Annotated in this window: 42 protein-coding genes and 2 tRNA genes; 5 read left to right on the plus strand and 39 right to left on the minus strand. The window is 71.2% G+C overall.

Going from position 1 to position 52285, the window contains the following annotated elements:
• Window positions 1–79: 79 nt before the first annotated feature.
• From ACFXGI_RS28785 to ACFXGI_RS28820, 8 genes are all read right to left on the minus strand, one after another.
• Window positions 80–152: transfer RNA gene (locus ACFXGI_RS28785), tRNA-Ala, on the minus strand.
• Between the two features lie 170 nt (window positions 153–322).
• On the minus strand, window positions 323–556 hold the full coding sequence (locus ACFXGI_RS28790; protein ID WP_008738908.1) for a hypothetical protein: 234 nt from the start codon (window positions 554–556) through the stop codon (window positions 323–325).
• Between the two features lie 144 nt (window positions 557–700).
• Window positions 701–773: transfer RNA gene (locus tag ACFXGI_RS28795), tRNA-Ala, on the minus strand.
• Between the two features lie 112 nt (window positions 774–885).
• Window positions 886–1542, minus strand: a complete 657-nt coding sequence (locus ACFXGI_RS28800) for a histidine phosphatase family protein (RefSeq protein WP_384712729.1) — start codon at window positions 1540–1542, stop codon at window positions 886–888.
• Window positions 1539–1985, minus strand: coding sequence for a ribosome silencing factor (rsfS, locus tag ACFXGI_RS28805; protein WP_030159316.1), 447 nt, complete (start codon window positions 1983–1985; stop codon window positions 1539–1541). The genes ACFXGI_RS28800 and rsfS overlap by 4 nt, the downstream gene beginning before the upstream one ends.
• Window positions 1986–2116: 131 nt before the next feature.
• Window positions 2117–3805, minus strand: coding sequence for an LCP family protein (locus tag ACFXGI_RS28810; protein WP_384712627.1), 1689 nt, complete (start codon window positions 3803–3805; stop codon window positions 2117–2119).
• A 23-nt stretch (window positions 3806–3828) separates the two neighbouring features.
• A complete protein-coding gene (nadD, locus tag ACFXGI_RS28815) occupies window positions 3829–4446 on the minus strand; it encodes a nicotinate-nucleotide adenylyltransferase (RefSeq protein WP_078988076.1) in 618 nt (205 codons plus the stop codon).
• A 68-nt stretch (window positions 4447–4514) separates the two neighbouring features.
• Window positions 4515–4682: a hypothetical protein gene (locus ACFXGI_RS28820; RefSeq protein WP_037836848.1), complete on the minus strand. Its 168-nt coding sequence runs from the start codon at window positions 4680–4682 to the stop codon at window positions 4515–4517.
• 141 nt (window positions 4683–4823) lie between these two features.
• On the opposite strand from ACFXGI_RS28820, the gene ACFXGI_RS28825 reads away from it, so the two are divergent.
• The gene (locus ACFXGI_RS28825) at window positions 4824–5903 is read left to right on the plus strand and encodes a M48 family metallopeptidase (RefSeq protein WP_384712630.1); all 1080 of its coding nucleotides are present in this window, start codon (window positions 4824–4826) and stop codon (window positions 5901–5903) included.
• Here ACFXGI_RS28825 and ACFXGI_RS28830 read toward each other — a convergent pair.
• From ACFXGI_RS28830 to ACFXGI_RS28860, 7 genes are all read right to left on the minus strand, one after another.
• The gene (locus tag ACFXGI_RS28830) at window positions 5887–7065 is read right to left on the minus strand and encodes a hypothetical protein (RefSeq protein ID WP_384712633.1); all 1179 of its coding nucleotides are present in this window, start codon (window positions 7063–7065) and stop codon (window positions 5887–5889) included. The genes ACFXGI_RS28825 and ACFXGI_RS28830 overlap by 17 nt on opposite strands.
• Window positions 7066–7133: 68 nt before the next feature.
• Window positions 7134–7682, minus strand: a complete 549-nt coding sequence (locus tag ACFXGI_RS28835; RefSeq protein ID WP_384712636.1) for a hypothetical protein — start codon at window positions 7680–7682, stop codon at window positions 7134–7136.
• A gap of 77 nt (window positions 7683–7759) precedes the next feature.
• Window positions 7760–9037 (minus strand): glutamate-5-semialdehyde dehydrogenase, encoded by a 1278-nt coding sequence (locus ACFXGI_RS28840; RefSeq protein ID WP_384712639.1) that lies wholly within the window; start codon window positions 9035–9037, stop codon window positions 7760–7762.
• A gap of 832 nt (window positions 9038–9869) precedes the next feature.
• Window positions 9870–10289: a hypothetical protein gene (locus ACFXGI_RS28845; RefSeq protein WP_372481466.1), complete on the minus strand. Its 420-nt coding sequence runs from the start codon at window positions 10287–10289 to the stop codon at window positions 9870–9872.
• A 61-nt stretch (window positions 10290–10350) separates the two neighbouring features.
• Window positions 10351–11478, minus strand: a complete 1128-nt coding sequence (gene proB, locus ACFXGI_RS28850; protein WP_053689029.1) for a glutamate 5-kinase — start codon at window positions 11476–11478, stop codon at window positions 10351–10353.
• 89 nt (window positions 11479–11567) lie between these two features.
• Complete coding sequence (locus ACFXGI_RS28855) at window positions 11568–11990, minus strand: GtrA family protein (RefSeq protein ID WP_384712643.1); 423 nt, start codon at window positions 11988–11990, stop codon at window positions 11568–11570.
• 3 nt (window positions 11991–11993) lie between these two features.
• Entirely contained in the window at window positions 11994–13025 is a 1032-nt protein-coding gene (locus ACFXGI_RS28860; RefSeq protein WP_384712646.1) for a glycosyltransferase family 2 protein, read from the minus strand.
• A gap of 158 nt (window positions 13026–13183) precedes the next feature.
• Here ACFXGI_RS28860 and ACFXGI_RS28865 point away from each other — a divergent pair, with 158 nt between their 5' ends.
• Window positions 13184–16063, plus strand: a complete 2880-nt coding sequence (locus ACFXGI_RS28865; protein WP_384712650.1) for a CDP-glycerol glycerophosphotransferase family protein — start codon at window positions 13184–13186, stop codon at window positions 16061–16063.
• Window positions 16060–17208: a glycosyltransferase gene (locus ACFXGI_RS28870; RefSeq protein ID WP_384712653.1), complete on the plus strand. Its 1149-nt coding sequence runs from the start codon at window positions 16060–16062 to the stop codon at window positions 17206–17208. Before ACFXGI_RS28865 ends, ACFXGI_RS28870 begins: the two co-directional genes overlap by 4 nt.
• Window positions 17209–17287: 79 nt before the next feature.
• Here ACFXGI_RS28870 and galE read toward each other — a convergent pair whose 3' ends face one another.
• The 18 genes from galE to ACFXGI_RS28960 all read right to left on the minus strand — a co-directional run bounded on the left by galE (window position 17288) and on the right by ACFXGI_RS28960 (window position 40854).
• Window positions 17288–18289: a UDP-glucose 4-epimerase GalE gene (galE, locus tag ACFXGI_RS28875; protein ID WP_384712656.1), complete on the minus strand. Its 1002-nt coding sequence runs from the start codon at window positions 18287–18289 to the stop codon at window positions 17288–17290.
• Between the two features lie 79 nt (window positions 18290–18368).
• Window positions 18369–19988: a glycosyltransferase family 2 protein gene (locus ACFXGI_RS28880; RefSeq protein WP_384712659.1), complete on the minus strand. Its 1620-nt coding sequence runs from the start codon at window positions 19986–19988 to the stop codon at window positions 18369–18371.
• A gap of 77 nt (window positions 19989–20065) precedes the next feature.
• Entirely contained in the window at window positions 20066–21511 is a 1446-nt protein-coding gene (obgE, locus tag ACFXGI_RS28885) for a GTPase ObgE (protein WP_384712662.1), read from the minus strand.
• Between the two features lie 187 nt (window positions 21512–21698).
• Complete coding sequence (gene rpmA / locus ACFXGI_RS28890; protein WP_030027134.1) at window positions 21699–21953, minus strand: 50S ribosomal protein L27; 255 nt, start codon at window positions 21951–21953, stop codon at window positions 21699–21701.
• 13 nt (window positions 21954–21966) lie between these two features.
• On the minus strand, window positions 21967–22287 hold the full coding sequence (gene rplU, locus ACFXGI_RS28895) for a 50S ribosomal protein L21 (RefSeq protein ID WP_008738952.1): 321 nt from the start codon (window positions 22285–22287) through the stop codon (window positions 21967–21969).
• A 277-nt stretch (window positions 22288–22564) separates the two neighbouring features.
• Complete coding sequence (locus ACFXGI_RS28900; RefSeq protein WP_384712667.1) at window positions 22565–26479, minus strand: ribonuclease E/G; 3915 nt, start codon at window positions 26477–26479, stop codon at window positions 22565–22567.
• Between the two features lie 235 nt (window positions 26480–26714).
• Entirely contained in the window at window positions 26715–27494 is a 780-nt protein-coding gene (locus ACFXGI_RS28905) for a TIGR03936 family radical SAM-associated protein (RefSeq protein WP_384712732.1), read from the minus strand.
• Between the two features lie 128 nt (window positions 27495–27622).
• Entirely contained in the window at window positions 27623–27985 is a 363-nt protein-coding gene (locus ACFXGI_RS28910) for a hypothetical protein (protein ID WP_384712671.1), read from the minus strand.
• A gap of 332 nt (window positions 27986–28317) precedes the next feature.
• Window positions 28318–30243 (minus strand): TIGR03960 family B12-binding radical SAM protein, encoded by a 1926-nt coding sequence (locus ACFXGI_RS28915; protein ID WP_384712673.1) that lies wholly within the window; start codon window positions 30241–30243, stop codon window positions 28318–28320.
• A gap of 80 nt (window positions 30244–30323) precedes the next feature.
• Window positions 30324–31847 carry a CHAD domain-containing protein gene (locus ACFXGI_RS28920; protein WP_384712676.1) on the minus strand — a complete coding sequence of 508 codons (1524 nt, stop codon included), beginning with the start codon at window positions 31845–31847 and terminating at the stop codon, window positions 30324–30326.
• Between the two features lie 81 nt (window positions 31848–31928).
• Complete coding sequence (gene rodA, locus ACFXGI_RS28925; RefSeq protein WP_229339745.1) at window positions 31929–33128, minus strand: rod shape-determining protein RodA; 1200 nt, start codon at window positions 33126–33128, stop codon at window positions 31929–31931.
• Between the two features lie 7 nt (window positions 33129–33135).
• On the minus strand, window positions 33136–35310 hold the full coding sequence (mrdA, locus tag ACFXGI_RS28930; protein ID WP_384712680.1) for a penicillin-binding protein 2: 2175 nt from the start codon (window positions 35308–35310) through the stop codon (window positions 33136–33138).
• Window positions 35311–35323: 13 nt separating this feature from the next.
• Window positions 35324–36028, minus strand: a complete 705-nt coding sequence (gene mreD, locus ACFXGI_RS28935; RefSeq protein ID WP_384712683.1) for a rod shape-determining protein MreD — start codon at window positions 36026–36028, stop codon at window positions 35324–35326.
• Window positions 36029–36040: 12 nt separating this feature from the next.
• Window positions 36041–36985 (minus strand): rod shape-determining protein MreC, encoded by a 945-nt coding sequence (gene mreC, locus ACFXGI_RS28940; protein ID WP_384712686.1) that lies wholly within the window; start codon window positions 36983–36985, stop codon window positions 36041–36043.
• A gap of 127 nt (window positions 36986–37112) precedes the next feature.
• Complete coding sequence (locus tag ACFXGI_RS28945; RefSeq protein WP_008738981.1) at window positions 37113–38132, minus strand: rod shape-determining protein; 1020 nt, start codon at window positions 38130–38132, stop codon at window positions 37113–37115.
• Window positions 38133–38428: 296 nt separating this feature from the next.
• Window positions 38429–38839, minus strand: a complete 411-nt coding sequence (ndk, locus tag ACFXGI_RS28950; protein ID WP_384712689.1) for a nucleoside-diphosphate kinase — start codon at window positions 38837–38839, stop codon at window positions 38429–38431.
• A gap of 125 nt (window positions 38840–38964) precedes the next feature.
• Window positions 38965–39321: a DUF4233 domain-containing protein gene (locus tag ACFXGI_RS28955; RefSeq protein WP_384712692.1), complete on the minus strand. Its 357-nt coding sequence runs from the start codon at window positions 39319–39321 to the stop codon at window positions 38965–38967.
• A 3-nt stretch (window positions 39322–39324) separates the two neighbouring features.
• The gene (locus ACFXGI_RS28960; RefSeq protein ID WP_384712695.1) at window positions 39325–40854 is read right to left on the minus strand and encodes a bifunctional folylpolyglutamate synthase/dihydrofolate synthase; all 1530 of its coding nucleotides are present in this window, start codon (window positions 40852–40854) and stop codon (window positions 39325–39327) included.
• A gap of 117 nt (window positions 40855–40971) precedes the next feature.
• On the opposite strand from ACFXGI_RS28960, the gene ACFXGI_RS28965 reads away from it, so the two are divergent.
• The gene (locus ACFXGI_RS28965) at window positions 40972–42021 is read left to right on the plus strand and encodes a rod shape-determining protein (RefSeq protein ID WP_384712698.1); all 1050 of its coding nucleotides are present in this window, start codon (window positions 40972–40974) and stop codon (window positions 42019–42021) included.
• A 20-nt stretch (window positions 42022–42041) separates the two neighbouring features.
• Here the strand turns inward: ACFXGI_RS28965 and ACFXGI_RS28970 are convergent, their stop codons facing one another.
• The 6 genes from ACFXGI_RS28970 to ACFXGI_RS28995 all read right to left on the minus strand — a co-directional run bounded on the left by ACFXGI_RS28970 (window position 42042) and on the right by ACFXGI_RS28995 (window position 51095).
• Window positions 42042–43190 (minus strand): sensor histidine kinase, encoded by a 1149-nt coding sequence (locus tag ACFXGI_RS28970; RefSeq protein WP_384712701.1) that lies wholly within the window; start codon window positions 43188–43190, stop codon window positions 42042–42044.
• Window positions 43191–43286: 96 nt separating this feature from the next.
• Window positions 43287–44606 carry a glycoside hydrolase family 113 gene (locus ACFXGI_RS28975; protein WP_384712704.1) on the minus strand — a complete coding sequence of 440 codons (1320 nt, stop codon included), beginning with the start codon at window positions 44604–44606 and terminating at the stop codon, window positions 43287–43289.
• A gap of 17 nt (window positions 44607–44623) precedes the next feature.
• Window positions 44624–46084 carry a glycosyltransferase family 2 protein gene (locus ACFXGI_RS28980; RefSeq protein ID WP_384712708.1) on the minus strand — a complete coding sequence of 487 codons (1461 nt, stop codon included), beginning with the start codon at window positions 46082–46084 and terminating at the stop codon, window positions 44624–44626.
• Between the two features lie 12 nt (window positions 46085–46096).
• Window positions 46097–46879, minus strand: a complete 783-nt coding sequence (locus tag ACFXGI_RS28985) for a hypothetical protein (RefSeq protein ID WP_384712711.1) — start codon at window positions 46877–46879, stop codon at window positions 46097–46099.
• Between the two features lie 8 nt (window positions 46880–46887).
• Window positions 46888–48273, minus strand: coding sequence for a glycoside hydrolase family 26 protein (locus tag ACFXGI_RS28990; protein ID WP_384712714.1), 1386 nt, complete (start codon window positions 48271–48273; stop codon window positions 46888–46890).
• A 200-nt stretch (window positions 48274–48473) separates the two neighbouring features.
• The gene (locus ACFXGI_RS28995; RefSeq protein WP_384712717.1) at window positions 48474–51095 is read right to left on the minus strand and encodes a valine--tRNA ligase; all 2622 of its coding nucleotides are present in this window, start codon (window positions 51093–51095) and stop codon (window positions 48474–48476) included.
• 128 nt (window positions 51096–51223) lie between these two features.
• Between ACFXGI_RS28995 and ACFXGI_RS29000 the strand changes: the two genes are divergently transcribed.
• Window positions 51224–52165 (plus strand): hypothetical protein, encoded by a 942-nt coding sequence (locus ACFXGI_RS29000; protein WP_384712720.1) that lies wholly within the window; start codon window positions 51224–51226, stop codon window positions 52163–52165.
• Window positions 52166–52285 lie beyond the last annotated feature (120 nt).

The raw sequence follows: 52285 nt of genomic DNA on the forward strand, positions 1-52285 counted from the left end.
CGGGGCGTGGCGCGCCCCCCCCACCTTTGCCAACACCGTGACGCGGCCCACCCGATCCGGGTGGCCCGCTTCTTCACTGTGGAGCTAAGGAGAATTGAACTCCTGACCTCCTGCATGCCATGCAGGCGCTCTACCAACTGAGCTATAGCCCCTTGTTTCTCTGCCGCCGGGCCCCTGCTCGGTTTCCCTTACCGGTTCCCCCTGGCGACATCGAGAACATTACACGGTCATGGCCCAGGTCCAAAAATCGGTTTCCGGTCGCTCGATTTCGCCCGTTTCATCCCATGCGTGTGGGGCGGCTCCACGCCCCCGGAGCCCGTCGCTACGCTCTCGCGAACTGGTAGAACCGCTTGAGCGTGCAGTGCTCGTCGAGCAGTCGGCCGTAGATCGGCTCCCCCTCCAGCTCGCGGTACGTCTCGATCGGGTCGCCTTTTATGATCAGCGCCCGCGCGCATTCCTCGCACCAGTACTGGTAGTCGGGGTTGACCGGGTCCATGTCCCGCACGATCGGCGTGCCGTTGTTGCACCAGTCGCACCGCCGCCGGTGTGCACCCATCCGTCAGCGACTCCCTCCCACGTCGGGCCGTCGACTCCCCCTCCGGCGGTCCCGATTCTGCCACGCGGGTACGGGGCAGGTCAGCAGGCACCGAAGGAACAAACGGAAGGATCCCGCCCCCTGTTGGGGACGGGATCCTGATTGTGGAGCTAAGGAGAATTGAACTCCTGACCTCCTGCATGCCATGCAGGCGCTCTACCAACTGAGCTATAGCCCCGCTCTCCGCCGCGCTCCCCCCGTTTCCGGTGTTCCGCGCTGCGAACAAGAAGAACTCTAGCCTGCGACCAGCCGGAAAGTGAAATCCGGGTGGGAGCCGCCCTGAGGCGGGCTCAGTCGTCGTCGCCGAGCACCGGTTCCGGCAGCGTGCCGGCGTTGTGCTCCATCAGACGCCAGCCGCGCGCGCCCTCGCCGAGGACGGACCAGCAGCAGTTGGAGAGCCCGCCCAGGCTCTCCCAGTCGTACGCGTCCAGGCCCAGCAGCCGGCCGATCGTCGTACGGATGGTGCCGCCGTGGCTGACCACGACGAGCGTGCCGCCGTCCGGGATCCGGTCGGCGTGCTCGAGCACCACCGGCGCCGCCCGGTCGGCGACCTCGGTCTCCAGCTCGCCGCCGCCGCGGCGGACGGGCTCGCCGCGCTTCCACGCCGCGTACTGCTCGCCGTACTTCTCGATGATCTCTTCGTGCGTGAGGCCCTGCCACTCACCGGCGTACGTCTCGCGCAGCGCGGCGTCGTGCGTCACGGGCAGGCCCGTGACGGCGGCCAGCTCGGCGGCCGTGGCGGAAGCCCGCCGCAGGTCCGAGGCCACGATGGCGGCCGGCTTCAGGGAGGCGAGCAGCCGGGCGGCGCGGCGCGCCTGCGCCACACCCGTCTCGGTCAGCTCGATGTCCGTGGAACCCTGGAAGCGGCGCTCCAGGTTCCACGAGGTCTGGCCGTGCCGCCAGAGAACGATCTTCCGGTCCGTCTTGCGGGTGGGGGTCGCGCTCAGAACAGATCACCGTCCAGGTCCTCGTCGCCCGCCGCCTCGCGCAGCTTGGCGTGCTCCTCCGCCTTGCCCTTGGTGAGCTTGGCGTCCTCGGGCAGCTCGATCTCGGGGCAGTCCTTCCACAGGCGCTCCAGCGCGTAGAAGACCCGCTCCTCGCTGTGCTGCACGTGGACGACGATGTCGATGTAGTCGAGCAGGATCCAGCGGGCGTCGCGGTCGCCCTCGCGGCGCACCGGCTTGGCGCCGAGCTCCTTCAGCAGGCGCTCCTCGATCTCGTCGACGATCGACTTGACCTGGCGGTCGTTGGGCGCCGAGGCGAGCAGGAAGGCGTCGGTGATCGACAGCACGTCGCTGACGTCGTACGCGATGATGTCGTGCGCGAGCCGGTCGGCCGCGGCCTGGGCGGCGGCGGTGATGAGCTCGATGGAGCGGTCCGTGGCGGTCACTGGCCATGCTTTCGGGTTGGCGGGCAGATCCATACAAGGGTCTCATGTACCGCCGACCCCGCCCGCGCGCAGCGTGCCGCGCGGGCCGGGGCATCGCCCGAGGGCCTGGTCAGGCCGGGTCCAAGGGCTGGTCAGGACGGTTTGTAGTCCTTGCCCAGGGTCACCACGATGTCGGCGTTCACGGCGTTCTCGCCCTTCTTCACCACGGTCTCCGGCAGGCCCAGCGTCTTGGCCACGTCGACCGCCTTGGCCCGCTGCGCGTCGTCCTGGTACGTGATCTGCGTGGCGGGCTGGGTCTTGTCGGCCTTGCCACCGTCCACGAAGGTGTAGCCGCCGTTCAGCAGCGTCGCCTTGGCCGCGACCTGCGTCTTCTCGTCACCGGTGGCGTCCTTGAGCCCGACACGCGGTGCGGTGCCGGCCTGGGCCGCGGTGAAGCTGCCGCCGAGCACCTCCTTGACGACGCTCTTGTTGGCGTCGTCGGTGAGCGCGCCGTCGGGCTTCACCGCGAGGACGTCCGTGCGGTACGCGCCCTCCTTGGCGTGCTCGCCGAGCTTGGCCAGCAGGGTGCCGAGGGTCTGGGCGTTCAGGGAGGGGTCGAGGATCTGGCCCATGCTCTCGACGGTGACGGTCGCCGACTTCGCGTCTGCGGGAACCTTGCGCAGCACTCCGTAGAGCACCTTGCCGAACCGGTCCAGCTGCTTGGCCTCCGGCTCGCCCTGGCCGCGGTACGTGGCGTACGCGACGGCCATCGCACCGCTGAGGTGCTGCTTCGGCCCCTGCCCCACGGCCGGGATCTTGGCGGCGTCGTCGGCCGGGACCGCGACGTCGGTGTCGGTGTCGATGCCGCCGACCAGCTCGACCAGGTTCTCCAGGAAGGGGGTGTCCAGGCGCCAGGTGCCGCCGATGTGGGTGCCGAGAACCGAGTCGAGGGAGTCCTTGACGCCCGCACCGCCCTCCTCGACCGCCTTGCCGAGGGCCGCGCCCGTGCCGTCGTCCTTGGCGACGCCCAGCGTGTTCGGCAGCAGGACGGTGGCGCCCTTCTTGGTGGTGACGTTGTCGACGAGCAGCGCCGTGGAGGTGCCGCCCTTCTTGGTGTTGTGCAGGTGGACGACGATCATGTCGCGCTTCTGCGGTCCGGCGGCGGCCGCCGCATCCTTCTTCTGGCCGGGGCCGTCGATGAACGGCAGCTTGCCCGCGTACCAGAGGTAGCCGACGCCCGCGACGACGAAGAGGGCGAGGACGACGATCAGGGCGACCACCCGGTTGCGGCCGCGGCGGCGGGCCTCTTCGCGGCGCTCGGTCCGGCTCTCGGTGAACTTGAGCCAGTCGATGACGTCCTCGGAGGCCTCGTCCGGCTGGTCGATGAAGGCGAACTGCTCGGTGCGGTAGTCCGGGTCGGACGGCCCGCCCTCGGACCGGCGCGGTTCGGGGACCCGGTCGGGGCGCGGGGGCTCCGGGTCGGCCGCGGGGGCCGGGGCGGGAGCGGGGGGCTCGGGGGCGGCCTGCTGCGGGATCCACTGCGGGGTCTGCTGCGTGTCGTACCCGTAGCCGGGGGCCTGGGGGTACTCCTGCTGCCCGTACTCGGGGGCGGCCGGCTGCTGCGGCTGCTGGTAGTACGCCTGCTGCTGCCGGGCGTAGCCCTGGGGGTCGTAGCCGTACTGCTGCTGCTCGTAGCCCTGGTCGTACTGCCGGTCGTACTGCTGCCCGGGGGCGGGCTGCGCGGGCACCTGGCCGTACACCGGCCGCCCGTACGGGTCGTAGCCGATGAGCTGCTGCTCCTGGGCGGCATACGGGTCGTACGGATCCTGTCGGTCGTTCACCGCGGGCCCCTCTCTCCGGAAGCTCAGGCTCCCCGGTACAGCTCACGCTTGTCGATGTAGCGCACCACACCGTCGGGCACCAAATACCAGACAGGATCCCCCTGGGCGACCCTGGTGCGGCAGTCCGTGGACGAAATCGCCAGCGCGGGCACCTGCACCAGCGAGACGCCGTCCTCGGGGAGCCCGTCGTCGGTGAGCACGTGGCCCGGCCGGGTGACGCCGATGAAATGGGCGAGCGAGAAGAGCTCGTCGGCGTTGCGCCAGGTCAGGATCTGGGCGAGGGCGTCGGCACCGGTGATGAAGAAGAGGTCGGCGTCTTCGTTGAGGGCGCTCAGATCACGCAGGGTGTCGATGGTGTACGTCGGCCCGCCGCGGTCGAGGTCGATGCGGCTCACCGAGAACTGGGGGTTCGAGGCCGTCGCGATGACCGTCATCAGATAGCGGTCCTCGGCGGGGGACACGGCGCGCTGCGACTTCTGCCACGGCTGGCCGGTCGGTACGAACACCACCTCGTCGAGGTGGAACAGGGCGGCCACTTCACTGGCGGCCACCAGGTGTCCGTGGTGGATCGGGTCGAATGTCCCGCCCATCACGCCGAGCCGGCGCTTGACCGGGCCGGTAGGCATCTCCTGCTCTCCCATGAGCGCAGAGCCTACTGGCCCGGCGGAGCGGCGCGGACCCGCGATCGAGGGTGTGCGCGACGACGGGTTCAGCGGTCGCGGTTCAGGCGCGTGGTCACCCAGAGCATCAGGAGCAGGATGAACAGCGCGCCGCCGCCGGTCAGGTACGGGTTCAGGCTGTCGTGGTTGCCGCCGTGCTGCTCGGCGCCCTCCGACGCGAGAACGACCAGGTTGTGGGCGGTGGAGGAGAGGCTCATCAGGCAGATACCTATCGAGTCGGGGAGCGGGCGGAGACTTCGCTCACATCGTATGCGGGGGCCTGGGGCACGCTCACGCCGACTCAGGCGTTGGAGAGGATAGACGCAGGAGCACGCAGGCCGATCAAGGGGGAGGGCGTTATGACGGAGACCGGGTTCGAGAAGGTGCCGGCGAGGAACCGCAGGAGGTTCCCCGGCATCTCCTCGCGCGCGTACGAGCACCCGGCGGACCGCTCGGCGCTGGTGGCGCTGCGCAAGCTGAGCGGGTTCGACACCGTGTTCAAGGCCCTGAGCGGGCTGCTTCCGGAGCGCAGCCTGCGGCTGCTGTTCCTGTCGGAGTCGGTCCGGGTGGGCGAGGCGCAGTTCCCGCACCTGCACGAGATGCTCCGCGACGCCTGCTACATCCTGGACCTGGAGAAGGTCCCGCAGATGTACGTGCAGCAGGACCCGAAGCCGAACGCGATGTGCATCGGGCTGGACGAGCCGATCATCGTGGTGACGACGGGCCTGGTCGAGCTGCTCGACGAGGAGGAGATGCGGGCGGTCGTGGGCCACGAGGTGGGCCACGCACTGTCGGGGCACGCGGTGTACCGCACGATCCTGCTGTTCCTGACGGGGCTGGCGCTGAAGGTGGCGTGGATCCCGCTGGGCAATGTGGCGATCATGGCGCTCGTGACCGCGCTGCGCGAGTGGTTCCGCAAGTCGGAGCTGTCGGCCGACCGGGCCGGGCTGCTGGTCGGGCAGGACGTGAACGCCTCGATGCGCGGCCTGATGAAGATCGCGGGCGGCAACCACCTCCACGAGATGAACGTGGACTCCTTCCTGGCCCAGGCCGAGGAGTACGAGGCGAGCGGCGATCTGCGCGACTCCGTGCTGAAGATCCTCAACATGCTGCCGCGGACCCATCCCTTCACCACCGTGCGGGCGGCCGAGCTGAAGAAGTGGTCCCAGAACCGGGACTACCAGCGGATCATGGACGGCCACTATCCGCGGCGCGAGGAGGACAAGGACACCTCGGTGTCGGACTCCTTCCGGGAGTCGGCCTCGCACTACGCGGAATCGGTGCGCAGCAGCAAGGACCCGCTGTTCAAGCTGGTCGGGGACATCGCGGGCGGGGCGGCCGACGTCGGTGGCAGGCTGCGCGACAAGTTCACGGGCGCGGCCGGCGGCGGCTCGGGCTCGGCCGGCGAGGCGAAGGGCGGGGCTACGGGGCAGGGCTGACGGGAGCCTCCCCGGCGGGCGTGGGCGGCGCCAGCACGCCACACAGCCCGGCGGTGCGCCTCGGGATGCCGCTGGCGTACGGGTCGCTCGCGGCCGGGCCGACCGTGGTCGGTCCGGCCCCGGCCAGGACCGGGCGGAAGCCTTCGGCGGGATCGGTGGAGCAGTCCTGCGGCCCGGCCATCACGTAGGCGGTGACCAGCTCGGCCCGGCGGGCCGTGAGGTCCTCCCGGTCGAAGCGCAGCTTCAGCTCCCGCCGGACGGTGAAGAGCGAGGCGCCGTCGGCGGCGGCCGGGGATCCGGTGGCGGGGCGCACGGCGTACACGAAGGTGTGGTCGGTGATCACTTCGAGGACGTCGGCGGAGACCTCGTCGATGGCGAGGGTGCCGCTGACCCGGACCCGGGTGTCGGCCACGACCGCCGTGCCCGGGTCGAAGCGGACCAGCCAGCCGGTGACGGCGTGCCGCCCGTCTCCGGAGGGCGTGGTCATGCTGCGGTCGAACTGGTCCGTCTGGTCGGGGTCGAGCAGGACCCGCACGGGCCGGGTGGCGGCCCCGGCCAGCACGTCGGGGTCCAGCGAGGACTGCACCAGATAGTCCTTGGCGATGGACAGCGCGGTGACGACCTGCCCCTCGGTGAAGTGGTGGGTGCGGCGCGCGCCGGGCAGGTTGATCCCGGCCGCCCCGACGCGGTAGTCGGCCGCCGGGCTCTTCGCGTACAGGTCGACGGGCCGTCCGCCGGGCACGACGGTGGCGGGCGCGAGCGGCACGACCGTGCTGGTCAGCGGCTCGGCCCGGCCGGTGGCAGGGGGCAGGGCCGGGTTGCTCAGGCCCATGTAGACGGCCACGGCGAAGGCCACGGCGATGAGCAGCACGAGCAGCATGCCCTGGCGGGCGCCGCGGCCCGGGGTGCTGGTCCGGGGCCGGGAGGGGCCGCCGGCGGACCACATGGACCGGCTGCGTACGGCCCGTGCGTGTTCGCCCATGCGCTCCTGGGCGGAGAACTCCTGGAGCCGGGCAGCCCGGACGAAGTCCTCGTCGAACACCACCGACCGGTACTCGTCCGACCGGTACTCGTCTGACCGGTACTCGTCCGACCGGAACTCCTCGTCGCCCCCGCCGATGCCCTCGGGGGTGCCGTCGGGTGGATCTCCTGGCACGGCCATTGCTTCTCCCCGCTGTCCCCGCTTCAGAGAAGCCCCCGGCTCCGGTGAACGCGAGTGGGGTCGTACCTTCAGGGTTGGCGGGCGACGGGGTACGTAAACGCTCCGGCGCCGGTGACTTCGGTGAGCGGCGTGGTGGCGGGCGCGGGCGCGTGGTCCGCGTCGCTCGACGCGCTGCGGTAGACGGCGCTGAAGGCCAGGGCGACCATGCCGAGGCCCATCACGACAGCGAGCACCCAGGCGACCGGGCGCAGCCAGGGCGAGCGGCCCCGGTAGGGCCGCAGGGCCCCGCCGTAGACCCCGTACGGGCCTTCCGCGTAGCCGGGGCGGTGGTCCCAGCCGGGTTCGTCGAGGCCGTACCCCTCGGGGCGGCCGTAGCCGTAGCCGTCGTAGTCGTCGTCGGAGGTCCAGCCGCCGGCCACGGCTCGGGCGGCTTCCGCCTCCGCGCGCGCGCGGTCCGCGGCGCGCTGGCGCTCCGCGGCGCTCGGCTCATGGATCTCGGCGCTCCGGACGAAGTCCTCGTCGAACACCACGGAGGCGAAGTCCTGATCCGCGCCTCCGCGGTCGTCGTTGTCGGGCTCCCCGTCGTCCGGGAACTTGCCCCCCACGTCGTCCGGCACAGCACCAGCCTAGACCGGGGGGACCGCTTTGGGCAGGGTGTGAGCCGAATTCCGGCCACCCGGTGTGCGGGGTCCGACTACCGGACGTGACCGTCGCCGGTGACGATGTACTTGGTGGAGGTCAGCTCCGGAAGGCCCATCGGGCCCCGGGCGTGCAGCTTCTGGGTGGAGATCCCGATCTCGGCGCCGAAGCCGAACTGGCCACCGTCGGTGAACCGGGTGGACGCGTTCACGGCGACCGTGGTCGAGTCGACCAGCTGGGTGAAGCGGCGGGCGGCGGCCTGCGAGGTGGTGACGATCGCCTCGGTGTGGCCGGAGGTCCAGCGGCGGATGTGGGCGACGGCGTCGTCGAGGGAGTCGACGACCCCGGCGGCGATGTCGTAGGAGAGGTACTCGGCGGCCCAGTCCTCGTCGGTGGCGGGCAGCGCTGTGGCCTTGGAGTGCTCGGCGGCCGCGAGGACCCGGTCGTCGCCGTGGACGGTGACGCCCGCCTCGGCGAGGGCGTCGAGGGCGCGCGGCAGGAACGCGTCGGCGATGTCGCGGTGGACGAGGAGGGTCTCGGCGGAGTTGCAGACCGAGGGCCGCTGCGCCTTGGAGTTGACGAGGATGTCCACGGCCATGTCGAGGTCGGCCTGGGCGTCCACGTAGACGTGGCAGTTTCCGGTACCGGTCTCGATGACCGGGACGATGGACTCCTCGACGACGGTCTTGATGAGGGAGGCACCGCCGCGCGGGATGAGGACGTCGACGAGGCCGCGGGCGCGCATCAGCTCGCGGACGGAGTCGCGGGACTCGCCGGGGACGAGCTGGATCGCGTCGGCGGGGAGGCCGGCCTCGGTGATGGCGTCGCGGAGGATGGCGACGAGGGCCGTGTTGGAGGCGTAGGCGGAGGAGCTGCCGCGCAGCAGGACCGCGTTGCCGGACTTGAGGCACAGGGCGGCGGCGTCGACGGTGACGTTGGGGCGGGCCTCGTAGATGATGCCGACGACGCCGAGCGGGACGCGGATCTGGCGGAGGTCGATCCCGTTGGGGAGGGTCGAGCCGCGGACGACCTCGCCGACGGGGTCGGGGAGGGCGGCGACGTCCCGGACGTCGGAGGCGATGGCCGCGACGCGGTCGGGGGTGAGGGTGAGGCGGTCGATGACGGTCTCACTGGTGCCGGCTTCACGGGCCTTGGCGATGTCCACGGCGTTGGCCTCGACGACCTCGGCCGTACGGGCCACCAGCGCGTCCGCGATGGCCAGCAGCGCGGTGTCCTTGGCGGACCGCGGGAGGGGGGCGATGGCCGCGGCGGCGGTGCGGGCCGCTTGCGCGGTGGCGATCACGGGCGAGGCGGGGGCGTCGAGCGAGGTCATGCCGCCCAGGGTAGTCCCCGGCCCCGCCCGGGCCGACGGGGTTCCACCCCGCGAGACGCCCCGCCCCGGCGGCGGTCCCGGGCCCCCGCGCCGCGCGGGCCGTGGGGCCCGGGCAGCCGCCGGATGCCGGGCGGTGCCGCGGTACCCGGGGCCGGGGGCCGGAGGCCGTGGACCCGGGGCCGGGGGTCGGGGGCCGTGGACCCGGGGCCGGGGGTCGGGGGCCGTGGACCCGGGGCCGGGGGTCGGGGGCCGTGGACCCGGGGCCGGGGGTCGGGCACCCAGCCCGGATCCCGCGCCGCGCCCGTGGGCCGTGGGCACCATTCGGGTACCGGCCGGGGTCCCGCGCCGCCGCCGTGGGCCGTGGCCTGGGCACCTGTCGGGTACCGGCCGGTCGTCGAGTGCCGGTGGCGGGCCCTGCGGGGCTCGGTCCCCTACCCGCCCTTCGCCCGTTCCCCGGGCTCCGCCCGGACCCGGAAGGCCCGGAGGCTCCGCCCCGGACCCCGCGCCTCGAACACCGGCGGGGCCGGACAGGGGTGCAACGGGCGCGGCGCCCGGGACGGGGTCAGGGGCAGCGCCCCTGGGAACGGGCGAAGGGCGGGTAGGGGACGCCCCGCGCAGCGGCACACACCCGCAGACACAGACCGACCCCGGCTCCGCCCCGGCACCCAGCGGACGAACTGGGCACACCGGCGCGCGGCCGACGAGGGCGCCCGCAGCCGAGCGGCGCGTCGGGGGAAGACCGGCCCGGCTCCGCCCGTGGCCCCGCACCGCCACCCGCCGGACGGAGTCCGGCACAGCCGCGCCAGCGGCGCGTCAAGAAGGGACCGGCGCGTCAATAAGGGTGCACGCCCACCGGATGCGCCGGGGGTGGGCCGTAGCCCTCTGCCACTCGGAGGTGGTACGTCGCGCGGTCGATGACCTCCAGGCCGACGATCTCCCACGGCGGGAGCTGCGCCGAGGAGCGGTGCTCGCCCCACAGGCGCAGGGCGACGGCCGCGGCGTCGTGGAGGTCGCGGGCCTCCTCCCAGTACCGGATCTCCGCGTGGTCGTCTGCGTACCGGCTGGTCAGCAGGAAGGGGTGGTCGTGCGCGAGCTGTTCCAGGCCGCGGCGGACCTCCGACAGCGGCGCCGGCTTGCCGGAGACGCTCAGGGTGACGTGCCACAGACGGGAGGCTTCGACCTGCTCGCCGTCCCCGCCGCCGCTGATGCTGGTCAGCGCTCGTCTCACCAGCCCGCCTCCTGTCTGCGCCATGCCTGTCCGCCCCTCACAGTTGACCAGTCCCCGGCCCGCCGCGCGGCGGTTTTACCGAACCTCAGCCCTCCAGCAGGACCAGATCGTCGCGGTGTACGACCTCGCGCTCGTACGCCGGGCCGAGTTCCTTCGCCAGCTCCCTGGTGGAGCGGCCCAGCAGCTGCGGGAGTTCCTTGGCGTCGAAGTTGACCAGCCCGCGGGCCACGGCGCGGCCGTCGGGCCCGCGCAGTTCCACCGGGTCTCCGGCGACGAAGTCGCCCTCGACGGCCGCGATCCCGGCGGGCAGCAGGGAGCTGCCGCGCTCGGTCACCGCGCGTACGGCTCCCTCGTCGAGGACGAGGTGTCCTTGTGGGGTCGAGGCGTGCTGGAGCCACAGCAGCCGGTCCGCCGAGCGCCGGCCCGTGGCGTGGAAGTGCGTACCGGTGAGGCGGCCCGCCAGGGCGTCGGCCGCCTGGCTGGCGGAGGTGAGGACGACGGGGATGCCGGCCGCGGCCGCGATCCGGGCCGCCTCGACCTTGGTGACCATGCCGCCGGTGCCGACGCCCGCCTTGCCGGCGCTGCCGATCGACACGTGCGCGATGTCCTCGGGGCCGCGCACCTCGTCGATGCGGGTGGTGCCGGGCAGCGACGGGTCGCCGTCGTAGAGGCCGTCGACGTCGGACAGGAGGACGAGGAGGTCGGCGCGGACCAGGTGGGCGACGAGGGCCGCGAGCCGGTCGTTGTCGCCGAAGCGGATCTCGTCGGTGGCGACGGTGTCGTTCTCGTTGACCACCGGCAGCGCGCCCATGGCCAGGAGCTGGTCCAGGGTCCGGTACGCGTTGCGGTAGTGGGCCCGGCGGCTGGTGTCGTCGCTGGTCAGCAGCACCTGCCCGACGCGGACCCCGTACCGGGCGAAGGAGGCGGTGTACCGGGCGACCAGGAGCCCCTGCCCAACGCTGGCGGCGGCCTGCTGGCGGGCCAGGTCGGTGGGGCGGCGGCGCAGGCCGAGCGGGGAGAGTCCGGCGGCGATGGCTCCGCTGGAGACGAGGACGATCTCCTTCTCCCCGCCGCTGCGCGCCTTTGCCAGTACGTCGACCAGGGCGTCCACCCGGTCGGCGTCGAGTCCGCCGGCCGCGGTGGTCAGGGAGGAGGATCCGACCTTGACCACGATCCTGCGGGCGTCCACGACACCTTGCCTAGCCGCTGACACGTCTGTCCCCTTGCCCCTTGCCGGTACGTCTGCCACCTCAATCTACGGGGTGGTGCGGCGCGCCCGCGCAGGGGTTTCAGCGGGTGGACTCAGGCCCCGGTGCCGCTGCGGGCCGGCTCCGGGTCCTCGGCCGCGGCGGCCGCGCCCGGGACGAGGATCTTGCGCGACAGCAGGTACGTGAAGGGGATGGCCACGACCGCGGCGACGAGCGGGGCGATCCGGGTGTCGAGCCCGGCCCAGGTCACCAGGGCGTAGAGCCCGGCGGACTGGATCACGTAGTTCGTGATGTTCGTCAGCGGGAAGAGCAGGAACTTCTTCCAGGTGGGCTTGGTCCGGTAGGTGAAGTACGTGTTCATGAAGAACGAGCCGACCATCGCCAGGAGGAAGGCGAGGGTGTAGGCCAGGAAGTACGGCATCCACGGGTGCAGCAGCAGGTAGATGACGAAGAAGGTGCCGGTGTTGACGGCGCCGACGAGGCCGAAGCGGAGGATCTGGCCGAGCTGGCTGCGCATGGTTCAGCGCACCTCTCGCTCGGCGGACACCGTCGGGCGCGTGGCGGACAGGCCGCCGCGCTCGCGGGCGCCGGTGTGGACCCCGGCGGCGTCGGGCCGGGCCTGCGGGTCCGCGCCGTGCGCCTCCTTCACCAGGAAGTGCGGCCGGCGCTTGGTCTCGTAGTAGATGCGGCCGATGTACTCGCCGATCAGACCCAGCATGATCATCTGGACGCCGCCGATGCCGGTGATGATCGCGACGAGGGTGACGTAACCGGGTGCGTCGATGCCGTTGGTCATCGCGCTGATGGCGACGTACACGGCGTACAGGACGGTCAGCGCCACCAGCGACACGCCCGCCCAGATCCCGATCCGCAGCGGCCGGTTGTTGAAGGAGATCAGCCCGTCCATGGCGTAGTTCAGCAGGGCGCCGAACTTCCACTTCGTCTCGCCGGCCTCGCGCTGGGCGTTGCGGTAGTCGAAGTGGACGGTGTCGAAGCCGATCCAGGAGAAGAGGCCCTTGGAGAAGCGGTTGTACTCGGGCAGGGACAGCAGCGCGTCCACGGCCGGCCGGGACAGCAGGCGGAAGTCGCCGACGCCGTCGGTGAGCTCCACGTCGACCCAGCGGTTGACGCCGCGGTAGTAGAGGCGGCTGAGCGCGGAGCGGACCTTCTTGTCGCCTTCGCGGGTGCGGCGGGCGATGATCTGGTCGTGGCCCTGGCGGTAGTAGTCGAGCATCGTGGCGATGAGCTCCGGCGGGTGCTGGAGGTCGGCGTCCATGATCACGACGGCATCGCCGGTGGCCTCGCGCAGGCCGGCGAGCATGCCGGCCTCCTTGCCGAAGTTGCGGCTGAAGGAGACGTAACGGGTCCTGTCCCCGTGCTCGGCGGCGATCTCGCGGAGCTTGGCGAGGGTGCCGTCGCGGCTGCCGTCGTCGACGTAGCAGACCTCGTACTCGACGGGCAGGGAGTCCAGGACCCTGCGGATCTCCAGGTCGAAGCTGTCGATCACGGCTTCTTCGTTGTAGCAAGGGACTACTACGGACAGCTTCGTCATGAACACTTCCTGCTGGGTCCGAACGGGTGATTGTCGGCGACCGGACCCGCCACACACCTCTTCCTTAGAAGTATGCACGCCGGGGGTCGGCCTGCCGGATCCGAGCGCGGCACACGGTAGCTTTGACGGGTTAAGCGGAATGGAACAAAGGGATCGAGGTGCACGTGCCTGACGTCTCCGTGGTCGTCATCGTCTACAACGACGCAGAGCGTCTGCCGACAGCCGTCCAGTCGGTTTTGGACCAGACCCTGCACGGGGTCGAAGTCGTGATCGTCGACGACTGCAGCAAGGACCGGTCGTACGCGGTCGCGCAGGAGCTCGAGGCCGCGCACCCGGGGAGAGTGCGCGCCTTCCGGCTGCCGGAGAACAGCGGCGGCTGCGGTGCCCCGCGCAACCACGGCATCCGGCAGGCCACCGGCACGTACGTCATGTTCCTGGACAGCGACGACGTGCTGGAACGAAACGCATGCCGGAACATGCTGGCCGCGGCCGAGCGGACCGGTTCCGACCTGGTCTCCGGCATGTGCGTGCGCGTCCACCTCGACAACAGGTGGGGCAAGACCACCGAGTGGTACCCCTGGATCTACTCGCGCACCCGCACGCTGGAGTCGATCACCGAGGACCCGGACCTGCTGGTCTACGACACCCTCTCCACGAACAAGTGCTACCGGCGCGCGTTCCTGCTGGAGCAGGGCCTGGAGTTCCCGGTCGGCATCCACTACGAGGACCTGCTCTTCTCCGCGCAGGCCTACGTCGCCGCCCGCCGCATCACGCTGATCCCGAACCACGTCTACTACTGGAACGTGGTCGAGAAGGCCTCGGCGAAGTCGATCAGCAACCGGCGCCACGAGATCGCGAACTTCGTCCACCGGATGGAGATCCACCGCCGCGTCGACGAGCTGCTGGCCGCCAAGGGGCACACGGAGATCAAGTCCGCGAAGGACGCCAAGTTCCTCAAGCACGACCTGGTGCTGCACCTGCGCGACCTGCCGCTGCTGAGCGACGAGTACCGCCAGGAGTTCGCCCGCCTCGCCAACGGCTACCTCGCGGGGATCGACCCGGCCGCGTACGAGAACGTCACGTACCTCCAGGCGATCTGCGCGTACCTGCTGGGCAAGGAGGACTGGGACAACCTGCTCCCGGCCGCCGACGCGATGACCAACAAGGGCCGGCTGACCTCCCCGCTCGCCGAGCGCGACGGCCGCGTCTACTGGTGTGCGGAGCACATCGACGGCCCCGACGGCGACGAGGCCCGGCGGATACTGGACGTCACCGAGCAGGCCTTCCACACCACCCCGCTCACCTCCCTCGCCCTGGGCGACCGGCTCACCTCCTACGAGGACGACGGCCGGGGCACCGTGACGATGTCCGGCTCCGTCGTGAACCCGCTGGGCCGGATCCCGGCCGACGCGCAGCTGACGGCCACGCTGGAGTTCCGGGCCCGCCGGCAGATCGGCGTGCGGTCGTTCGGCTTCCCGGTGGCAACCGTGCGGCACGCCGGTGACACGATCGAGTGGACCGCCACGGCCGACGTCGCCGGCACCGTCCGCCCCCTCGGCATCATCGACGCCGTCTGGGACGTCCGCCTGAAACTGAACGCGGGCGGCACCCGCCTCACCACCCGCGTCTCCGTCGGCGGCGTCGACCTGGAGTCGGCGGCCCGCCTGCGGGTGCGCCCGCGGCTGACCCGGCTGGTCTCGGACCGCTTCGCGCCGGAGGTCACCAAGAAGGGGAACCTCTCCTACGTCCTGACCGCCGAGGGCGCCGCCGCCGTCCGCACGCAGACGCTGATCAGCAGCGCGATGCACGGCAAGGCCGCCGGCGTGGTCAAGCGGGGCCTGCGCAAGGCGCTGCGGGCCCGGCGCAACCTCGGCTCGGGCGAGCAGAAGGTGAAGGTCTACCACGAGGTCTTCTCGAAGCTGCCGATCAAGAAGGGCACGGTCGTCTTCGAGAGCCACATGGGCAAGCAGTACAGCGACAGCCCGAAGGCGATCTACGAGGAGATGGTCCGCCAGGGCGTCCCGTTCGAGGCGATCTGGTCGTACGCGGGCGGCAAGCCCACCGGCTTCCCCAAGGACGCCACCCTGGTGCGCCGCTGGAGCTGGCAGTACCTGCGCGCGCTGGCGCAGGCCGAGTTCTGGGTCGACAACCAGGGCTTCCCCCTGGCCCTGACCAAGCGCGAGGGAACCACGTACATCCAGACCTGGCACGGCTCCGCGCTCAAGCGCATGGGCTTCCACGAGCCCCGCACCAAGGCGCAGGGCAAGGTCGGCCAGGACCGGTTCCAGGCGGCCGTCAACCGCTTCGACCACTTCCTGATCCGCTCCGAGCACGACGCCCGCACCCTCGCCAAGGGCTTCCGGCTGCGCGACGAGGTGCTGCTGCGCACCGGCTACCCCCGCAACGACGCCCTGGTCGAGGCGCACCGCGCCGAGACGCAGAGCGGGGAGCGGGTGCGCGGGCCGCTCGCGGCCGAGCTGGGCATCGACCCGCAGAAGAAGGTGCTCCTGTACGCGCCGACCTTCCGGGCGAACGCGGACGGCGCGGTGGAGGGCTTCGAGTTCCCCTTCGACGTGGAGGAGTTCGCCGAGCGCCTCGGCGACCGCTTCACGCTGCTGGTGCGCACGCACTACCTCAACAGCGTCTCGCTGCCGCCGTCGGTAGCGGGCCGGGTCATCGACGTGTCCCGGCACCACGACATCACCCCGCTGCTGGCCCTCGCCGACGGTCTGATCACCGACTACTCGTCCGTGATGTTCGACTACTCGGTCCTGGACCGGCCGATGCTGTTCTTCGCCTACGACTACGAGAAGTACGCGACCGACATCCGCGGCACGTACTTCGACCTGAAGGAGAAGGCGCCCGGTCCGGTGGTGGCCACGGCCGACGAACTCCTCCAGGCGCTGGCCGCCTTCGACGAGGCGGACGCCAAGTACGCCGAGGCGCGGCAGCGTTTCCTCACCGAGTTCGGCGAGTACGACCGCGGGGACGCCGCCCGCCAGATCGTCGAGAAGTTCTTCACCGGGAGCGGCAAGTGAGCCGGGACATCTTCATCGTCTCCAACAGCGTCGACGAGCTCGGCGGCGTGACGACCTGGTCGCACCAGATGGCCGGGCTGCTCACCGGCCGTGGGCACCGGGTGCACATCGTCGGCATCGCCCCGGTCGCCGAGGAGATCCGGCAGAAGCTGCCGCAGGAGCTGCCGTACGCGATGACCACCCTGTACGACGCCCACCCGCCGAAGGCCCGCCGCCTGCGCGGGATCAAGGGCAGGCTGAACGCCCCCGAGCGGCGCCGCCAGGCGGCCCGGCGGGCGAAGATGCGGGCCAAGGCGGAGACGCTGAACGAGCTCTTCCGCGCGGCCGGCCCCGGGGCCGTCGTGATCGTCACGCAGGTCTGGGCGATGGAGTGGGTGGCGCTCGCCGACACCAAGGGGCTCAGCCTCATCGGCATGAGCCACGAGTCGTTCGAGGCCAGCCAGAAGTCCACCCGCGGCGATCGGGTCCGCCGTCACTACCGGGAGGTCGACCGGCTGCTGGTGCTGACCCCGGAGGACGCGGACCTGTGGATCCGGGCCGGCATGGAGAACGTGGGCAGCATGCCGAACCCGCTGCCCTTCATGCCGGACTCCCCGGCGCCGCGCACGGAGAAGGTCGTCGCCAGCGTCGGCCGCCTCGCCTTCGAGAAGGGCGTGGACCTGCTGCTCGACGCGTGGGCCGACGCCGCCCCGCACCACCCCGACTGGGTCCTGCGGATCTACGGGGCGGGCGTCGAGGAGCCGGCGCTGCGGGCGCACGCCGCCGGGCTCGGGCTGACCGACTCCGTGGAGTGGATGGGCAGCACCGACGACGTGCTGGGCGCGCTGCGCGGTGCCTCGGTGTTCGCGCAGGCCTCGCGGGCCGAGGGCTTCCCGATCACGCTGCTGGAGGCGATGGCCGCGGGCGTGCCGGCGGCCGCGTTCGACTGCGCGCCGGGCGTACGGGAGATCGTGGCGCACGGCGAGGACGGGCTGCTGGCCCGGCTGGGCAACACGATGGAGCTGGCCGGGCACCTCGACGTGCTGATGTCGGACCGTGCACTGCGCGACAGGCTCGGCGACAACGCCTTCCGCAACGTGCAGCGGTACTCCAGCGCCGAGATCACCGACCGCTGGGAAGAGCTGTTCACGTTCTTGGAACGCTGAGCGGCCCCACCACGAAGCCGCCCGCCCCGGATGCGTTCCGGGGCGGGCGGCTTCGTGCTGTTCGACGCGGCGTACGGGCTCAGCGCGCGACGTGCGGCAGCTCGCCCTTGCGGTTGGCCTCCCAGCCCGCCCAGGCCGAGGTGATCATCTCGCGGACGTCGTGCTTGGCCTTCCAGCCGAGCTCCGCCGCGATCTTGTCGGCCGAGGCCACGACCTTCGCCGGGTCACCGGGGCGCCGCGGGACGACGACGGGCTCGTATGAGTGCCCGGTGCCCTCGTTCAGCAGCTCCGCCATCTCCCGCACGGAGACGCCCTCGCCGCGGCCGATGTTGACGGTGAGGTCCTTGTAGTCCCCGGTCGCGCCCCACTCGACGAGCTTGCGGGCCGCCACCACGTGGGCCTCGGCGAGGTCCTCGACGTGGATGTAGTCGCGGATGCAGGTTCCGTCCGGGGTCGCGTAGTCGTCGCCGAAGATGCGGGCGCCCTCCCCCTTGTCGAAACGCTCGAAGACCATCGGCACCAGGTTGAAGACCCCGGTGTCCGCGAGCTCGGGGGCGGCCGCGCCCGCCACGTTGAAGTAGCGCAGGCAGGCGGTGGAGATGCCGTGCGCCTTGCCTGCGGCGCGGACCAGCCACTCGCCGGCCAGCTTCGTCTCGCCGTACGGGCTCAGCGGCGCGCACGGGGTCTCCTCGGTGACGAGCTCCACGTCGGGCATGCCGTACACGGAGGCGGAGGAGGAGAACAGGAAGTTGCGGACACCGGCCGCGGCCACCGCGCCCAGCAGGACCTGGAGGCCCTGCACGTTCTCGTGGTAGTAGAACAGCGGCTTCTCGACGGACTCGCCGACCTGCTTCTTGCCCGCCAGGTGCACCACACCGGTGATCTTGTAGCGCCGGATGGTCTCGTCCAGGTTCAGCCGGTCCAGGACCGTGCCGATCACCAGCGGGACGCCCTCCGGGACGCGGTCCTCGTTGCCCGTGGAGAGGTCGTCGTAGACGACGACGCTCTCACCTGCGGCGACCATCGCGCGGACGACGTGGGAGCCGATGTAGCCGGCGCCACCAGTGATCAGAAAAGTCATGCGTATCTCCCTGGGGTCCCCGGAGCTGTTCCGGAGTCCTGTCCGAAATCTCGGGCGACCTTGCGATCGCCGGCTGTCTTCACTCCGATCCGCGGCCTGCCCGGGCCCGGTGGAGACGGTTGCGTACGAGGCTCAGCGCGCCCGCGGCACCCGGCGCGAGCCGCAGGGCCAGTGATCCCCCACCCGTACGGAACGGCTGCGCCAGCAGAACACCGTACCTGCTGCTGGGCAGGGCACGGCGGCGCAGGAGGCCGTCGAGGGGGCGCGGGGAGGTGAGCAGGGAGCTCCCGTTGGCGAACTCCACTCCCACCTGGACACCCCACGACTGCATGCCGCGGCGGCCCTGGCGGCGCCCCGCGGCGGCCACTGCCGTGAGCCGGAACGGCAGTTCGGCGGTCCAGCCGTCGCCGTCGGCGGCGGGGCTCAGCTCCACCGGACGGTCCTGCACGGGCTGCCCGCCCGCGCGCGGCACGAAGCTCAGCCGGGCGGTGCGCGGTCCGGCTTCGGCGAGGCGCCCGTACAGCTCGCGCACCCGGATCCGGAGCCGGCCCGCGCCGACCGGTTCGGCGTCGATGCTGACGGGCAGTCCGGCCACCGGCAGCGCGGCCAGCCCGTCCAGGACGACCGGGAGCTCCTCGCTCCACACGGGCCGCCCGCCCGGGCCGGTCGCGTACGGGGGCAGCAGCCGGGGCGGCTCGGCGGCGAAGCGGGTGAGCCGCTCGATGTCGGCGGGCGGGGTCGCGGTGGCCCGAAGCAGCCGCACGACCCAGCGGGCGTGCGCCCCGGCGGCCTCCACGGCGGCCTCGTCGAACCCGGCGACGTAGTCGCGGGTCAGCGTCCACCAGGCGGCCTGGTACCCGGGGTCCTTGCCGAGCTCGCGCAGGTACATGCGCAGGTCGTACTCCAGGAACTTCACCTGGCAGGCGAGGCCGAGCTCCGCGGAGGAGTCGGTGATGATCCGGCAGGCCGTGCGGTGGGCCTCGATCCGGGAGCGCCAGTTGCCGACGTCCTTGCGGTCCAGGGAGATCGACACCTGGGCGGCATCGCGGCGCACGTGCCAGACGTAGACGAGGTCACCGATGACGGCGATGCGCGGGGCGGCGGCCAGGACGCGCGCGGTGAAGACGAAGTCCTCGTAGATGAACCGGCCGTCCGGGAAGCGGATCGCATGCTTGTCCAGGAAGGCCCGCTCGTACAGCTTGTTGACGCAGAGGGTGTCCCGGACCAGCTCGGGCCGGTCGGCGGGCCGCTCGATCACGTCGCCCGCGGTGTACAGCCCGGGCATCCAGGGCACGTCATGGTGGAGCGGCAGCTCACGGCGTACGCACGCGCCGACGGTAACCGGCGCGCGGTGCTCCTCGGCGGCGCGCACGAGGGCGTCCGCGGCCCCCGGGGGCAGCACGTCGTCGCTGTCGAGGAAGAGGACGTACGGGGAGCTCGCGACCGCGATCCCGTCGTTGCGCGGGGTACCGCAGCCGCCGCTGTTCTCCGTGCGGTGCACGACCTTCACGCGGGGGTGGACGGCGGCCAGCTCGTCCAGCACCCGCGCGGTGCCGTCGGCCGAGGCGTCGTTCACGGCGATCACCTCGGCGACGACCGGGCCCTGGGCGAGTGCCGAGGAAACGGCCTCGCCCACGAGCACGGCGTCGTTGTACGCGATCACCACGACGGAAACGCTGGGAGTGTTGGTGCTGCTCACCCAGTGGATCCTAGGCGACCGGGGTAAACATCACTTCAACTCCGCCGTCCGGGGCACGAAAACGGCAAATCGGCAGATCAGAAGGGCCGGAACTCGTCGTACTCCTGCTGCACCGAGTCCCCGCGCTGCGCTTCCTTCTCCTTGCGGCGGGTGGTGGCCGGACGCGGGGCCTCCAGGCGGTGGTCCTCACCGCGGCGGCCCAGCATCTCGGCGCCGGCCATCATGGTCGGCTCCCAGTCGAAGACGACCGCGTTCTCGTCGGAGCCGATGGCGACACCGTCGCCGGCGCGGGCGCCGGCCTTCTTCAGCGCCTCCTCGACACCGAGGCGGTTGAGGCGGTCGGCCAGGTAGCCCACGGCCTCGTCGTTGTTGAAGTCGGTCTGGCGGACCCAGCGCTCCGGCTTCTCGCCGCGCACGTTGTAGACATCCTCGACCTCGTCGTACGTGACGGTGAAGCCGGCGTCGTCCACGGCCTTCGGGCGGATGACGATACGGGTCGCCTCCTCCTTCGGCTTGCGGGCGCGCGCCTTGGCGATGCCCTCGGCGAGGAAGTACGAGAGCTCCTTGAGGCCCGTACGGGCGACCGCGGAGACCTCGAAGACCTTGTAGCCGCGGGCCTCCAGGTCCGGGCGGACCATGTCGGCGAGCTCCTGGCCGTCGGGGATGTCGACCTTGTTCAGGACGACGAGGCGCGGGCGCTTCTCCAGACCGCCACCGTAGAGCTTGAGCTCCTCCTCGATGATGTCGAGGTCGGCGATCGGGTCGCGGTCGGACTCCAGCGTGGCGGTGTCCAGGACGTGCACCAGCACCGAGCAGCGCTCGACGTGGCGCAGGAACTCCAGGCCGAGGCCCTTGCCCTGGCTGGCGCCGGGGATGAGGCCCGGGACGTCGGCGATCGTGTAGACGGTCGAGCCGGCCGTGACGACGCCCAGGTTCGGGACGAGGGTGGTGAAGGGGTAGTCCGCGATCTTCGGCTTGGCGGAGGAGAGCACCGAGATCAGCGAGGACTTGCCGGCGCTCGGGAAGCCGACGAGGGCCACGTCGGCGACGGTCTTGAGCTCCAGGACGACGTCGCCCGTGGTGCCGGGGACGCCGAGGAGCGCGAAGCCGGGGGCCTTGCGGCGGGCGGAGGACAGCGCGGCGTTGCCGAGGCCGCCGCGACCGCCCTCGGCGGCCACGTAGGTGGTGCCCTGGCCGACGAGGTCGGCGAGGACGTTGCCCTCCTTGTCGAGGACGACGGTGCCGTCCGGCACGGGCAGGACCAGGTCCTGGCCGTCCTTGCCGGAGCGGTTGTCGCCCGCGCCGGGCTTGCCGTTGGTGGCCTTGCGGTGGGGGCTGTGGTGGTAGTCCAGCAGGGTGGTGATCGCCTGCTCGACGACCAGGATCACGTCGCCGCCACGGCCGCCGTTTCCGCCGTCGGGGCCGCCGAGCGGCTTGAACTTCTCCCGGTGAACGGAGGCGCAGCCGTGGCCCCCGTTACCCGCGGCGACATGCAGCTCGACGCGGTCCACGAAGGTGGTCATGGTTGTTCCTCCAGATACATACGGGAATGTCCCAGGCAGGCCTTGCTGCCCATTAAACGTGCCTAAGCGCGCCTAAGCGTGCCTATGTGCCAACGCGCCGAGGGCGGACCTCTCTTCCCGGCTTGCGCCGGAAAGAGTTGAGATCCGCCCTCGGGAAGTTACGTACCGCTGATCAGCAGGAGCTGGATCAGGCGGCCGGAACGATGTTGACGACCTTGCGGCCACGGTGCGTGCCGAACTGCACGGCACCGGCCTGCAGCGCGAACAGCGTGTCGTCGCCACCACGACCGACACCCGAACCCGGGTGGAAGTGGGTGCCGCGCTGGCGGACGAGGATCTCACCAGCGGAAACGACCTGACCGCCGAAGCGCTTCACGCCGAGCCGCTGGGCATTGGAGTCGCGCCCGTTCCGAGTGGACGATGCGCCCTTCTTGTGTGCCATGTCTCAGTCCCTCTTACTTCGCAGCCGCGGGGATACCGGTGACCTTGATCGCCGTGTACTGCTGGCGGTGACCCTGGCGACGGCGGTAGCCGGTCTTGTTCTTGTAGCGCAGGATGTCGATCTTGGCGCCCTTGTGGTGGTCCACGATCTCGGCCTGGACCTTGATCCCGGCCAGCACCCACGGGTCGCTGGTCACGGCGTCGCCGTCGACAACGAGCAGGGTCGAGAGCTCGACCGTGTCGCCAACCTTGGCAGTGGAAATCTTGTCAACCTCAACGATGTCACCAACAGCAACCTTGTGCTGGCGACCACCGCTGCGCACGATGGCGTACACGCGGATCTCTCTCTCACTCGGGACGGGTGCTCCTGAAGCCAGCCGCTCAGGCAGTCCCCGCTTGCGGGGGGACCGAACTGATCCGGATTGGACGAGCGGCCTCTCCTGCGGGCGATGCCCGGCGGAGGAAGGTGCTCAGGAGCGCGACGCGCACTAGACGTAATCATCTAGGACATGCCGACGGTCTAGGTTACGGGGCCGGTTCCGGAGGGTCAAACCGGGCCCCGTGCAGGCCGTGGGCCCCGCCTCCCGGCGGGGCCCACGGCCGTGCGGCGGATCAGGCTTCGTCGGCCGGAGCCGAGACGGAGGGCAGCGACTGCTGCTCGGCCGCCGCGGTCTTCTTCGTCGCCCGCTTCGCCACGGTCTTCTTGGCCGTCGCCTTCTTCGCGACGGTCTTCTTGGCGGCCGTCGCCTTCTTGGCGGCGGTGGCCTTCTTCGCCGGGGCCTTCTTGGCGGCCGTCTTGCGGACCGCCTTCTTGGCCGGCTTCTCGGCCTCGACGGCCTCCGCTTCCTCGGCCGGGGCCGGGGCGGCCTCGGGCTCGGCGGCGGGGGTCTCGACGACCACCACGGCAGCCTCCGCCGCGCCGGCCGGGGAGCCGGCGGGTGCGGTGGCCTTACGGGTGGCACGGCGACGCGGACGGGCCGGAGCGGCCTCGGCCGCGGGGGCCTCCTCGACCGGCGCCTCGGCCACCGGGGCCGCTACGACGGCCTCGGGCTCCGGGGCGGCCGCCTCGACCGGCTCCGGCGTCTGCTCCGGCTCGGCTGCGGTCTCGGCCACCGGGGCCGGGGCCGTGGCCTTGCGGGTGGCCCGGCGACGGGTACGGCCCTTGGGCGCGGCCTCGACCGTCTCGACCGTCTCGGCGGCCTCGGCGGCCTCCGCGACGACCTCGGCGGCCGGCTCCAGCACCGTGTCGGCCGGCTCGGTCACCGGGGCGGCCAGGGCGACCGGCTCGACGACGGGCTCGGCGACCGGCTCGGCCACGGGGGCCGGCGCCGGGACGGCCGCACCGCGCGGGGCACCCGCCGGGGCGGTCGCCTTGCGGGTGGCACGGCGGCGGTTGCGGCGGCCGCTCAGGCCGGCCGCGGCCTCCGCCTCCGCCGGGCTGCCGTAGAGCTCCTCGTCCGCTACGAACGCCGGCTCGGGCAGCGCCACCGGCGCCGCGAGCTCGGCGGCCACCTCGGCCTCGGTCTCGGTCTCGGCTTCGAGGACCTCGACGGTCTCGACGCCCTCGATCTCGTGGTCGTGCTCGTGCCCGCGGCCGCCGCGACGCTTGGCGCGCTTGCCGTTGCCACCGCCGCCGACCACGGTCGGCGTCTCCATGTGCACGATCACACCGCGTCCGTTGCAGTGGACACAGGTCTCGGAGAAGGACTCCAGCAGGCCCTGGCCCACCCGCTTGCGGGTCATCTGGACCAGGCCCAGCGAGGTCACCTCGGCGACCTGGTGCTTCGTACGGTCGCGGCCCAGGCACTCCAGCATCCGCCGCAGGACCAGGTCGCGGTTGGACTCCAGGACCATGTCGATGAAGTCGATGACGACGATGCCGCCGAGGTCGCGCAGGCGCAGCTGGCGCACGATCTCCTCGGCCGCCTCCAGGTTGTTCCTGGTGACGGTCTCTTCGAGGTTGCCGCCCTGACCGGTGAACTTGCCGGTGTTGACGTCGATGACGATCATCGCCTCGGTCTTGTCGATCACGAGGGAACCGCCCGAGGGCAGCCACACCTTGCGGTCGAGCGCCTTGGCGAGCTGCTCGTCGATCCGGTACGTCGCGAAGACGTCGACCTCGGAGGTCCAGCGCGACAGCCGGTCGGCCAGGTCCGGGGCCACGTGGTTCACGTAGCCGTGGATGGTCTCCCAGGCGGTGTCACCGCTGACGATGACCTTCGAGAAGTCCTCGTTGAAGATGTCGCGCACGACGCGGACGGTCATGTCCGGCTCGCCGTACAGCAGGCTCGGCGAAGAGGTCGAGATCTGCTTCGACTTCTTCTGGATGTCCTCCCACTGGGCCTGCAGACGCTCGACGTCGCGGCGCAGCTCGTCCTCGCTCGCGCCCTCGGCGGCGGTGCGCACGATGACGCCCGCGTCCTCGGGGACGATCTTCTTGAGGATGGTCTTCAGGCGGGCGCGCTCGGTGTCGGGCAGCTTGCGGCTGATGCCGGTCATCGAGCCCTCGGGCACGTAGACCAGGTAGCGGCCGGGCAGCGAGACCTGGCTGGTCAGGCGGGCACCCTTGTGGCCGATCGGGTCCTTGGTGACCTGCACCAGGACCGACTGGCCGGACTTGAGGGCGGATTCGATGCGGCGCGGCCCGTTGGCCATGCCGAGCGCCTCGAAGTTGACCTCACCGGCGTACAGGACGGCGTTGCGGCCCTTGCCGATGTCGATGAAGGCGGCCTCCATCGACGGCAGCACGTTCTGGACCTTGCCCAGGTAGACGTTGCCGACGTACGAGGTGGCTTCTTCCTTGTTGACGTAGTGCTCGACGAGCACGTTGTCCTCGAGGACGCCGATCTGGGTGCGCTCGCCGGCCTGGCGGACGACCATGACGCGCTCGACGGCCTCGCGGCGGGCCAGGAACTCGGCCTCGGTGATGATCGGGACGCGGCGGCGGCCCTGCTCGCGGCCCTCGCGGCGCCGCTGCTTCTTCGCCTCCAGACGGGTCGAGCCCTTGATGGACTGCACCTCGTCGGACGGCTCGGCCTTCTCGCGGGCCGGGCGCGGCTCGCGGACCTTGACGACGGTGCGTACGCCGTCGTCCTCGCCCGCTTCACCGTCGGCACCGGAGTCACCGCTGCGGCGGCGACGGCGACGACGACGACGGCTGGAGCTGGAGCCCAGGGCGCCGGTCTCCTCGTCGTCCTCGGCCTCTTCCTCTTCGGCCTCCTGCTCGGCGGCCTCGGCTTCGGCCTCGTCCTCGGCGGACTCGTCCAGGTCGGCGGCCTCACCGCGGCGGCGGCGACGGCCACCGCGACGGCGGCGGCGGGAAGGGCGCTCGCCCGTCTCGTCGCCCTCTTCGAACTCGGCGTTCTCTTCGTCGAGCTCGGCGGCCTCGGCCTCGTCCTCGACACGCTCCACGTCGGCCAGGGAGACCGGCGCGGACTCGGCGACCGGGGCGGCCTCGACCGCACCGCGGCCACGGCGACGGCGACGGCCGGCCGGCTGGGCGGCGGGGGCCTGGACGACCTCGGCCTCGGCTTCGAGCTCTTCCTCTTCCTCGACCTCTTCCGCCTCGGCGGCCGCGGCGGCGGCCGCTGCGGCCATGGCGGCGGTCTCCGGGGTCTGGAACATCGGCTCGGCGAAGACCGGCGCCTGGAACACGGCGACGGCGGGGCGCACGGCGCGGCGGCCACGGGCCGGAGCGGCGGGCTCTTCGGCAGCGGGCTGCGGCGCGGCGGCCGGAGCGGCCGGAGCGGCGGACGCGGCGGAGCGGGTGGCGCGGCGGCGGCCGCCGCGCTTCGGGGAGTCCACGGCGTCGGCGACGGTGACGGTGGCCTTCGGCGCGGGCGCCTCGGCGGCGGACTCGACGACCTCGGCAGCGGCTGCCGGGGTCTCGGGAGCGGTGACGGCACGGGTCGCACGGCGACGGGCACGCGGCGCCGGAGCGGCGGGCTCCTCGACGACCGGGGCGGGCGCAGCGGCAGCCTCGACGGCCTCGACGACCACCTCGGCAGCGGCCGGAGCCTCGGGGGCGGTGACGGCACGGGTCGCACGGCGACGGGCACGGGCCGGGGCGGCGGCCGGAGCGGCCTCCTCGGCTGCGGGGGCGGCCGGAGCGGCCTCCTCGGCTGCCGGAGCGGCCTCGGCGGCGGCCGGAGCCTCGGGAGCGGTGACGGCACGGGTGGCACGGCGACGGGCACGCGGCGCCGGAGCGGCGGGCTCCTCGACGACCGGGGCGGGCGCAGCGGCAGCCTCGACGGCCTCGGCAGCGGCTGCCAGGGTCTCGGGAGCGGTGACGGCACGGGTCGCACGGCGGCGGGCACGGGCCGGGGCGGCGGCCGGAGCGGCCTCCTCGGCTGCGGGGGCGGCCGGAGCGGTCTCGGCCTCGGTCACCGCGGCGGGGGCGACAGGCGTCCCACCGGGCGGTCCCGCGGGCCGCGACGCGGCACGGCGACGCCTGCGCGGAGGCAGGTTGTCGCTCGGGCTGCCGCTGTCGGCGCCACCGGTGGTGTTGTTGGTTTCGTTGTTGAGCATGCGGGCGGTTCTCCCGTCACGCTCCCGGGCGCCGCGGCTGACTTCCGGTCCGGCTCGGTTCCGCGCCGATCAGCGCGGAACCGGCCTCCGGGGCGCGTTCGCCACACGGGAGCTGTAGTCCATGGCCGCCGGTTCCGTACGTCTTGTCCGTACGGCCTGGCGGAAGTCTTCAGGTCAGTGCGCGGCCCGACCCAGGTGGCTCCCGAGTGCCAGGGCTGCGCGACGACGACGATCCCTACGCGGCGGGACCTTCCGGCGCCTTCGCGTCGGCTGCTACGGCGGCCGTGGGTGGGGCGGCCGTGACAGCCTCGCGGTCGGGCGCGAGCGGGTCGGTCACCGTGCCGGACTCCTCGTCGAAGAGCCCCTGCGCCAGCCTGGTCACCGCTGCGGGGACCGGCGGCGCCAGGTCGGCCACAGCTTGGAGACCGGACAGGACGTCGTCGGGTCGAACGGCAGGTGTCAGATGCCGAACAACCAGCCGCAGTATCGCACAGGCATTGTCCGGCGTCCTATCAGCCGGCGCGGGAACCGTTACGAGGCTGACCACGGCGCCCCGGGTGTCGAAGGTGCGCAGGCCGTTCTTGGTGCGGCGCTGCACCTCCACCGCCTCGGCGGCGAGGAAGGCCTCGACCGCCCGCTGGGCGTCGGCGCCCTCCACGCCCTCGAGCCGCAGCTCCCACACGGAGGCGGTCAGCCGGTCGGCGAGCCCGCTGGTACGGGCCTCGACGGCCTCGGTGATGTCGAGTCCGACCGGCATCGACTCGTCGAGCAGTTCGCGGAGCTTCTCGGGGTCGCGGGCCTCGGCGAGCGCGATCTCCAGGTACTCGGCCTCGCTGCCGGTGCCGGTCGGCGCGGCGTTCGCGTACGACACGCGGGGGTGCGGGGTGAAGCCCGCCGAGTACGCCATGGGCACCTCGGCGCGGCGCAGGGCCCGCTCGAACGCGCGCTGGAAGTCTCGGTGGCTGGTGAACCGGAGGCGGCCGCGCTTGGTGTAGCGCAGTCGGATGCGCTGCACCACCGGTGCGGGGGGCGGGCCTTCGGGCTGTCGCTTGCCCAGTGGTTCTTCTCCTTGTGCGGGGCTCCGCGGCTCGCGCGTCGCCCTGAGGTCCTGTGAGCCGGCGGGCCACGCCGTGCCCTCTCGGCTCACCCCTGCTGGTGCAGGGAGTGCTCGGGGGCCGGCGGGTTGCTCACGGCTGTCGTACTACCCAGAGTACGCGCCTGTGACCTCACCGGTTCCCGGCCGGGGCTCCCGAACAGCGCCTTTCGCACTTCGGCCCGGACCTCGCGGACGGTGGTGCGGACCGAGCGCCACACCTCCCGTACGACATGTCCGAAGGGTGTCAGTACGTGCCGGTACACCTGCGCCGCGGGCCAGCCGACGAGCACCCGTACGGCCAGCCGGACCCCGCGCCACAGGGCCCGGACGATCCGCCCGGCGACGTGCCAGGCCCAGACGAGCACCTGCCCGAGCGGCACGAGCACGTGCCGGTACACCGGTACCGCCACGCCCCGGCCCAGGGCCAGACGAACACCAGCTTGAGCAGCGCCGTCAGCACCCGGCCGATCCCGCGCAGAACGGGCTGCAGCACGTACGCGGAGAGGGGCGCCAGCACATGCCGCGCAGCGGCCTGCCCGAACGCGACGAGCAGATCCCAAACCACCCGTACGGGCAGTACGACGATCAACGCCACGATCTTGACGGGCACCCGGACGACGCCCACCAGGCATCCTTCGCCGCCGTCACCGGGAGGTCGCTTGTCGAGTTCCATACCCGTAGGACACGAGCGAGGCCCCCACCCGTTGCGGGTGGGGGCCTCTCGTGACTCAAGGGTTACGTCTCACTTCACGACCGACAGGGGAAGGAGCTTCTTGCCCGTGGGGCCGATCTGGATGTGGGTGTCCATCTGGGGGCAGACGCCGCAGTCGAAGCACGGGGTCCAGCGGCAGTCGTCGACCTCGGTCTCGTCGAGGGCGTCCTGCCAGTCCTCCCAGAGCCAGTCCTTGTCGAGACCGGAGTCCAGGTGGTCCCAGGGCAGGACCTCCTCGTACGTGCGCTCACGCGTGGTGTACCAGGCCACGTCCACGCCGTAGGCCGGCAGCGTCTTCTCCGCGGCCTCCATCCAGCGGTCGTACGAGAAGTGCTCGCGCCAGCCGTCGAAGCGGCCGCCCGACTCGTACACGGCGCGGATGACGTCGCCGATGCGGCGGTCGCCGCGCGAGAGGAGGCCCTCGACGATGCCCGGCTTGCCGTCGTGGTAGCGGAAGCCGATCGAGCGGCCGTACTTCTTGTCCCCGCGGAGCTTGTCGCGGAGCTTGCCGAGACGGGCATCCGTCTCCTCGGCCGACAGCTGCGGCGCCCACTGGAACGGGGTGTGCGGCTTGGGCACGAACCCGCCGATCGACACCGTGCAGCGGATGTCGTTCTGGCCGGAGACCTCGCGGCCCTTGGCGATGACGTTGACCGCCATGTCGCCGATCTGGAGCACGTCCTCGTCGGTCTCGGTGGGCAGGCCGACCATGAAGTACAGCTTGACCTGGCGCCAGCCGTTGCCGTACGCGGTGGCGACGGTCCGAATCAGGTCCTCTTCCGAGACCATCTTGTTGATGACCTTGCGCATGCGCTCGGAGCCGCCCTCGGGGGCGAAGGTCAGACCGGAGCGGCGGCCGTTGCGGGTCAGCTCGTTCGCCAGGTCCACGTTGAACGCGTCCACGCGGGTCGACGGCAGGGACAGGCCCACCTTGTCGTCCGTGTAGCGGTCCGCGAGGCCCTTGGCGATCTCGGCGATCTCGGTGTGGTCCGCGGAGGACAGGGAGAGGAGGCCGACTTCCTCGAAGCCCGTCGCCTTGAGGCCCTTCTCCACCATCTCGCCGATGCCGGTGATGCTTCGCTCCCGCACGGGGCGCGTGATCATGCCGGCCTGGCAGAAACGGCAGCCGCGGGTGCAGCCTCGGAAGATCTCGACGGACATCCGCTCGTGGACGGTCTCGGCGAGCGGGACCAGCGGCTGCTTCGGGTACGGCCACTCGTCGAGGTCCATGACCGTGTGCTTGGACACGCGGTACGGGACGCCCGACTTGTTCGGCGCGACGCGCGCGATGCGGCCGTCGGGCAGGTAGTCGACGTCGTAGAAGCCCGGCACGTAGACCTGGCCGGTCTTGGCGAGGCGGAAGAGGACCTCTTCACGCCCGCCCGGACGGCCCTCGGCCTTCCACGTGCGGATGATCTCGGTCATGTCGAGGACGGCCTGCTCGCCGTCGCCGATGACCGCGCAGTCGATGAACTCCGCGATCGGCTCGGGGTTGAAGGCCGCGTGGCCGCCCGCGAGGACGATGGGGTGGTCGACCGTGCGGTTCCTGGCCTCCAGCGGGATGCCCGCCAGGTCCAGCGCCGTGAGCATGTTCGTGTAGCCCAGCTCCGTGGAGAAGGACAGGCCGAACACGTCGAAGGCGCCCACGGGGCGGTGGCTGTCCACGGTGAACTGCGGCACCTTGTGCTCGCGCATCAGTTCTTCGAGGTCCGGCCACACGCTGTACGTGCGCTCCGCGAGCACGCCCTCGCGCTCGTTCAGCACCTCGTACAGGATCATGACGCCCTGGTTGGGCAGCCCCACCTCGTACGCGTCCGGGTACATGAGCGCCCAGCGGACGTCACACGAATCCCACGGCTTGACGGTGGAGTTGAGTTCACCGCCGACGTACTGGATGGGCTTCTGCACATGCGGGAGCAGAGCTTCGAGCTGTGGGAAGACCGACTCGGACATCACGCGACTTTCGTGAAGCTGGCAGGGGGCGACTCTCAAGCGTAACCCGAGGCGCAGCCGCCCCCTGCCGCCGTGATCGCCTCCTAGGCGCCCAGCTCCGCCCGGAGCGCGGGGTCCGAGGCTTGCCCCCATACGTCCGGAAGCTCCCGCTCACCCTGTGCGGCCAGGGCCTCCTCGCGGGCGTAGAGCACGCCCCAGGTGAAAGCGGACTCTCCCGCTCCGGCCGCTTGGGCGCCGAGGCCGCGCAGGGCCTCGCGGGCGACGACGCTGTCCTGGTGGTCGCCGAGCAGGCTCTGGACCGATTTCATGGCCTTGGCCAGCTGCTTCGCCGCTTTGCCGAGCTCGGCGGTGGCCGCCTCCGCCGCGTAGCGGGCGCGCTTGGCGGCCTTGCGGGCCTCGTGAAGGGCCAGGTCACGCCCCTCGCCCGGGTCCAGGTCGAGGGCTCCGGCGACTCGGGTGGCGAGCCGTTCGTAGTCCTTGAGGACGGCCTTGGGCAGGGCCTGGGCGGCCGGCTTGGCAGCGCCGGGGAGCAGGGGCGGCTCGGCCAGCAGTGCGTCGAGGGCGTCGAGCAGGGCCGCGTACCTCTTGGCGTCGAGGGCGGCCAGCGCGCGGCGCCGGGTCGCCGAGCGGCGGGCGTTGTTCCACGTCCGCAGGCGGCCGCGGACGGGTCCGACCACGAGGGTGCGGGGGAGCTCGGAGACGTGGGTCTGGATGCGGTCGAAGAGGACTTCCTGGTCGCGGTCGAGGCCGAGCTCTGCGGCCAGCCAGCGGAGCTCCTCGCCGATCGGATCGGTGACGCCGCGGTCGAGGACCTTGCGGTACGTCTTGAAGGCGCTGCGCGTCCGGCGGCAGGCGATCCGCATCTGGTGGACGGAGTCCGGCAGGTTGCGGCGGACCGCGGGGTCCTGGGCGACGAGCGCGTCGCGCTGTTCACGCAGGTACGAGAGGACCAGCGCGCCCGCGGTGCCCTCGGTGGCGGCGGGCCCGGGCCGCGGCGGCGGCTCGGTGCCCGTCTCGGTGAGGGCCCGGGCGAGTTTGGAGGGGGCGTCGGAGACCTTGAGCCCGGCTTTGCGGAACCTCTTCTCGACGGCGTCGAGGAGCGCGGGGTCGACGCCGTCGGCGAGTTCGACCTCGACCTCGGTCCACGCCGCCGCCGCCTCGTCCCGCTCGGCGCGGACGGCATCGGTCGAGAGCTCCGCGAGGAGCGCGCCTTCGGCGTCGAGGAGGTGGGTCACGCGACGGGAGGAGAGGAGCCGGACCTGCGGCTCCAGGACGCTGTCGCGGACGCGGGAGCGGACGAGGGCGGCGAGGGCGCGCGGGAGGGTGCCGCCGAGGGGTGCGGTGACCTCGTCGCGGACGCCCGGGGAGACGGGCAGTTTGAGGTGCCAGCCGGCGTCCGCGCCGCCGGTGCGCCGCCGGAGGGTGAGGCCGTCAGCGGCGAGCCGCTGGTCGGGGGTGTCGTAGTAGACCGCGTCGAGGTCGATGGTGCCCTGGTCGGCGACGGCCGCGATCGCGGCCGTGCCGGTCAGGTCCGGGACTCCGCGGCGCGCGGCCTTGCTCGTCGTGAACTCGAATTTGCGCTCGATCTCGCGTTTCGTGTCCGCCATGCAACGAACTTAGTCCTGAACGGATCACCACGGCAGGGTGAACGGGAAATCGACGGCGGAACCGGCCGAAGATCGGCCCCGCTAGGCCGACATCGGCCGTTGCACCCTGATCGACTGCAGCAGTCCGACCGCCACCCACACCGCGAACATGGACGAGCCTCCGTAGGAGACGAACGGCAGCGGCAGCCCCGCCACCGGCATGATCCCGAGGGTCATCCCGATGTTCTCGAAGGCCTGGAAGGCGAACCAGGCGATGATCCCGGCGCACACGATCGTCCCGTACAGCTCGGTGGTCTCACGGGCGATCATGCAGGCACGCCAGAGGATGATGCCGAGCAGGACCAGGATCAGCCCGGCGCCGAGGAAGCCGAGCTCCTCCCCCGCCACCGTGAAGACGAAGTCGGTCTGCTGCTCGGGCACGAACTGGCCGGTGGTCTGCGAGCCCTTGAAGAGCCCGGAGCCGGTCAGTCCGCCGGAGCCGATCGCGATCCGCGCCTGGTTGGTGTTGTAGCCGACGCCCGCGGGGTCGAGGTCGGGGTTGGCGAAGGCCGCGAAGCGGTTGATCTGGTACTCGTCGAGCACGCCGAGCTGCCAGATCAGGATGGCCCCGGCCGCGCCGGAGCCCATCAGCCCGACCACCCAGCGGTTGGAGGCGCCCGAGGCGAGCAGGACGCCGAGCACGATGACGACCATGACCATGACGGAGCCGAGGTCGGGCATCAGCATGACGATGCCCATCGGCGCGGCGGCCAGGCACAGCGCCTTGACCACGGTGCGGTGGTCGGGGTGGGTGAGGTCGCCCGCGTCCACCCGGGTGGCCAGCAGCATGGCCATGACCAGGATGATCGTGATCTTCACGAACTCGGAGGGCTGGAGCGAGAAGCCGCCGCCGATCACGATCCACGCGTGGGCGCCGTTGATGGTGGCGCCGAGCGGGGTGAGCACGGCGAGGATCAGCACCAGGGAGAGCCCGTACAGGATCGGCACGGCGCCGCGCAGGGTGCGGTGGCCGAGCCAGACGGTGCCGATCATCAGCACGAGGCCGATGCCGGTGTTCAGGGCGTGCCGGACCAGGAAGTAGTACGGGTCGCCCTGGTTGAGCTGGGTGCGGTTGCGGGTCGCCGACCACACCAGCAGGGCGCCGATGAAGGACAGGGCGAGCGCCGAGAGGAGGATCGGCCAGTCGAGCCGGCGCAGCACCGAGTCGCGCGAGGTCAGCTTGGCCATCGCGCCGCGCTCGGGCGCGTACCGGGATACGGAGAACTTGTTCGCGGTCTGCATCGGGGTCTCAGTCCTGCCGCGCGGCGGGCGGGGCGGGGGGACCGGCGAGCGCGGGCGCCGGTTCCTCCGGGGACGGGGGCACGTACGGCTTGATGTCGGGGGCGTCGATGGTGCCGTCGGGCCCGATGGTGGGGAGCTTCGCCTCCGGCTTGAGCAGGAAGGCCTTTTCGGTGTCCTGCTTGCCGGCCATGCTCAGACCGTAGATGGCGTTGTAGATGTTGCGGACGGCGGGTCCGGAGGCACCCGAACCGGTGCCGCCCTGGGAGATCGTCATCACGATCGTGAAGTCCTCGGTGTACGTGGCGAACCACGAGGTGGTCTGCTTGCCGTAGACCTCGGCGGTACCGGTCTTGGCGTGCATGGGGATCTGCTTCTGCGGCCAGCCGCCGAAGCGCCAGGCGGCGGTGCCGCGGGTGGCGACGCCCTCCAGGGCCTCGTTGATCTTACGGCGGGTGGCCTCCGTCATGGGCAGCTTGCCGTGGGCCTGCGGCGGGATCGGCTCGGTGTGCTTGCCGTCGGCGCTGATGACGGCCTTGCCGATGGTCGGGTTCCACAGGGTGCCGCCGTTGGAGATGGCCGCGTAGATGGTGGCCATCTGGATCGGGGTGACCAGGGTGTCGCCCTGTCCGATGGAGTAGTTGATGGCGTCACCGGCGCGCATGAGGTTGCCTTCGAGGCAGTTCTCGTACGAGAGCAGCTCGACGTAGGTGCCGCCCTTCTTCCCGGTCTTGCACCACATGTCCTTGTTGGCCTGCCAGAACTTCTGCTTCCACTCCCGGTCGGGGATCCGGCCCTTCTCCTCGCCCGGCAGGTCCACGTGGGTCTCGGCGCCCAGGCCGAACTGGTGGGCGGTCTTGTAGAAGATCTCGGCCGGGGGCTTCTTCGGGTGGAGTCCGCCGTCCTTGATCCACTGCTGGTGGCCGAGGGCGTAGAACACGGTGTCGCAGGAGACTTCGAGGGCCCGGCCGAGGGTGATGCTGCCGTGGCCCTGGGACTCGAAGTTCTTGAAGACCTGGCCGCCGATGGCGTAGGAGCTCGGGCAGGGGTATTCCCCGTCGAAGTCGTACCCGGCGTTGACCGCGGCCGCGGTCGGGATGACCTTGAAGATGGAGCCCGGGGCGGCCTGGCCCTGGATCGCCCGGTTCATCAGCGGGACGTTGGACTCCTTGGCGGTGAGCTTGGCGTAGTCCTTGCCGGAGATCCCGCCGACCCAGACGTTCGGGTCGTACGTGGGCATGGAGGCCATGGCCACGACCCGGCCCGTCTTGGACTCCAGGACGACCACGGCTCCGGCGTCGGCCTTGTAGGGGACGCCGGTGTTGCGGTCGATCTGCTTGCGGGCCTCGAGCATGGCCGCGTTCAGCTCGAACTCGGCGACGCCCTGGACGCGGGCGTCGATGCTGGTCACGAGGTGGGCGCCGGCGACCGTCGGGTCGTTCTTGGCCTGGCCCATGACCCGGCCGAGGTTGTCGACCTCGTAGCGGGTGACGCCGGACTTGCCCCGCAGGGTCCGGTCGTACGTCCGCTCCAGGCCAAAGCGGCCGACCTGGTCGGAGCGCAGCAGCGGCGAGTTGGTGTTCTTGGCCTTCTGGATCTCCTCGTCGGTGACCGGCGAGAGGTAGCCGAGCACCTGGCCGGTGTTGGCGCCGCCGGGCGCGGGGTAGCGGCGCACGGCGGTGGGCTCGGCCGTGATGCCGGGGTACTCCTCGGGGCGCTCGCGGATCTGCAGGGCCTGCTGGGTGGTGGCCTCGGTGGTGACGGGGATCGGCTGGTAGGGCGAACCGTTCCAGCAGGGTTTGGGGGTCTGGGAGTCGCAGACCCGGACCTTGTTCATGACGTCCTGGGGCTTCATGTCCAGGACGCCCGAGAGCCGGGTCAGGACGCCCTTGCCCTTGTCCTTCATCTTCATCAGCGCGGTGCGGCTCGCGGAGACGACCAGGCGGGTCTCGTTGTCTGCGATCGGGACGCCGCGGGCGTCCAGGATCGAGCCGCGGACGGCCGGCTGGACGACCTGCTGGACGTGGTTGCTCTTCGCCTCGTGGTAGTACTCGGCGCCGTTGCGGACCTGGAGGTACCACAGGCGCCCGCCGAGGGTGAAGAGGAAGGAGAGGACGAGCACCTGCATGATCACGAGTCTGATCCGCACGCGGGACGTGCGGCCGGTCTCGGGGGCATTGGTCACGGGAGCTCCTCCCTCACAGCTTCTTGACGCTCTTCACACTCTTGATCGCCTTGACGCCCTTTATCCGGCCGGCCTTGTTGGCACGGCCGCGCGCGAGCCCCCGCCGCAGGCCGCCGCGCTGGCTGCCGATGCGCAGCCCGGTACCGCCGGCGAGCCAGCCGGAGGACACGTCGGCGGCCTTGGCCGGGCCGCCGCCCGCCTCCACGGCCATCGGGTCGTTCTCGGCGCGCCGGGCCAGCGCCATGATGAACGGCACGGTGAACGGGGCGAGCAGCAGGTCGTAGAGGGTCGCGGTGAACAGCAGCCCGGTGAGCCCGACGTGGCGGGCGGCCGTGTCGCCGACGAGGGCGCCCACCCCGGCGTAGAGCAGGGTGGAGCCGATCGCGGCGGCGACGACGGTCAGCATCGGGCCCCAGGCGGAGCGGAACCGCCCGGAGTCGGGGCGGGCCAGCCCGGCGGCGTACCCGATGACGCAGAGCACGAGCGCGTACCGCCCGGCGGCGTGGTCGGCGGGCGGGGCCAGGTCGGCGAGGAGTCCGGCGGCGAAGCCGATGAGCGCGCCGCTGAGGTGCCCGTACACGAGGGCGAGGGCGACGACGGTGAGCAGGACCAGGTCGGGTACGGCGCCGGGCAGTTGCAGCCGGCCCAGGACGGAGACCTGGACGACGAGGGCGACCACGACGAGCGTGGCCGAGAGCAGGATCCGGTTGAAGCGCATGGGGGTCAGCTCCTACTCGTCGGCCGGCTTGGCGGGCCCGGTGGCGGACGGCGACGGGGTGACCGTGACGGTGACCGTCGGGGTGGGCTTCACCTCCGGCTTGGGGGGCAGCACGGCGTCGCGCGGGTCCTCGCGCGGCGGCATGACGACGACGCCGACGATGTCCAGGCGCGAGAAGCCGACGAACGGGCGGACCCAGATGGTGCGGGTCAGGTCGCCGCGCGAGGGGTCGACCTTGACGACCTCGCCGATCGGGACGCCGGGCACGAACGGCTTGTTGCCGCGGGAGCCGAAGGTCACGAGCCGGTCGCCGGGGTTGACCTTGGCCTTGCCGTTGAGCATCTGGACGGACAGCGCGCGGTCGCCCTGGCCGGTGGCGAAGCCGAGCTCGCCGGTCTTCTCCAGGCGGGTGCCCACGGTGAAGTCGGGGTCGTTGGCGAGGACGACCGTGGCGGTGTCGGGGCCGACGGTGGCGACCCGGCCGACGAGTCCCTCGCCGTTGAGCACGGTCATGTCGCGCTCGATGCCGTCCTTGCTGCCGGCGTCGATGGTGACGGTCCAGGAGAAGCCCTGGGCCGCTCCTACGGCGATGACCTCGGCGCCCTTGATGCCGTACTGTCCGGCGCCGGCCCGCTTGAGCATCTCGTCGAGCTCGTGGATGCGGCTGCGGGTCTGGTCGTCGCTGCCCAGCTTGGCCTTCAGGGCGGCGTTCTCGCGCTCCAGCGTGGCGATGCGGTTGTGCCGCTCGCCGGAGTCCCGTACGGCTCCTATCGCGTTGGCGACGGGGTCGACCGCGGTCGCGACGCCCTTCTCGACCGGGCCGAAGGCTGCTGCGGCGGCCTGCCGGGCGCCGTCGACCGGAGACTCCTCGCCTGCCCTGATGTCCACCGTGATCAATGCGAACGCGATGGCGATCAGAAGCACCAGGAGCAGCCGGCTCTCTCGTGTGTCCCTCACGTGCGGCGGCCGTGCCTTCCTCATCGGAAATTCTTTGGTCTGTATATCAACGATCCGCCGCACGGGCGCGGCAGCACCCGTACGGCGGATCCTTGTGTTCCGCATGGCCCCCGGACGGGGGTCTGTGTCAGCGCCGGGGCTGGGCGTCCAGAACCTGCTGGAGCGCCTCGAACTCCTCCACGCACTTGCCGGAGCCGAGGGCGACGGAGTCGAGCGGGTCCTCGGCGATGTGGATCGGCATGCCCGTCTCGCGGCGCAGCCGCTCGTCGAGGCCGCGCAGCAGGGCGCCGCCGCCGGTCAGCACGATGCCGCGGTCCATGATGTCGCCGGAGAGCTCGGGCGGGCACTTGTCGAGGGTCGTCTTGACCGCGTCGACGATGGCGTTGACCGGCTCCTCGATGGCCTTGCGGACCTCGGCGGCCGAGATGACGACCGTCTTGGGCAGGCCGGAGACGAGGTCGCGACCGCGGATCTCGGTGTGCTCGTCCTTGTCGAGGTCGTACGCCGACCCGATGGTGATCTTGATCTGCTCGGCCGTGCGCTCACCGAGGAGGAGCGAGTACTCCTTCTTGATGTGCTGGATGATCGCGTTGTCGAGCTCGTCGCCGGCCACCCGGATGGACTGTGCCGTGACGATTCCGCCGAGGGAGATGACGGCGACCTCGGTGGTGCCGCCGCCGATGTCCACGACCATGTTGCCGGTGGCCTCGTGGACGGGCAGGCCCGAGCCGATGGCGGCGGCCATGGGCTCTTCGATGATGTGCACCTGGCGGGCGCCGGCCTGCGTGGACGCCTCGATGACGGCGCGGCGCTCCACTCCGGTGATGCCGGAGGGGACGCAGACCACGACGCGCGGACGAGCCAGGTAGCGGCGCTTGTGGATCTTGAGGATGAAGTACCGGAGCATACGCTCGGTGATCTCGAAGTCGGCGATCACGCCGTCCTTGAGGGGCCGTACGGCGACGATGTTGCCGGGCGTCCGGCCGATCATCTTCTTCGCCTCGGAGCCGACCGCCAGAATGCCGCCGGTGTTCGTGTTGATGGCGACCACGGACGGCTCGTTCAGGACGATCCCCCGGCCCCTCACGTACACCAGCGTGTTGGCGGTCCCGAGGTCGATCGCCATGTCACGGCCGATGAACGACATGTTGTTCCCCTTGTTCCCCATGAGGAGCGTCTGGCCTTCCAGTTGATAGCGGCTGCTGTCAGGTCGGCGAGGTGGGTGTGTGGGTGGAGGCCCCATCGTAGTGCCGCAAGCATGAACACCGCGCGACGGGACTCCGGCAATCCCGCCGGAACGGAAACCCGCCCCCTTAGTGGTGACGACGTGTCCTGCACATGCGTTCCCGCTCGCGCCCGGTAATACCGAAGGGCGACCGAAATTACTTCGGTCGCCCCAGGTCATGAGCGCTATTCGGCTGATGTTACGTCAGGAAGGACTCATCAGAGGGAGGGGAAGAACAGCTTCAGCTCGCGCTCCGCGGACTCCTCGGAGTCCGAGGCGTGGATCAGGTTCTCCCGGGTGACGGTGCCGAAGTCCCCCCGGATGGAGCCGGGCGCCGCGGCGATCGGGTCAGTGGGTCCGGCCAGCTGGCGGACACCCTCGATCGCGCGTTCCCCTTCCACCACGAGGACCACGACCGGGCCGCTCGCCATGAAGCCCATGAGGGGCTCGTAGAAGGGCTTGCCCTTGTGCTCGCCGTAGTGGGCCTCCAGGGTCTCCTGGTCCAGCGTGCGCAGCTCCAGAGCGGGAACGGTCCAGCCGGCCTTCCGCTCGATGCGGCCGATGATCTCGCCGATCAGGCCTCGACGGACGGCGTCGGGCTTGAGGATGACGAGCGTGCGCTGGGTCATGTTGCGGCTCCTTGCGGCATACGGGTGCGGTCCGACGAGGCTACAGGGAGTCAGCGGAGCCCCTGCGCTGAGCCCCGGGCCCCGGGCGGCCGGGGGCCGCCGCTCCGGCCGGGGGCCGCGCCGCCTCAGGCCTGGGCCTCGCCCTGCGCCTCGCTCTGGGCCGCCCAGCGGGCCTTGATCGCGTCGATCTTGGTGCCGTAGTGCACCGAGCACCACCACAGGCCCGCGAACGCCGCGCCGAGGAAGAACATCATCGGGACGACGAACCCGCTCAGGATCAGCCCGATCTGCAGGGCCCAGCCGATCTGGACCGCGCCCGGGCGCGACAGCATCCCGCACAGCAGCACCGACAGCAGCATGGCGATCCCGCAGACCGTCCACACCGTGGCCTGGGTCAGATCCGGGTTCTTCATGGCGACCAGCCCGGCGAAACCGATCACGAAGAACTCGCCGATCAGCGTCGAAGCACACAGCGTGCGCATCCCTCAGCCCCTCTTCAGCAGCAGGCGGGCCTCGCCCACCGTGATCACGGAACCGGTCACCAGGACCCCGGCCCCTCCGTACTCGGCCTCTTCCTCCGCGAGGGTGATCGCCGCCTCCAGGGCGTCGTCCAGCCGCGGCTCCACCTGCACCCGGTCCGGCCCGAAGACCTCGACCGCCACGGCCGCCAGCTCGTCCGCGGACATCGCCCGGTGGCTGGAGTTCTCCGTGACCACGATCTCCGCGAAGATCGGCTCGAAGGCCTCCAGGACCCCCTTGACGTCCTTGCCCTCGCTCGCCGCCATGACCCCGATCAGCCGGCTGAAGCCGAAGGCCTCGGTCACCGCCTCCGCCGTGACCCGCGCGCCCGCCGGGTTGTGCGCCGCGTCCAGGACGACCGTCGGGCTGCGCCGTACGACCTCCATCCGGCCCGGCGAGGTCACCGAGGCGAAGGCCCGGCGCACGGTCTCCAGGTCCAGCTCCCGCGACTGCTCGGCGCCGACCCCGAAGAAGGCCTCGACGGCCGCCAGCGCCACCGCCGCGTTGTGGGCCATGTGGGCCCCGTACAGCGGCAGGAAGATGCCGTCGTACTCGCCGCCCACACCGCGCAGCGTCAGCATCTGCCCGCCGACCGCCACCTCGCGCGAGACGACGCCGAACTCCATGCCCTCGCGGGCCACCGTCGCGTCGACCTCGACGGCCTTCTTCAGCAGCACCTGCGCCGCGTCCACCGGCTGCTGCGCCAGGATCACGGTGGCGTCCTGCTTGATGACGCCGCCCTTCTCCTGGGCGATCTCGCCGGGCGTGGAGCCGAGCCGGTCCGTGTGGTCCAGGCTGATCGGGGTGACCACCGCGACCGCGCCGTCGATCACGTTGGTCGCGTCCCAGGTGCCGCCCATGCCCACCTCGACGACGGCCGCGTCGACCGGGGCGTCCGCGAAGGCCGCGTACGCCATGCCGGTGAGCACCTCGAAGAAGGACAGCCGGAACTCCTCGGAGGAGTCGACCATCTCCACGTACGGCTTGATGTCGTAGTACGTCTCGATGAAGCGCTCGGCGCTGATCGGGGCCCCGTCGAGGCTGATCCGCTCGGTGACCGACTGCACGTGCGGGCTGGTGTAGCGGCCGGTGCGCAGCTCGAAGGCGTTCAGCAGGGCCTCGATCATGCGGGCCGTGCTCGTCTTGCCGTTGGTGCCGGTCACGTGGATGGAGGGGTACGCGCGCTGCGGTTCGCCCAGGACGTCCATCAGCGCGGCGATGCGCGTGGCGGAAGGCTCCAGCTTGGTCTCGCCCCAGCGGGTGGAAAGCTCCTGCTCCACCTCCTGGAGCAGCCGCGCCACCTCCGGGTCGACGGGCTGCGACGATGCCGGGGCGCCCTGGGGCGGTCCGGCCTGGGCGCGCAGGGTGCGGCTGCCGGCCTCGATCACCGCCAGGTCGGGGTCACGGTCGGACTCTTCGGCCACGATCCGTTCGAAGAGATCGGAGGTCTCGTCGCGGTCGTCGGGTCCGTTGCTCTCGGGCTGCTGCTCACTCACGGGGCCAGTCTACGGACGGGGGGCCCGGGGACTTTCTACCCGGCCGTTTCAGGACCTTCGGCGGCCGTTGCGACCGGATCGTTATGCAAGCCTTGCGGACAGGAGATAGGGGAACAAATGCCGCAGGCCAGCACCGACAAGTCCGCTTCCAGCCGCGACATAGGCATCGACCTGGGGACCGCGAACACCCTCGTCTACGCCCGGGGGCACGGCATCGTCCTCAATGAGCCGTCCGTGGTGGCCGTGAAGGCGGGCACCACCACGGCCCTGGCCGTGGGGACCGAGGCCAAGGAGACCATCGGCCGCACCCCCGGCTCCATCACCGCGATCCGCCCCCTGAAGGACGGAGTGATCTGCGACTACGAGGCCGCCGAGGAGATGCTCCGGCACTTCGTCCGCAAGGCCGTGCCCGGGCGGCGGCCGCGTACCAGGATGGTGATCTGCGTGCCCTCCGGGGTCACGCCCGTCGAGCGGCGGGCCATCGTCCACGCCTCGACGCGGGCCGGGGCCAAGGCCGTCCACCTGATCGAGGAGCCGATGGCGGCGGCGATCGGCGCGGGCCTGCCCGTGGCCGAGCCGCGCGGTTCGATGGTGGTGGACATCGGCGGCGGCACCACCGAGGTCGCCGTCATCTCGCTCGGCGGGATCGTCACCTCCCGGTCGCTGCGGGTCGGCGGGGACCGGCTGGACGGCGCGATCATGGACTACGTGCGCAAGGAGCACGGGCTGCTCATCGGCGAGCGCACCGCCGAGGACGTCAAGGTCGGCATCGGATCGGCCTGGCCGGTGCCCGACCGGCCGGAACTGGAGACGCGGACCTTCACGGTGCGCGGCCGGGAGCGGGTCGGCGGCATGCCGAAGACGCTCTCGCTGGGGGCCGCGGACGTACGGGCCGCCCTCGGCGAACCGGTCGAGGCGATCATCGCCGCGGTGCGCGCGACCCTGGAGGAGTGCCCGCCCGAGCTGTCGGGCGATGTGATGGAGCACGGCATCGTGCTGACCGGCGGCGGGGCGCTGCTGCCGGGTCTGGACCTGCGGACGGCCTCCGCGACGGGCATCCCGGTCTTCGTCGCCGACGCCCCGCTGGACTGCGTGGCGCTGGGCTCGGGCAGGTGCGTGGAGGACCTGGACACGCTGAACAGCCTGCTGGTCCCGGCGAAGGCCTGACGGGGCGGGCGGTGGTGCGGCTACGCCCGGGGGAGGGTGGCCACGACCGTGTACGAGTCCTCCGTGCGCGTCGCGGTCAGGGATCCGCCCAGGCTGCGCACGCGCTCGGACATGCTCGCCGTGCCCGAGCCCGCCGAGACGGGGGCGCGCCCCGGCGTCCGGACGGGCAGACCGTTGCGGACCGCGATCCGCAGCTGCGGGCCGTCCGCCTCGATCGACACGTCGATGGTCTCCCCGCAGGCGTGCTTGGCCGCGTTGGTCAGGCATTCCTGGACCACTCGGTAGACCGCGGCCTGGCGCAGCGGCGACAGCCCGTGCACCTGCGGATCCAGGGCCAGCCGTACGGGCGAACCGGCCCGTCCGCTCTCCTCCGCGAGGGCCGGCAGCCCGTCCACCCCCGGGGTCGAGGCCCGCTCCCCGCGCTGCACGATGATCTCGTTGAGCACGAGGTGGGCCCGGCGCGCGGTGTCGGCCAGCTCCTCGAAGTCCTTCGCGTGCGCCGTCTCGCGCGCCCGCGTCGACAGCACCTCGGAGCGCACCGTCAGCAGGGTCAGCTCGCGGCCGACGAAGTCGTGGACGTCGCGGGCCACCGAGGTGCGCTCCTGCTGGACCGCCTGGAACACCGCCGACTCGGCGCGCCGGGCGGTCAGCTCGCCCACCAGGTCGTGCCGGTAGGCGGCGATGCCGACGGCCGAGGCGAGCACCCCGATCGGCACGACGAGGCTCAGGAACGAGCTGAGCGTCTGCGCCCGCGGTTCGGGCCAGCCCGGGACGCTGAAGACGATCAGCGCGAAGGCCACGTACCCGAGGGTGGCCAGGACGGCAGGCCGCCGCCCCCGGTAGCGGCCGACCGAGTAGAGCGCGAACTGGATCAGCGTCAGCTCGTGCAGCCAGCCGATGAAGAGCAGCGCGGTGAGGTACGAGACCCAGGGCGCCCGGCGGCGCACCACCAGGCTTGAGCACCCGGCGGCGAGCACGACGGCGGCCATCGGACCGCTGAGCGAGTTGTCGGCGGCAGCCAGCCCCGGCAGGTCCAGCGCCATCAGCCCCAGGCAGCTGAGTGCGGTGAGCACGTCAAGCGCCCGGGGTGATCCGGCCCAGCTCGCGGCGAGCCGGCGGCCGGCGGCCGCGGCCCGGTGGAGCGCCGAGGCGACGGGCGGGACGTACATGCCTTCCATCATCCGTGTTCGGCGAGGGGTATCGGATCAGCCAACCCGGCTGAAATCGTGATGTGCGACACTCCGGACAACTCGGGGCACAACCCGTCAAGGTCTCGGATCGGCTCCGGGGCCCGCGTAGTCCGAGCCGAAGCAGGAGCGGATCTCCCGCTCGGTGTCCGGGCGCCCCGCGAAGTTGAGCCGGGAGTCCTCCTCCTTCGGCGCGGTCTTGGGGTCGGCGTTGAACGAAACCGACCACCAGTACACGCCGGTCATCTTCCGCTCCCGGACGACCTGGCAGACCGCCTTGTACCAGTTGGCCTGCACGACCGGGTTCAGCTTGCGCCGCGCATAGAAGTCGCCGGGTGCGTAGTACGCCCCGTCCATGGCGCTGATGCCGGCCTCGGCGAGCACGATCCGCGGCAGCGGGCCCCTGGTCTTCTTGTCCAGCCAGGTGTTCCAGCCGTCGACGAGCTGGTCCACGGGGGCGTCGTCGGGGACCTTGACGGGGAAGTACGCGTCGACGCCGAGCCGCTCGACGGGCACGTCGATGTGGCCGCCCACGTAGTTGTCCCAGTTGGCGTCGTAGGACACCTCGCCCTTGAACCGCTTCTCGGCCGTCGCGATGAGGCCCTTCCAGCCCGGGTCGCCCTCCATCGAATTCAGCTCGGTGCCGATCACGAACGTCGCCGCCTTCTGCCGCTGGGCCACGTCGAGGTAGGGACCGAGCAGGGCCTCGTACGAATCGAACCAGGCCTCCTTGTCGGTCGGCTTGATGTTGCCGCGCCACCCCTCCGGCGGCACGAGCACGACCTCGTCCAGCGTCGGGCGGACGGTGGTGCGCAGTCCGGCCTCGTGGAAGACGCGCAGCACCGTCTCCAGGTGCTCGGGCGTCGGGGTGCTGCGGCCGGCCGCGAGCTTCGTCGAGGTGCGGCCCTCCGTGTAGAAGGGGAAGGAGACGGAGACGGCGTTGGCCTTCAGCCCGACGAGGTAGGCGGCCTGCTTGCGCGCCTGCTTCTCGATGTACGCGTCGTCGTGGTCCTTCTTGTCCTCCCAGAAGATCTGGACGCCCCATTCGGGCATGCCGGCCTTCCACGGCCTGTCCACCTTCGGCGCGGGCCCCGCGGGCAGCGCCTCCTCGGTCTCCTCGGCCGCGCTCGCGCCGTCGGTGGGGGCGCCGGCGCCGCCGTGGGCCGTGGCGCGGGTGGGACCGGAAGCGGAGTCGCGCAGGACCAGGGCCGGCTCCAGGGAGCCCGGTCTCCAGCGCAGGGGATGGTCTCCGACCACGAACGGCAGGCCTATGACCAGGGAGGTCACGGTCACCGGCAGGATCGCGAGCAGGGGGACCTTGGAACGCCCGGCCGCCTTCCCGTTCTTGTTCCCGTTCTTCGTCTCGTCGTTCATCTCGTCGTTCAGCTGGTCGTTCACGAGGGGCTCTCGGTTTCTCAGGCGGGCTTGGCGATGACGACGAACTTGTTCTCTTCGCGCTTGATGAACTTGATCAGGCCGCGCAGGCCGCCGACCCCTTCCATCACGGAGAACACCGGGATGAGGGCGAGCACGACGATCGGCTCCCACCAGCGCCGCCGGCCGTTCGCCGAGACCAGGCCGTTGAGCCGCAGCCCCTCCCAGTACGTCCAGATGACGTACGCGAAGTTGATCGCCCACATGATCACGACGGTCTGGGCCACCGGCGAGGTGTTGAAGTCGCCGATGAGCCAGGCCACGAACAGCACGGTCGCGACGTGCTGGAGCGGGCCGAAGACCCAGGTCGCCACGCAGAGCAGCAGGAACCAGCGGTACCGGAACGGCACCGTGCGGTTGAAGCAGAGGGCCACCAGCCCCCACGCCCAGCGCTCGCGCTGCTTGATGAAGTCCCTCGTGGTGGCCGGGGAGGCGCCGTAGCAGCGGCCGTTGAACCAGTCGCTGCGGCCGGGGTACGTGCGGCAGAACGTCAGCGCCAGCTGCGCGTCCTCGACGATGGCCTTCGGGCCGAAGTCCCAGCCGATGGTGGCCTCGATCGAGGCACGGAGCAGCAGCAGCTCCCCGTGCACGCCGGCGACCGGGGTGCCGAGACCGGTGAGCGCGCGGAACCGGGCTATGTCGTCGGCGGGGCGGACCGCGTCGGCGAGCCAGGTGAAGCGGTTCACGGCGTTCTCGCGCGGGTAGGCGAGGATGCCCTGCGCCATGTGCTTGCCCTCGGCGCCCGCCCGCCGCTGGCGGTTGACGAACTGGGCCATCGACGCGGCGGTGTCGGGGCCGACTCCGGTGTCGTCGTCCATGTGCAGCACCCAGATGTCGTCCAGGGCCTCGCCCTCGTCGATCCGCAGTTCGTGCGCGTAGTGGTTGGCGCGGGCCTTGAACCGGGTCCCGTTCGCCGTCTCGTAGGCCTTGGGCACCGTGACCACGCGGATGAGGGGGTTCATCGCGGCCAGGTCGTCGATCTGCTCGGTCGCCTCGCAGCCCTCCTCCGTGAGGACGTCGACCCGCATGAGCGGGAAGTACGGGGGCAGGTGCTCCACGTAGCTGAGGACCGAGCGCTCCAGCGCCGGGTACGTGTCGTGGCGGCCGATGGTCGGCACGAGCACGATGAGGAAGTCCTCGTCCACCGGTGTCGGGGGGACCATCTCGTGCGATTTGCGCAGTCGGCGGCGGATCAGCAGGGCGCCCTGCAGGCCGACCATGACGCCTATGCCGGGCAGTGACCAGACGACGGACAGGGTCCAGCCCAGCGGGGTCGGATTCGGCTTGAACGACCACAGGCCGAAGCCGGCGAGGAGCAGGAAGGGCAGCAGGAAAGGGAGCACGCCGGGCTTCCACTCGGCGTGGCGCTGCACCAGTTTCGCATCGCGCCGGGTGGCGGGCGCGACCTCTTGTACGGGGGCGGAAGTCATGGAAGAGGTCATTCGGGTTTCCTACTACTGCTGTTGCTGCTGCTGCTGCGGCGGCGGCGGCGACTGCCGCGGCTGCGGGGCCGGGGGCTGCGGCGGCCAGGCGGGCTGGCTGCCGTACGGGCCTGGCCCGTAACCGGGTCGGGGCTGCTGGGGCGGGTAGGGCTGGGGCTGCGGCTGCCCGTAGCCCGTCTGCGGCAGCTGCGGCCCGGGCTGCGGCGGGTAGGCCTGCGGGGCCCCGAACCCGTGGGACGGCTGGGGCGCTTGCTGCTGCGGCACCTGCTGCGGCACCTGCTGTGGCACCTGCTGCGCCAGCCGGGCCTCGTTCGCCTGCTGGGTCCAGGGGTTCACCGGCGGCTGCCACGCTTCGTACACCGCGAAGTCCCGCAGCAGCAGGACGATGAGGGTGCAGGTCACCAAGGCCCCGACGGCGAAGGTCGCCAGCTTCAGCCCGCCCTGGAGGGTCGTGGTGAAGTACTCGGCCTGCTTGTCGTCGAAGAGCGCACCCGACAGGCTGCGCACCCGGTTGTAGCCCTCGATGGCGGCGCCGCCGATGATGATGCCCCGCCCGAGGGTGTTCCCGCGCAGGACGAGCAGTCCGCCCGCCACATAGACGACACCCCAGTTGAGGTTGAACGTCTCTGCGGTTCCGGAGCCGTCGCCCGTGCCGTAGTACACGATGCCCTGGAGGAAGTCGGCGACGCCGACCTGCCAGAAGCAGTTGTACAGGGCCCACAGGAGCAGGATGCCCGCCCAGCCCATGGCCACGAAGGCGGCCACACTGTGGGCGCGTGGCGTTGACGCGCTCAACTTCACTCCTATTCGAATGTTCCGTCGTGCAAGGCGAGCCATTGCACGCCCACGGGGCCGGATTCCCGGCCGCCGGTGATCGTCTTGGGGTCGTCGTACGTCTGGCGCACATCGGCGTCCGAGTTCTTCGCCGTGAGCCCGTCGCCCCACACCGTCCACAGCACCCACGGGGCCTGGTCGAGGGTCGTACGCTGCGCCGCGCCCAGCGGCACGTGGAAGGACTCCGCGAGGATCCGCGGCTTTCCGTAGTCCGCGAGCCCGCGGTGCCAGGTCGATGTCCAGCCGCCCGGGTCGAAGGGGTGGTCCGGCGTTCCGCTGTAGTCGTCGACCCCGACCACGTCCACGTACTCGGCGCCCGGGTAGAAGTCCCAGGGTTCGCTGCCGTGCACCCCGTCCCAGGCGGTGGGGGCCCATACGAAGATCAGGTTGTGCAGTCCGCGGGAGCCCACCAGGTAGTGGTGGAGCAGCTCCCAGAGGGCCGTGTACTGCCGGGGTTCGAGCCCGGCCCACCAGAAGCTCTGCTCCCCGCCGAGCGAGTTCATCTCGTGGTACGGGCGCAGCAGTACGGGGACGTCGTACGCGGCCAGATGGCCCAGGTGGTCCGCGAGGAAGGACAGGTCGAGCAGGAGCGCCGCGTGCTCGGCGGTACCGGGAGTGAGCACCCGGTCGATCCAGCCGGGGTCCTTCGCGGAGGGCGCGTTGCGGCGCAGCGTCTGGTCGTAGCTCTTGACGGGGCTGCCCGGCCACGGCTGGTGGAACGACATGCCGACTAGGCCTGCGGGTGCTCCCCCGTTCTCCGGGAGTACGGTCTTGGTGCCGTTCCAGAGGCGTTCCGTGCCGGTCGGGTTGTACGAGCCGTCGTCCTCGCGGGGCAGTCCGTGCCAGACGCCGAGGGCCAGGTCCACCACGTCGTTGGTGTAGGTCCAGAACTCGCGGCGGGCGGGCCAGGCGGCGCGCGAGTAGTCCCGCGGCTCCCCCACGCCCCAGCCCTGCTGCTGGTAGCCGGGCCCCAGGTCGAGTTCGAGGAAGGCCGGCAGCTTTCCGGTGATGTCCCGGGGTTTGCGGTAGTAGTAGCCGGGAGGCTTGGGGCCGCTGTGGTCGCCGTACTCGGGGTTGTACCGCTCGTTGTGCACCTCGGCGTGCTGGCCCATGAGGGTCCCGCGGCGACGGCCGGCCCGGGCGTCCGTCTCCAGGCCGACCAGGAGCCGGTACACGGCCTGGGCCGTCTTGGAGGCCTTGGGGTCTCGTGACAGCAGGTCCTTCTGGAGGCCGGCGGCCGGTGCGCGCGAGGTGCTGAACGCTGCCACTCCGGCGAGGGCGCCGCCCGTGGCCGCGGTGGCAGCCGCCCCCAGGAGGAGGTTGCGGCGCTTCAGCTCGCTTCTTAAGGGGTTCAACGGGCTTAAGACCCCGCGAGTGCGCACGTCACGACCCCACACTCCGAGACCCCCCTCGGTCGACAGCCGGCAGGCATCGGCCCCTGAGGGTTGTGCCGAACCTCTGGGGCCGGATTCACCCTACGCGTCGGCCCCCGGGCAATGTGCTCGGGGGCCGATGGTTCACCGTTTGTTACACGCCACTTGTCGCGTGGTGCGTGTTACGCGGCGGGCAGCGTGTCCAGTTGGGTCTGGATCCGGGCGATGTCCGCCTCGGCCTTGGCCAGTCGGCCCTTGATCTTGTCCACGACGTTGTCGGGGGCCTTGGCCAGGAAGGCCTCGTTCCCGAGCTTCGCCTCGGCCTGCTGCTTCTCCTTCTCCGCGGCCGCGAGGTCCTTGGAGAGCCGCTTGCGCTCGGCGGCCACGTCGATCGTGCCCGACAGGTCGAGCGCGACCGTGGCACCGGCGACCGGCAGTGTGGCGGTGGCCGTGAAGCCCTCGCCCTCCGGCTGGAGGCGCAGCAGCTGACGCATCGCCGCCTCGTGCGCGGCGAGCGCCGTACCGGTCAGGTCCAGGCGTGCCGGGACCTTCTGGCCGTCCTGGAGGCCCTGCTCCTTGCGGAAGCGGCGGACCTCGGTGACGACGGCCTGGACGCTCCCGATCTCCGTCTCGGCGGCGTCGTCGCGGAAGCCGCTGTCCTTGGGCCACTCGGCGATGACCAGCGACTCGCGCCCGGTCAGCGTGGTCCACAGCGTCTCGGTGACGAACGGGACCACCGGGTGCAGCAGTCGCAGCATGACGTCGATGACCTCGCCCAGCACCCGGCCGGAGACCTTGGCCTGCTCGCCGCCCGCGAAGAACGTCGTCTTCGACAGCTCGACGTACCAGTCGAAGACCTCGTCCCACGCGAAGTGGTACAGCGCCTCGCTGAGCTTGGAGAACTGGAAGTCCTCGTAGTACGCGTCGACCTGCGCGACCGTCTTGTTCAGCCGGGACAGGATCCATCGGTCCGTGGCGGACAGCTGCTCGACCGGCGGCAGGTCGCCCTCGATCGTCGCGCCGTTCATCAGCGCGAAGCGCGTGGCGTTCCAGATCTTGTTGGCGAACTTGCTGGACGCCTGGACCCAGTCCTCGCCGATCGGCACGTCGGTGCCCGGGTTGGCGCCCTTGGCCAGGGTGAAGCGGACGGCGTCGGAGCCGTACTTGTCCATCCAGTCCAGCGGGTCGACGACGTTGCCGAAGGACTTCGACATCTTCTTGCCGCGCTCGTCGCGGACCAGGCCGGTCAGTGCGATCGTCTTGAACGGAACCTCGCCGTCCATGGCGTACAGACCGAACATCATCATCCGGGCGACCCAGAAGAAGATGATGTCGTGGCCGGTGACCAGGACGTCGGTGGAGTAGAACTTCGCCAGGTCCGGGGTCTTCTCCGGCCAGCCGAGCGTGGAGAACGGCCACAGGCCTGAGGAGAACCAGGTGTCGAGGACGTCGGTGTCCTGGCGCCAGCCCTCGCCGGTGGGCGCCTCGTCGTCCGGGCCGACGCAGACGACCTCGCCGTCCGGGCCGTACCAGACCGGGATCCGGTGACCCCACCAGAGCTGGCGCGAGATGCACCAGTCGTTGAGGTTGTCGACCCAGTCGAAGTAGCGCTTCTCCATCTCCTTCGGGTGGATCGTGACCCGGTCGTCGCGGACCGCGTCGCCGGCGGCCTTGGCGAGGGTCTCGACCTTGACCCACCACTGCAGCGACAGGCGCGGCTCGACGGTGGTGGAGCAGCGGGAGCAGTGCCCGACGGAGTGCAGGTACGGGCGCTTCTCGGCGACGATCCGGCCCTGCTCGCGCAGCGCGCCGACGACCGCGGAACGGGCCTCGAAGCGGTCCAGGCCGAGGAAGGGGCCGTGGACGGTGATGTTGCCGCGCTCGTCCATGATCGTCATGTTGGGCAGGCCGTGGCGCTGCCCGATGGCGAAGTCGTTCGGGTCGTGCGCCGGGGTCACCTTGACGCAGCCGGTGCCGAACTCCGGGTCGACGTGCGTGTCGGCGACGACCGGGATGGAGCGGTCGGTGAGCGGCAGCTTGATGAGCTTGCCGACGAGGTGCTTGTAGCGCTCGTCGTCCGGGTGGACGGCGATGGCCGTGTCACCGAGCATCGTCTCGGCGCGCGTGGTGGCGACGACGAGGGTGTCCTCACCCTCGCCGTACTTGATCGAGACGAGCTCGCCCGCGTCCTCCTGGTACTCCACCTCGATGTCGGAGATGGCCGTGAGGCAGCGGGGGCACCAGTTGATGATGCGCTCGGCGCGGTAGATCAGCTCGTCGTCGTAGAGCTTCTTGAAGATCGTCTGGACGGCCTTGGAGAGACCCTCGTCCATGGTGAAGCGCTCACGGGACCAGTCGACGCCGTCGCCGAGGCGGCGCATCTGGCCGAGGATCTTGCCGCCGTACTCTTCCTTCCACTGCCAGACGCGCTCGACGAACTCCTCGCGGCCCAGGTCGTGGCGGGACTTGCCCTCCTCGGCGAGCTGCTGCTCGACCTTGTTCTGGGTGGCGATGCCGGCGTGGTCCATGCCGGGCAGCCACAGCGACTCGTAACCCTGCATCCGCTTGCGGCGGGTCAGGGCGTCCATGAGCGTGTGCTGGAAGGCGTGGCCCAGGTGCAGGGAGCCGGTGACGTTCGGCGGCGGGATGACGATGGTGTACGCGGGCTTCTCGCTCGCGGGATCGGCCGTGAAGTAGCCACGCTCTACCCAGCGCTCGTAGAGCTTCCCCTCTACCTCGGCCGGAGCGTACGCGGTCGGCAGTTCGGAGTCGGGGCTGCTGGGTGTCTGCGTGTTCTCGGTCACGAGGCACAGTTTAGAGCCGTAACAGTCCAGCTATGAAACCGGTAATCCGGGGGCCCGGAGGCCTGCGGGGGATCTGCTTCCGACAGGATGTCTGAAACGCATAAGGATTCCTGAAGGGGGACGCGGGCATGAGCTACAACCAGCCGGGACCGTACGGGGGCCAGCCGCCGCAGCAGCCTGGACCGTACGGGGGCCAGCCGCCCCAGCAGCCTGGACCGTACGGGCAGCCCGCGCCGCAGCCCGGCTACGGCTACCCGCAGCAGCCCCCACCGCCGGGCATCCCCCCGCAGGGCTACCCCCAGCAGCCCCAGCAGCCCCAGCCGGGATACGGCTACCCGCAGCAGCCCCCGTACGGCGCGCAGCCGCAGCCGCCGAAGAAGTCCAAGGCCGGCGTGGTGATCGCCGTGATCGTCGCGGTCGCGGTCATAGCGGGCGGCGGCTGGTACTTCACGAAGGGCGCTGGCGCCTCCGGCTCGGTGGCCGCGGACACCAAGGGCTACAAGCTCACCTTCCCGGAGTCGGTCGACGCCTACGCGAAGAACCCCGACGCGGTCGGCACCGCGAAGGCGGACACCCCGCTGGCGGGTGAGCAGAAGACGAAGGCCGAGGCCATCGGCATCAAGGACCCGCACCAGGCGAGCCAGCAGTACCTGAACGGTGTCAAGGGCAAGGCCAAGCAGATGACCGCGAGCGGCTTCTGGGGCCAGATCGACGACCCTGAGCGGGCCCTCGACGCCTACTTCGCCACGATCGGCGCGCCCAACCCGGAGACCGACAAGCTCGGCCTGAAGTACGAAAAGGTCGGCACCCCCAAGGCGTTCACGCCGGACGGGTTCAAGGGCGCCGTCATGAAGTGCGTCGAGATCAAGATGTCCACCACGAAGACCACCAAGCCCGGGGAGCCCAGCTCCCTCGTGGTCCCCACCTGCGCCTGGAGCGACCACTCCACTCTGGCCGCGGTCAACCACATGGACCAGACCACGATCCTGACGGGTGGCACCCAGGGCACCCTGGAGGACGTCTCCAAGCTGGCCGCGAAGCTCTACAACACCTCACGGACCAAGGTCTGATCGGACTGGCGGCACACAGGAGGGGCGCCCCGAAGCCGATGCCCTTGGCGCCGGCCCGCGACTCGATGATCTTCTCCAGGCCCGCGAAGGCACCGCCCACGATGAACAGCACGTTCGTCG

The sequence above is a fragment of the Streptomyces sp. NPDC059355 genome (genome assembly GCF_042752335.1).
Lineage (GTDB): Bacteria > Actinomycetota > Actinomycetes > Streptomycetales > Streptomycetaceae > Streptomyces.

What these genes read in the sequence shown, in the direction of transcription:
- ACFXGI_RS28790 (WP_008738908.1), bottom strand. Translation starts at nt 556, where the DNA reads ATGGGTGCACACCGGCGGCGGTGCGACTGGTGCAACAACGGCACGCCG.
- nadD (WP_078988076.1), bottom strand. Translation starts at nt 4,446, where the DNA reads ATGGGAGAGCAGGAGATGCCTACCGGCCCGGTCAAGCGCCGGCTCGGC.
- ACFXGI_RS28820 (WP_037836848.1), bottom strand. Translation starts at nt 4,682, where the DNA reads ATGAGCCTCTCCTCCACCGCCCACAACCTGGTCGTTCTCGCGTCGGAG.
- ACFXGI_RS28825 (WP_384712630.1), top strand. Translation starts at nt 4,824, where the DNA reads ATGACGGAGACCGGGTTCGAGAAGGTGCCGGCGAGGAACCGCAGGAGG.
- ACFXGI_RS28830 (WP_384712633.1), bottom strand. Translation starts at nt 7,065, where the DNA reads ATGGCCGTGCCAGGAGATCCACCCGACGGCACCCCCGAGGGCATCGGC.
- ACFXGI_RS28840 (WP_384712639.1), bottom strand. Translation starts at nt 9,037, where the DNA reads ATGACCTCGCTCGACGCCCCCGCCTCGCCCGTGATCGCCACCGCGCAA.
- ACFXGI_RS28845 (WP_372481466.1), bottom strand. Translation starts at nt 10,289, where the DNA reads ATGGCGCAGACAGGAGGCGGGCTGGTGAGACGAGCGCTGACCAGCATC.
- ACFXGI_RS28855 (WP_384712643.1), bottom strand. Translation starts at nt 11,990, where the DNA reads ATGCGCAGCCAGCTCGGCCAGATCCTCCGCTTCGGCCTCGTCGGCGCC.
- ACFXGI_RS28860 (WP_384712646.1), bottom strand. Translation starts at nt 13,025, where the DNA reads ATGACGAAGCTGTCCGTAGTAGTCCCTTGCTACAACGAAGAAGCCGTG.
- galE (WP_384712656.1), bottom strand. Translation starts at nt 18,289, where the DNA reads ATGACTTTTCTGATCACTGGTGGCGCCGGCTACATCGGCTCCCACGTC.
- obgE (WP_384712662.1), bottom strand. Translation starts at nt 21,511, where the DNA reads ATGACCACCTTCGTGGACCGCGTCGAGCTGCATGTCGCCGCGGGTAAC.
- rpmA (WP_030027134.1), bottom strand. Translation starts at nt 21,953, where the DNA reads ATGGCACACAAGAAGGGCGCATCGTCCACTCGGAACGGGCGCGACTCC.
- ACFXGI_RS28900 (WP_384712667.1), bottom strand. Translation starts at nt 26,479, where the DNA reads ATGCTCAACAACGAAACCAACAACACCACCGGTGGCGCCGACAGCGGC.
- ACFXGI_RS28920 (WP_384712676.1), bottom strand. Translation starts at nt 31,847, where the DNA reads ATGGCGGACACGAAACGCGAGATCGAGCGCAAATTCGAGTTCACGACG.
- rodA (WP_229339745.1), bottom strand. Translation starts at nt 33,128, where the DNA reads ATGCAGACCGCGAACAAGTTCTCCGTATCCCGGTACGCGCCCGAGCGC.
- mreD (WP_384712683.1), bottom strand. Translation starts at nt 36,028, where the DNA reads ATGCGCTTCAACCGGATCCTGCTCTCGGCCACGCTCGTCGTGGTCGCC.
- ACFXGI_RS28945 (WP_008738981.1), bottom strand. Translation starts at nt 38,132, where the DNA reads ATGTCGTTCATCGGCCGTGACATGGCGATCGACCTCGGGACCGCCAAC.
- ndk (WP_384712689.1), bottom strand. Translation starts at nt 38,839, where the DNA reads ATGACCCAGCGCACGCTCGTCATCCTCAAGCCCGACGCCGTCCGTCGA.
- ACFXGI_RS28955 (WP_384712692.1), bottom strand. Translation starts at nt 39,321, where the DNA reads ATGCGCACGCTGTGTGCTTCGACGCTGATCGGCGAGTTCTTCGTGATC.
- ACFXGI_RS28965 (WP_384712698.1), top strand. Translation starts at nt 40,972, where the DNA reads ATGCCGCAGGCCAGCACCGACAAGTCCGCTTCCAGCCGCGACATAGGC.
- ACFXGI_RS28970 (WP_384712701.1), bottom strand. Translation starts at nt 43,190, where the DNA reads ATGTACGTCCCGCCCGTCGCCTCGGCGCTCCACCGGGCCGCGGCCGCC.
- ACFXGI_RS28980 (WP_384712708.1), bottom strand. Translation starts at nt 46,084, where the DNA reads ATGACCTCTTCCATGACTTCCGCCCCCGTACAAGAGGTCGCGCCCGCC.
- ACFXGI_RS29000 (WP_384712720.1), top strand. Translation starts at nt 51,224, where the DNA reads ATGAGCTACAACCAGCCGGGACCGTACGGGGGCCAGCCGCCGCAGCAG.